Origin of the sequence: Nocardioides conyzicola, assembly GCF_039543825.1 — a bacterium.
Classification (GTDB): Bacteria; Actinomycetota; Actinomycetes; order Propionibacteriales; family Nocardioidaceae; genus Nocardioides; species Nocardioides conyzicola.
Map to the genome: position 1 here is coordinate 559575 of NZ_BAABKM010000001.1, position 45782 is coordinate 605356.

Annotated in this window: 41 protein-coding genes (1 of these 41 only partly in view); 19 read left to right on the forward strand and 22 right to left on the reverse strand. The window is 72.1% G+C overall.

Going from position 1 to position 45782, the window contains the following annotated elements; all coding sequences use genetic code 11:
- Positions 1-957, reverse strand: partial view of an HNH endonuclease signature motif containing protein gene (locus tag ABEA34_RS02805; protein WP_345519015.1) — the 5' portion only. 291 nt of this gene lie to the left of the window's left edge; 957 of the gene's 1248 nt are visible here — the first part of the coding sequence; it begins with the start codon at positions 955-957; the stop codon falls past the left edge of the window.
- Positions 958-1220: 263 nt separating this feature from the next.
- Here ABEA34_RS02805 and ABEA34_RS02810 point away from each other — a divergent pair, with 263 nt between their 5' ends.
- Positions 1221-3332, forward strand: coding sequence for a glycosyltransferase (locus ABEA34_RS02810; protein WP_345519017.1), 2112 nt, complete (start codon positions 1221-1223; stop codon positions 3330-3332).
- A 13-nt stretch (positions 3333-3345) separates the two neighbouring features.
- Positions 3346-4632, forward strand: coding sequence for a glycosyltransferase (locus ABEA34_RS02815; RefSeq protein WP_345519019.1), 1287 nt, complete (start codon positions 3346-3348; stop codon positions 4630-4632).
- An 8-nt stretch (positions 4633-4640) separates the two neighbouring features.
- Here ABEA34_RS02815 and ABEA34_RS02820 read toward each other — a convergent pair whose 3' ends face one another.
- Genes ABEA34_RS02820 through ABEA34_RS02830 form a run of 3 tightly spaced genes read right to left on the reverse strand, consistent with a single transcriptional unit; the run spans position 4641 to position 8230 of the window.
- Positions 4641-5708, reverse strand: coding sequence for a response regulator transcription factor (locus ABEA34_RS02820; RefSeq protein WP_345519021.1), 1068 nt, complete (start codon positions 5706-5708; stop codon positions 4641-4643).
- 48 nt (positions 5709-5756) lie between these two features.
- Entirely contained in the window at positions 5757-6776 is a 1020-nt protein-coding gene (locus tag ABEA34_RS02825; protein ID WP_345519023.1) for a glycoside hydrolase family 6 protein, read from the reverse strand.
- A gap of 35 nt (positions 6777-6811) precedes the next feature.
- Positions 6812-8230, reverse strand: a complete 1419-nt coding sequence (locus tag ABEA34_RS02830) for an MFS transporter (RefSeq protein WP_345519025.1) — start codon at positions 8228-8230, stop codon at positions 6812-6814.
- A gap of 66 nt (positions 8231-8296) precedes the next feature.
- Between ABEA34_RS02830 and ABEA34_RS02835 the strand changes: the two genes are divergently transcribed.
- Positions 8297-8899: a TetR/AcrR family transcriptional regulator gene (locus tag ABEA34_RS02835; protein ID WP_345519027.1), complete on the forward strand. Its 603-nt coding sequence runs from the start codon at positions 8297-8299 to the stop codon at positions 8897-8899.
- Positions 8896-9495: a Maf family protein gene (locus ABEA34_RS02840; protein WP_345519029.1), complete on the forward strand. Its 600-nt coding sequence runs from the start codon at positions 8896-8898 to the stop codon at positions 9493-9495. The genes ABEA34_RS02835 and ABEA34_RS02840 overlap by 4 nt, the downstream gene beginning before the upstream one ends.
- On the opposite strand, the gene ABEA34_RS02845 is transcribed toward ABEA34_RS02840, so the two are convergent.
- The 5 genes from ABEA34_RS02845 to ABEA34_RS02860 form a co-directional block, all read right to left on the reverse strand.
- On the reverse strand, positions 9440-10036 hold the full coding sequence (locus ABEA34_RS02845; protein WP_345519031.1) for a GtrA family protein: 597 nt from the start codon (positions 10034-10036) through the stop codon (positions 9440-9442). The genes ABEA34_RS02840 and ABEA34_RS02845 overlap by 56 nt on opposite strands.
- Positions 10037-10063: 27 nt before the next feature.
- Positions 10064-10732 (reverse strand): NADPH-dependent F420 reductase, encoded by a 669-nt coding sequence (locus ABEA34_RS02850; protein WP_345519034.1) that lies wholly within the window; start codon positions 10730-10732, stop codon positions 10064-10066.
- A gap of 47 nt (positions 10733-10779) precedes the next feature.
- Positions 10780-10881: an MFS transporter small subunit gene (locus ABEA34_RS24120; protein WP_425576845.1), complete on the reverse strand. Its 102-nt coding sequence runs from the start codon at positions 10879-10881 to the stop codon at positions 10780-10782.
- Complete coding sequence (locus ABEA34_RS02855) at positions 10878-12287, reverse strand: OFA family MFS transporter (RefSeq protein WP_345519036.1); 1410 nt, start codon at positions 12285-12287, stop codon at positions 10878-10880. The genes ABEA34_RS24120 and ABEA34_RS02855 overlap by 4 nt, the downstream gene beginning before the upstream one ends.
- A 72-nt stretch (positions 12288-12359) precedes the next feature.
- Positions 12360-13544: an acyl-CoA dehydrogenase family protein gene (locus tag ABEA34_RS02860; protein ID WP_345519038.1), complete on the reverse strand. Its 1185-nt coding sequence runs from the start codon at positions 13542-13544 to the stop codon at positions 12360-12362.
- 115 nt (positions 13545-13659) lie between these two features.
- Between ABEA34_RS02860 and ABEA34_RS02865 the strand changes: the two genes are divergently transcribed.
- The 4 genes from ABEA34_RS02865 to ABEA34_RS02880 are packed head-to-tail and all read left to right on the forward strand — an operon-like array spanning position 13660 to position 20889.
- Positions 13660-15489, forward strand: coding sequence for an acetyl/propionyl/methylcrotonyl-CoA carboxylase subunit alpha (locus ABEA34_RS02865; protein ID WP_425576846.1), 1830 nt, complete (start codon positions 13660-13662; stop codon positions 15487-15489).
- A gap of 21 nt (positions 15490-15510) precedes the next feature.
- Positions 15511-15993 carry a PH domain-containing protein gene (locus tag ABEA34_RS02870; RefSeq protein WP_345519042.1) on the forward strand — a complete coding sequence of 161 codons (483 nt, stop codon included), beginning with the start codon at positions 15511-15513 and terminating at the stop codon, positions 15991-15993.
- Positions 15990-17492 (forward strand): PH domain-containing protein, encoded by a 1503-nt coding sequence (locus tag ABEA34_RS02875; RefSeq protein WP_345519044.1) that lies wholly within the window; start codon positions 15990-15992, stop codon positions 17490-17492. The genes ABEA34_RS02870 and ABEA34_RS02875 overlap by 4 nt, the downstream gene beginning before the upstream one ends.
- Positions 17493-17502: 10 nt before the next feature.
- Entirely contained in the window at positions 17503-20889 is a 3387-nt protein-coding gene (locus ABEA34_RS02880; protein ID WP_345519046.1) for a pyruvate carboxylase, read from the forward strand.
- A 4-nt stretch (positions 20890-20893) separates the two neighbouring features.
- Here the strand turns inward: ABEA34_RS02880 and ABEA34_RS02885 are convergent, their stop codons facing one another.
- Positions 20894-21418 (reverse strand): helix-turn-helix domain-containing protein, encoded by a 525-nt coding sequence (locus tag ABEA34_RS02885; RefSeq protein ID WP_345519048.1) that lies wholly within the window; start codon positions 21416-21418, stop codon positions 20894-20896.
- A gap of 47 nt (positions 21419-21465) precedes the next feature.
- On the opposite strand from ABEA34_RS02885, the gene ABEA34_RS02890 reads away from it, so the two are divergent.
- Both ABEA34_RS02890 and ABEA34_RS02895 read left to right on the forward strand, forming a co-directional pair.
- Positions 21466-22635, forward strand: a complete 1170-nt coding sequence (locus ABEA34_RS02890; RefSeq protein ID WP_345519050.1) for a benzoate/H(+) symporter BenE family transporter — start codon at positions 21466-21468, stop codon at positions 22633-22635.
- 98 nt (positions 22636-22733) lie between these two features.
- Positions 22734-23933 (forward strand): ATP-binding protein, encoded by a 1200-nt coding sequence (locus ABEA34_RS02895; protein WP_345519052.1) that lies wholly within the window; start codon positions 22734-22736, stop codon positions 23931-23933.
- Here the strand turns inward: ABEA34_RS02895 and ABEA34_RS02900 are convergent.
- The 4 genes from ABEA34_RS02900 to lpdA all read right to left on the reverse strand — a co-directional run bounded on the left by ABEA34_RS02900 (position 23914) and on the right by lpdA (position 29227).
- Entirely contained in the window at positions 23914-25116 is a 1203-nt protein-coding gene (locus tag ABEA34_RS02900; protein ID WP_345519054.1) for a SpoIID/LytB domain-containing protein, read from the reverse strand. The two genes, ABEA34_RS02895 and ABEA34_RS02900, sit on opposite strands and share 20 nt — an antisense overlap.
- A 91-nt stretch (positions 25117-25207) precedes the next feature.
- On the reverse strand, positions 25208-26374 hold the full coding sequence (locus ABEA34_RS02905) for a SpoIID/LytB domain-containing protein (RefSeq protein WP_345519057.1): 1167 nt from the start codon (positions 26372-26374) through the stop codon (positions 25208-25210).
- 55 nt (positions 26375-26429) lie between these two features.
- Complete coding sequence (locus ABEA34_RS02910) at positions 26430-27827, reverse strand: NAD(P)H-quinone dehydrogenase (RefSeq protein ID WP_345519059.1); 1398 nt, start codon at positions 27825-27827, stop codon at positions 26430-26432.
- A 2-nt stretch (positions 27828-27829) separates the two neighbouring features.
- Entirely contained in the window at positions 27830-29227 is a 1398-nt protein-coding gene (gene lpdA / locus ABEA34_RS02915) for a dihydrolipoyl dehydrogenase (RefSeq protein WP_345519061.1), read from the reverse strand.
- Between the two features lie 81 nt (positions 29228-29308).
- On the opposite strand from lpdA, the gene ABEA34_RS02920 reads away from it, so the two are divergent.
- The gene (locus ABEA34_RS02920; RefSeq protein WP_345519063.1) at positions 29309-29761 is read left to right on the forward strand and encodes a gamma-glutamylcyclotransferase family protein; all 453 of its coding nucleotides are present in this window, start codon (positions 29309-29311) and stop codon (positions 29759-29761) included.
- A 94-nt stretch (positions 29762-29855) separates the two neighbouring features.
- Here the strand turns inward: ABEA34_RS02920 and ABEA34_RS02925 are convergent, their stop codons facing one another.
- Positions 29856-30818, reverse strand: coding sequence for a hypothetical protein (locus tag ABEA34_RS02925; RefSeq protein WP_345519065.1), 963 nt, complete (start codon positions 30816-30818; stop codon positions 29856-29858).
- Positions 30819-30971: 153 nt separating this feature from the next.
- Positions 30972-31364 (reverse strand): VOC family protein, encoded by a 393-nt coding sequence (locus tag ABEA34_RS02930; RefSeq protein ID WP_345519067.1) that lies wholly within the window; start codon positions 31362-31364, stop codon positions 30972-30974.
- Positions 31365-31395: 31 nt separating this feature from the next.
- Here ABEA34_RS02930 and ABEA34_RS02935 point away from each other — a divergent pair, with 31 nt between their 5' ends.
- From ABEA34_RS02935 to ABEA34_RS02955, 5 genes are read left to right on the forward strand one after another with little or no spacing between them, the layout of a single operon-like run.
- The gene (locus tag ABEA34_RS02935; protein WP_345519069.1) at positions 31396-32208 is read left to right on the forward strand and encodes a purine-nucleoside phosphorylase; all 813 of its coding nucleotides are present in this window, start codon (positions 31396-31398) and stop codon (positions 32206-32208) included.
- 1 nt (position 32209) lies between these two features.
- Positions 32210-32872, forward strand: a complete 663-nt coding sequence (locus ABEA34_RS02940) for a TetR/AcrR family transcriptional regulator (RefSeq protein ID WP_345519071.1) — start codon at positions 32210-32212, stop codon at positions 32870-32872.
- Between the two features lie 34 nt (positions 32873-32906).
- Positions 32907-33941 (forward strand): quinone oxidoreductase family protein, encoded by a 1035-nt coding sequence (locus ABEA34_RS02945; RefSeq protein ID WP_345519073.1) that lies wholly within the window; start codon positions 32907-32909, stop codon positions 33939-33941.
- The gene (locus ABEA34_RS02950; RefSeq protein WP_345519075.1) at positions 33938-35101 is read left to right on the forward strand and encodes a sulfotransferase family protein; all 1164 of its coding nucleotides are present in this window, start codon (positions 33938-33940) and stop codon (positions 35099-35101) included. Before ABEA34_RS02945 ends, ABEA34_RS02950 begins: the two co-directional genes overlap by 4 nt.
- 10 nt (positions 35102-35111) lie before the next feature.
- Entirely contained in the window at positions 35112-35684 is a 573-nt protein-coding gene (locus ABEA34_RS02955; protein WP_345519077.1) for a TetR/AcrR family transcriptional regulator, read from the forward strand.
- 4 nt (positions 35685-35688) lie between these two features.
- On the opposite strand, the gene ABEA34_RS02960 is transcribed toward ABEA34_RS02955, so the two are convergent.
- Genes ABEA34_RS02960 through ABEA34_RS02985 form a run of 6 tightly spaced genes read right to left on the reverse strand, consistent with a single transcriptional unit; the run spans position 35689 to position 43047 of the window.
- On the reverse strand, positions 35689-37692 hold the full coding sequence (locus ABEA34_RS02960; protein ID WP_345519080.1) for an Ig-like domain-containing protein: 2004 nt from the start codon (positions 37690-37692) through the stop codon (positions 35689-35691).
- Positions 37693-37724: 32 nt separating this feature from the next.
- On the reverse strand, positions 37725-38984 hold the full coding sequence (locus ABEA34_RS02965; RefSeq protein WP_345519082.1) for a hypothetical protein: 1260 nt from the start codon (positions 38982-38984) through the stop codon (positions 37725-37727).
- The gene (locus ABEA34_RS02970) at positions 38974-40068 is read right to left on the reverse strand and encodes a hypothetical protein (RefSeq protein ID WP_345519084.1); all 1095 of its coding nucleotides are present in this window, start codon (positions 40066-40068) and stop codon (positions 38974-38976) included. The genes ABEA34_RS02965 and ABEA34_RS02970 overlap by 11 nt, the downstream gene beginning before the upstream one ends.
- A complete protein-coding gene (locus tag ABEA34_RS02975) occupies positions 40041-40859 on the reverse strand; it encodes a heme ABC transporter ATP-binding protein (protein WP_345519086.1) in 819 nt (272 codons plus the stop codon). The genes ABEA34_RS02970 and ABEA34_RS02975 overlap by 28 nt, the downstream gene beginning before the upstream one ends.
- Positions 40856-41932, reverse strand: a complete 1077-nt coding sequence (locus tag ABEA34_RS02980) for a FecCD family ABC transporter permease (protein WP_345519088.1) — start codon at positions 41930-41932, stop codon at positions 40856-40858. Before ABEA34_RS02980 ends, ABEA34_RS02975 begins: the two co-directional genes overlap by 4 nt.
- Positions 41929-43047 carry a heme/hemin ABC transporter substrate-binding protein gene (locus tag ABEA34_RS02985; protein ID WP_345519089.1) on the reverse strand — a complete coding sequence of 373 codons (1119 nt, stop codon included), beginning with the start codon at positions 43045-43047 and terminating at the stop codon, positions 41929-41931. The genes ABEA34_RS02980 and ABEA34_RS02985 overlap by 4 nt, the downstream gene beginning before the upstream one ends.
- A gap of 119 nt (positions 43048-43166) precedes the next feature.
- Here ABEA34_RS02985 and ABEA34_RS02990 point away from each other — a divergent pair, with 119 nt between their 5' ends.
- From ABEA34_RS02990 to ABEA34_RS03000, 3 genes are read left to right on the forward strand one after another with little or no spacing between them, the layout of a single operon-like run.
- Positions 43167-43829, forward strand: a complete 663-nt coding sequence (locus tag ABEA34_RS02990; RefSeq protein WP_345519091.1) for a biliverdin-producing heme oxygenase — start codon at positions 43167-43169, stop codon at positions 43827-43829.
- A 40-nt stretch (positions 43830-43869) separates the two neighbouring features.
- Positions 43870-44262 (forward strand): MerR family transcriptional regulator, encoded by a 393-nt coding sequence (locus ABEA34_RS02995; RefSeq protein ID WP_345519093.1) that lies wholly within the window; start codon positions 43870-43872, stop codon positions 44260-44262.
- Positions 44263-44270: 8 nt separating this feature from the next.
- A complete protein-coding gene (locus tag ABEA34_RS03000) occupies positions 44271-45275 on the forward strand; it encodes an aldo/keto reductase (protein ID WP_345519095.1) in 1005 nt (334 codons plus the stop codon).
- The last annotated feature ends 507 nt before the right edge of the window (positions 45276-45782 follow it).

Sequence of the window (45782 nt, forward strand, 5' to 3'; positions counted from 1 at the left end):
GACGGGCAGGATCCGGGCGGTGCACGCGAGACGTCTTACCTGGCTCGGGCTGATCTTCTCGCCGGTGTCGAGGACACCTGCCTTCTCGAGTCTTCCGGTCAACACGTCGAGATCGATGTGGACCACGATGGTGGCGTCGGCGCCGCCGACCTTGGGCAGGTCCTTCGCACTGATGCGTTCGATGAGCTCGGCGAACGCTCTGCCCATCCTCTCGGGACCCGGGCGGCGTTCGATCCCGGCGCCGTGGGTGGCGGCCTGGTGCTTGGGTGCGGCAATCGCCAGGAGCATCTTCTTGAGCATCGCGGCCTGCACGGTCGGGAGGGTGAACCGGGCGTGGGTCTTGCCGTGGCCGTCGTCGGTCATCGTCAGCCGCATCGCTTGGGCGGCTTTGGCCTCTTCCTTCTCGAGGAGGTCAGCCTCGTGCTGGTCCGCGAGGTCGGGTGCCACCACTTCGAGGAGGCGGCGGCCGAGGATCCGCAGCGTCTTGGCGTCGTGCTCGGCTGCCGCCTCGACCAGGTGCCGCTCCGCCCGGATCACCAGGTCCGAGTCGAGATCCTCGGGGAGCTCCTTGGCCGCCCGGACGATGACCTGCGCCTGCTCCGGTCGGAGGTCGCCTGCGGCGAGCGCATCGCGGACGACGTCGTGGGTGTCGAGGTCGTAGCCGAGGTGCACCACCCCCGCCGCAGCCGACCGGGTCATCCGGGTCTGGTGCGCCAACCAGGTCGCGGTCGACGTCGCGCCGACGTCGGTGCCGACCTGGAGCTCGTCGGCGTGCCGGGCAACCCGGGACCGGAGCTCCACGACCTGCGCCTCGAGCTTCGTCAGCTCCAGCAGCGTCGACGCTGCTTCGCCAGCGCTCATGGACCACACCGACGCGTCCACCACGGCGTCGGCGATGCCGCGCATCCGCGCGGTCGCCGTCGCCACCAGGTGGTGGGGTGTGGTCATTGCTGTCATGGGACTAGCCAAGCACTGGCCACCGACAGTCAGATGCCTCAGAAGGGCTTATCCACAGGGTTCCAGGTCACGAATAGGTCACGATCGCGGACGATTGTCCAAACCCCTCTCAACCACTGGGGGCTACCGGAGGGCCGGGAGGCAACGCCGACCCGAGCCCGCCGTACCCGCATAAATGCCTATCGGCGGCCGACCCAAGCGAACCCGCAGCCAGACCAGTTGGGCTCGGACATCCGAGAACGCCGCGGCTCCGAATCACCCGTATGGCGACTTCTCTGCGGCGCACTCTCGACGAGGTTCAGCAGGCGCCGTTCGTGGTGGACGTGCTGCGCAGCGGGGACCGCCTTGCGGCTGCCGCCCGCGCCGAGGACGGACCGGACGCGGTGCGGATGCTGGCAGCGGCGATCCACGAGCCGGACGAGCTGACTGCGGTGGCGGCCGTGCACGCCCTGGCCAGGGTCGTCGACGACGGGGCCGACGCCGTCCTGTCCGAGCTGCTGTCGCGCCCGCGACCGTTCCTGCGCGAGCACGCGAGCTGGGCGCTCGAGTCCCGGCTGCCGCGTCTCGACGCGATCGGGAGGCTGGTCGGCGTCGTCGTGGGTGGCGGGTTCTCCGGCGTCCTCGCCCAGCGCACGCTCGGACGGTGGGCGGCATCCGCGCCGGAGCAGGTCGCTCTCTCCGTCGAAGGTGCACTGGCCGGGACGGCCGGTCCCGACGTCCGCGGCCGGCTGGTCGAGACACTCGGCCTGGTACCCGGTCCCCTCCCCGGCCGCGCGCTGCGCGCGCTCGCCGTCGACCCTGACGAGCAGCCTGCGGCACGGCTGGCCGCCGTCGCCGCCCTCGGTGACCGCCCCGGCGACGCCGCCTCGGTCGCCGTGGTCCGTGGCCTCAGCACGGCTGCCGGAGACCTGGGAACCGTCGCTCGGCTCGCCGCCATCGACCTGGGGATCGACGCGGTCGAGCAGGGCAGCGCCGGCCACGGCCTGACCGTCGCCCAGCTCTTCCTGCACGCCGACATCGACCGGGACCTGAGCCGCGCGGGCGCCGGTGACAACGGCGGCGTCGCCACGCTGCTGGTCCGACTGGGCGACGCGCTGGCGACCGAACCCGGCATCGGCCGGGTGCTGACGCTGTCCCGCGGCACCGTCGGTGCTGCCCTGGACGCACTGGCCCCCGGCGACGGTCACCTCCTGACCCCGGTGCCCCTCCTGAGTGAGGCCGCATCTGCAGCGCAGGCCTGGCCGTCGCGCATCGCGGCGGAACGCGGGATCCGCCGCGTGCTCCGGACGCACCACGCCGACGTCCTGCACCTGCGGATGGCGGAGGTGGGCAGCCTGGCCGCGGCCCAGGTGGCCCGGGAGCTGGGCATCCCGGTGGTGTTCACCCTCGCGCCCGACCCGCACGCGGTCGTCCATGCCCTCGACATGACGGGCGGCCTGCACCGGGGCAACTTCGGCGCCGAGGACGAACGGGAGCACTACTGGTTCCGGGCCCGCCTCGTGCAGCGACTGGCTGAGGACTCGGCCCACATCGTCCTCTTCCCCCGGCCCCACCTGCAGGACGACCTGCGCGAGCTGCTCGGCCTCGACGTGGCTGGGAACCCGGGCCGGTTCACGGTGGTGCCGGAGGGCGTCGACCTGAGGGTCAGTGCTGCGGCAGCGGCCGAGCTGGTCCGGCCCGGACCCCCCGGCCCGGCGCTGGTCGAGCTCGACGCGCTCGTCGCCTCGTTGCCCGAACACCGCAGGCGGTTGCCGCTGGTCCTGAGCGTGGGGCGCCTGCACCGGGTCAAGGGCATGGCGACCCTGGTCGAGGCGTGGGCCGGCGACGCCGAGCTGGCCGAGAGGTGCAACCTGATGATCGTCGGCGGCGACCTGGCCGACCCCTCGTCCGACGAGCGCGAGCAGCTCGACCTCATCGCCGAGGTGCTCGCGCGGTTCCCGGCGGCGGCTGCCGGCCTGCTGATGCCGGGCCATCGCCCCAACGACGTGGTGGCGGTCTGGATGGCGGCCGCGCAGGCAGGCAGGCCGGGCGGCAACGGCCCCGGCGGGGCGTACGTGTGCAGCAGCCTCAAGGAGGAGTTCGGCCTGGCGCTCGTGGAGGCCCTGGCCTCCGGACTGGTGGTGGTGGGGCCGGCAGCCGGCGGCCCAGCCACCTACATCGAGGACGGGGTGACCGGCGTCCTGGTCGACACGCGTCGCCCGGAGGAGGTGGCCCGCGCGCTCTGGGCGGCGCTCGGCCTCGCGGCCGAGCCTGGCCAGGCGGAACGGATCGACCGGGCAACGCAACGCGTGAGCGCGGATCTCACGGTGCAGGCCATGGCGGCCCGGTTGAGCGTGATCTACACCGGCGCCGCTCACCCGGTCGGTCGCTCGTGACACGGTTGCCGACATGAGCGTCCTGGTGATCAGTCCCGACTATGCCTCGCACCTGCTGCCGCTGGCGACGATCGCGACGGCGTGGGCGGACGCTGGTGAGTCGGTGACGGTCGCCACGGGCCCCGCGACCGCCGGGATCGTCGCCGAGTTCGGGTTCGAACGTGCCGACCTGGTGCTCGGGCGGGGGTCGAACCCCGGGGTCATCCAGGTCGACGAGCAGCCACCGGGCGAGGACACCGCACTGCGTGGCTTCTTCGACGCCACCCGGCACGGCATGCTGGCGACCTTGCGCTACCAGGCCGAGGCACGGCGCACCGACCTGCTGTGGGAGCCGGTCGACCGTGCCCGAGCGGTGCTGGACGTCGTCGAACGGCTCCAGCCCGACCACGTGATCGTCGACCACCTGGCGTTCAGCGCCCGGCTCGCACTGGACGCCGCGGGCATCCCCTACGCCGACGTCGTGCTCGGCCACCCGTCCGCACTGCCGGTCGGCGACGAGGTCTACGGCTACCCGCCCGTCTGGCCGACGGCCTTCACCCCGCCGGAGTCCGAGCTCGCCACCTTGCACCGACTGTGCCGCGACGTCCGGGATGCCTTCACCGCCGAGTGGAACGCCGCCCTGCACGTGCTGGCACCCGCCGCCACACCGTCGGTGGACGCGTTCGCCGAGCACGGCGACCTGTTGATGTTGAACTACCCCTCGGCCCTGCACGACCCGGCACGTACGGCGTTGCTGCCGCCGCACGCGTTCCTCGGCTCCGCCGTGCGAGCGGAGCCGGTGGACGACGAGGTCCGGGACTGGCTCGAGGCCGCCGACCGCCCGGTGGTCTACGTCAGCTTCGGCAGCTTCCTGTCCGCGCGCGGGGACGTGCTGGCGACGGCGCTGGACGGCCTTCGTCCGCTCGGGCTCCGGGTCGCGGTGGCCACCGGTTCCGCGATCGGCCTGCCGGACCTTCCGCCGGAGTGGCTGGCGCGGCGCTACCTCCCTCAGGTCGCCCTGCTGGACCGGGCGGCGGCGTTGGTCACCCACGGCGGCAACAACAGCGTCACGGAGGCGCTCACCGCAGGGGTCCCCATGGTGGTGCTGCCGTTCTCCACCGACCAGTTCGCGGGAGCGGCGGCGATCGAGGCTGCCGGGCTGGGATCCGTGCTCGACCCGAACACGGTGACGCCCGCGGAGCTGGGTACGGCCGTGCGGGCCGTCCTCGACGGCCCTCCTGCTCATCTGGCCCGCACGATCGGCGCGGAGCTACGCCAGACCCCGGGCCGCGACATCGCGCGTGCGGCCCTGCTCGGCTGACCGCAGAGCTAGGAACCCTCGGCGAGCCGGTAGCCGACGCCGCGCACGGTCTCGACGTACCGCGGCGTGGCGGCGTCGTCACCGAGCTTGCGGCGCAGGTTGGCGATGTGGACCTCGACGGAGCGCTTGTCGGCCTCGTTGACGAAGTACGACGTGACGTACTGCTGGCCGCGCATGGTCAGCACCAGGTCGGCCTTGCTGCGCACCCGACGTCCGGTGCTCATCAGCGAGGCGAGCAGGTCGAACTCGGTGCGGGTCAGGTCCACCGATCCGTTGTTGACCATCACCACGCGGGTCTCGTGGTTGAGGGCCAGGCCGTTGAACCGCATCCAGCCGGTGCCGGGGTCGGCCTGGACCGCACCGTGCTGAGCGGCCGGCGGCTGCACCGACTGCGGCACGGGGGCCTGCTGCGGCACCGGAGCGGGCTGCGCCACGGGGGCCGGCGGCTGCACCGGCTCCGGCGGGGGCTGGTACGCCGGCGCGGCCGGCGCAGGCGCAGGCGCCGGGGCCGGCGGCTGCTGCTGCACGGGCTGGACCGGCGCGGCGGGCTGGACCGGCGCGGCGGGCTGGACCGGCTGCGGCTGGGACGCGGCGAAGTCGCGCGCGGCAGCGGCGGCCCACGAGGCCGGCGGGGCCGCCGGAGCGGCCGGCTCGGGCTCGGGCTCGGAGTCGACCCAGCCGTGCGGCCGGTCCATCCGGGCGCGCGGACGGCGCAGCATCGAGTCGGCCCGGGCGCGCAGCTCGCGCGGCCGGAACGGCTTGACGAGGTAGTCGTCGGCGCCTGCCTCGAAGCCCTGCACCACGTCGATCTCGTCAGCGAGCGCGGTGATCATGATCAGGTAGGTGTTGCTGAACTCCCGCACCCGCTTGGCCGCGGCGAAGCCGTCCATCCCGGGCATGTTGACGTCGAGCGTCGTGATGAGCGGGTTGTGCTTGCGCACCGCCTCGACACCATCGGTCCCGTTCTCGGTCACCACGGTCGTGAAACCGGACTGGGTGAGGACGATGTCGATGAGATCGCGCACATCGGGGTCGTCCTCGATGATCACTGCGACCCACTGATTACCCGGCTCCATGACCGGCAGCCTAACAACGGCTAGACCGCACGCGTCATCCCCGAACGGTCACCATCCGGATGCCGATGCCAGCTCCATCGCCCGCTCCGGCCAGAACTGGCCGGCGGACGGCCCGCCGTTGCACTCACCGTCGCTCTCACCAGGCGGTTTGACCCACACGTTGGCGTCCTGGTGCGGCGACGCCGAGGAGGCACCACCCGGCTCGATCCCGAACGCGCGCCCGGGCGGGTTGCACCAGTCCTGGGTCGCCCCGAACCCGTTGCGACCGGTGTCCACGACGTAGTGCGCCCCGTCGAGCAGCCCACTGAGCTCCTCGCCGTACTTCTGCTCGTCCTGGTCGGACTGGAAGTTGGAGACGTTGGTGGAGAAGCCACGCACGTCGCCGACGCCGGCGTCCTCGAGCAGCGGAGCGAGGTCGGCGGGGTCGATCCAGTGGGAGTGCCCGCCGTCGAGGTACGTCGTGACGCCGGCCGCGGCCAGCCGGTGCGCAGCGTCGGCGATCAGCCCGACCCGCTCGTCCCGGTCGCCGCACTCGAGCAGTGATGCGAGCCCGTCGGGCTCGACGACGGCGGCCACGTCGTCACCCTTGCCCGCTGCGTCGGCGATCTCGCCGACCCAGGGGCCGTACTCGTCGGCGGGCAGCCCGCCGGCCGAGTGCTGGCCGGTGCAGTCGCGGTCGGGCACCCCGTAGATCACGAAGGTCGGGACCTGACCCGCCTTGTCGGCCGCGGCGACGACCGTGGACACGTAGCCGCCGACCGACCCGCTGGGGTACTCCTCCGGCGTCAGCCAGATGCCCTGCGGCACCCCGGCCAGCCGGCTGAACACCTGCTCACGCTCGCTGTCGCCGTCGGACTTCGCGGACTCGGCCGCCTGCGCCGCCTTGGAGCCCGGGTCGGCGTACTGGTCGTGGTCGGCGTACGGGTTGACGGCCTGCGCGTCCCGGCTCCCCTGCCCCGATCCGGGGTCGGATCCGGCGGACCCGTCCGAGGAGGAGCAGGCGGTGAGGGCGGCCGAGCCGGCGAGCAGGCACGCGACCAGGAGGCGGGAGGGTGAGCGAAGGGGCACGCCGCCATCATGCCAAGGCGGCGTGCCCCTCCCCGTCAGGCCTTGCGGCCGGGGGCGAACAGGCTGGCGATCGCCGCCACGGCCACCGCGCCGGCACCGGTGAGGAGCGCCGGGCCGATCGCGCCGTCGTACCCGGTCGGGGTGATCTGACCCCCGTTGCCGAGGAAGACCGCGACCAGGACCGCGATGCCGAGCGCGACGCCGAACTCCCGGATCGTGGAGTTGGCGGAGCTGGCGATCGCGAAGTCGCTGTCCGGCAGACCATCAAGGACCATCGAGGCGCCCGGGGCGAAGACCAGCCCCATCCCGACGCCGGCCATGACCAGCGGCACGATGAAGGACGAGTACGACGAGCCGTTCTCGGTGATCACCGCGAACCAGACCAGCGAGACCGTCTGCAGCACGAGGCCGGTGAGCAGCAGGGCGCGGTAGCCCAGCCGCCCGACGAGGGCGCCGGCGATCGGGGCCACCACCATCGGCGCCGCGGTCCACGGGAGCGTCCGCAGGCCCGCCTGGAGCGGCGTGTAGCCCTGCACGACCTGCAGGTACTGCGCGAGCAGGAAGACGGTGCCGAACATGCCGAGCGTGAACATCAGGAAGATGACGTTGGCGACCGTGAACTTCCGGGCGGAGAAGAGCCGCAGCGGGAGCACGGCGTGGGCGCGACCGCGTGCCCACAGGACGTACGCCGGCAGCAGCACGCCGGCCAGGACCAGCGGGCCGAGCACGCGCGGGTCGCTCCAGCCGTCGTCGTTGCCGTGCACGATGCCCCAGATGCCGAGGAAGACGGCGCCGCCGAGCAGCAGCACGCCGAAGGGGTCGAGCTTCTGCCAGGCGCCCCGGGACTCCGGGATCGCGACCAGCAGCAGCGGCACCGCCACCAGGGCGACCGGCACGTTGAGCCAGAAGATCGCCTGCCAGCTGACGCCCTCGACGACCGCGCCGCCGATCACCGGGCCCAGGGCGACGCCGAGGCCGCTCACCCCGCCCCAGATGCCGATGGCGGCCGCCCGCATGGCGGGCGGCACGGCCGCGGCGAGCAGGGTCAGGGACAGCGGCATGATGGCCGCGGCGCCCAGCCCCTGGACCGCCCGCGCCGCGATCAGGGCCTCGGAGGAGGTGCTCAGCGCGGAGGCGATCGAGGCCAGCGTGAAGAGGGTGACGCCCGCGAGCATCATCCGGCGCCGGCCGAGCCGGTCGCCGAGGGTGGCCGCCGGGAGCATGAACGTGGCGAAGGTGAGCGTGTAGGCGTTCAGGAACCACGACAGCTGGCCGACCGAGGAGCCCAGGTCGACCTGGATCACGGGCAGCGCGCTGGTCATCACCAGGTTGTCGAGGGTGGCCATGAACATCGGCAGGGAGGCCGCCACGATCGCGACCCACACCGGGATGTGGCGACGGCGGACCGCTGGCAGGTCCGGGCCTACGACCCGGGGTTCGTCGAGAGTGGTCATCAGGATCTCCGTAAGAAGGCATTGAATGATTACTTGTTGCTCGACCTTAAGTAATCGACTGATAACATGTCAACCATGAAGGCGGAGAAGAGCACGCGGATGTCGGCGGAGGACCGCCGGGCCCTCGTCCTGGAGGCCGGCACGCGGGCGTTCGCCCACGGCGGCTACCACGGCACCAGCACGGACGCGGTCGCCAAGGAGGCCGGCGTCTCGCAGCCGTACGTCGTGCGGATCTTCGGCACCAAGCTCGACCTCTTCCTCGAGGTCTTCGCCGGAGCGGTCGGCCGGATCAAGGCGGCCTTCGAGCAGGTCCTCGAGGAGCAGCCGTTCGACCCCGAGAGCGAGGACGACAAGGCCCGGATGGGCCTGGCCTACACCGGGCTCCTGCGTGACCACGACTTCCTGCAGGTGATGATGCACGGCTTCTCGAACGGTGACGTGCCCGAGATCGCGGCCGCCGCGCGCGCGTGCATGGGCGACGTCTTCGCCACCATCCAGCGCACCGGCTGGGACGACGAGACGGTCCGCGACTTCGTGGCCTACGGGATGCTGCTCAACGTGATGATCTCGATGCGCGCCCCGGAGCACCTGACGCCCGGCGACCCGCTGACGACCCTGGCGCTGTGCGCCTTCGGGGACGACCTCGAGGTGCTTCAATCGCCGGCGTGACCTCTCTCGTCCTCGCGTCCCAGTCCCCCGCCCGCCTGGCCACCCTCCGCGCGGCCGGGGTCGACCCGCTGGTGATCGTCTCCGGCGTCGACGAGTCCCAGCTCGCCGGGCTCCCACCGGCCGAGCTGGCGCTCCAGCTGGCCGAGCTCAAGTGCGCCGCGGTCGTGGGCCGTGACGAGGTGCCGGCCGACGCACTGGTCCTCGGCTGCGACTCGGTCCTCGACCTCGACGGCGAAGCGCTCGGCAAGCCCGACGACGCGGCCGACGCCGTACGCCGCTGGCAGGCGATGCGCGGCCGCACCGGCGTGCTCAGCACGGGCCACTGCCTGCACGACACCGCGACCGGGCGGGTGGCCGCCGCGACCGCGTCCACGATCGTGCACTTCGCGGACGTGAGCGACGACGAGATCGCGGCGTACGTCGCGACCGGCGAGCCGCTCTGGGTCGCCGGCGCCTTCACGGTCGACGGCCTCGGCGGCGCGTTCGTGACCGGCATCGAGGGCGACCACCACAACGTGGTCGGCGTCAGCCTGCCGCTGCTCAGGGAGCTGGTGGCCGAGCTGGGTCACTCGTGGACGGAGCTGTGGCGTCCCTGACCTCGGGCTCGACGTCCACCGGCGCGTCGAGCGGCTCGACCTCCTGCAGCTCGCTCATCTCGAAGACCTGCAGCGGGTTCTGCCGGAGGTCCGCCAGGTGCACCGGACGCTGGAAGACCAGCGTGCGGAAGAGGTAGAACCGCGCGACCATCCCCAGGAAGAGGCCGATCACGTTGGCGGCCACGTTGTCGGAGTACGGGTCGTCGAGGTCGAACAGGTTGCGGCTGATCCACAGGCAGGCGATCGGGATGAGCATCGTGACCAGGTTGATCAGCACGAACATCAGTCGGCCGCCGTCGGCAGTGCGCGGCGGACGGTCCTTGAACACCCAGGTGCGGCTGCCCCGGTAGCTGACGGCCATGCCGACCAGGTTGGCGACCACGAACGCCAGGTAGGGCTGCCCCGACAGCGGTGCGTCCCAGCCGGTGTGGAAGCCGTGGACGAGGAAGTTGAAGAGGACGACGGCGACGATCGTCGCGAGGCCACCGACCGCGAGGAACCGGTAAGCCTCGGTGAAGATCCGACTCCACCGGTCACCCATGCCGTCAAGGCTAACCGCTGGGACCGGTCAGGCCGGCAGCGACGGCCCTCGCACCACCTTGATGTTGAAGTCCGAGCCGCCGAGCGCCACCGCCGTCCGGACCCAGAGCGCCAGGAACATCTCCGGCCCGCGAGCGGTCTCGAGGCCGCCGAGATCGATCACGTCGGTGTGCCCGAGCTCGCGCAGCAGCGCGGTCACGGTCGCCTTGGCGCTCGGCTCGTCGCCCGACACGAAGACGGTCGTGCTCTCCCCCAGCCGGCCCGGGTCGACCATCACCGTGTTGTTCATGGTGTTCAGCGTCTTCACCACCAGGGCCTCCGGATGGGCCCGTTGCACCTGCTCGGCGAACGAGTCGTCGTCCTTCACGAAGAGGCGCGGCGGGAACCCGTGGCCGTGGTCGAGCGGGTTGGACAGGTCGAGGAGCACTCGGCCGACGAGGTCGGGCCCGACCTCGTCGAGCACGCCGAGGGCGATGTCACCGCCCAGCGCGTTGACGACGAGGTCGGCACCGTCCGCCGACCCGGCAAAGGGCACGAGGCGTACGTCGGCGTGCGCCTCCGCCCAGGAGGTGTGCTCCTCGCGTCCCGCAGTGGCTGCCAGGTCGCGGGTCGCCATCGTGAGGTCGTGGCCGAGGTCGTCGAGACGGCCGGCGACGGCGCGACCGACCGCCCCGGTGCCCAGCACGGTGATCTTCATGGCGCGACCGTAGAACCTCAAGCGGTGTTGAGGTCAAGGTCCGTCCATCAACCTGAGAACAGGTTGGCCGCCTTGCGAAGGGTCTCCACCAGTCCGTAGGCCAAGGGGATCCCGACCACGGCCCAGGCCACTGCGATGCGTGCTGTCATACCGAGCTCCTCTCCATCTCAGGGTCCGACTCGGTGTCCGGCTCGGGCTCGTGGAACCGCGGGTCCACCTCCCGGATCAGCAGGTTCGCGACGAAGCCGACCGCGAGCACGCCGACCATGGTCAGGAGGGCCGGCCGGTAGTCGGCAGCGGTGAGCTCTCCGGGCGTGCCCTGCGCGTCCAGGAACCCGTTGACGATCAGCGGGCCAACCACCCCGGCCGCCGACCACGCGATCAGCAGGCGGCCGTGGATCGCACCGACCTGGAACGTGCCGAACAGGTCGCGCAGATAGGCCGGGACAGTGGCGAAGCCGCCACCGTAGAAGGAGATGATGACGGTCGTGAGCAGCACGAACAGGGCGACGGCCGTCGACCCGGTCAGCGCCAGCAGGGCGTACAGCACCATGCCGAGGCCGAGGTAGACCACGTAGATCGCCTTACGGCCGATCACGTCGGAGGTCGACGACCAGACGAAGCGTCCGGCCATGTTGGCCAGGGACAGCAGGCCGACGAACCCACCGGCAGCGGCAGCACTGACCGAGGACACCCCGTCGTCGCCGCGGAAGAAGTCCTGGATCATCGGCGAAGCCTGCTCGAGGATCCCGATGCCGGCCGTGACGTTGCAGAACAGCACGAGCCACAGCAGGTAGAACTGCGGGGTGCGGATGGCGCTGGCCGCCGAGACGCTGGCCGTGGTGACCAGCTTCTTCTCCGCCACCTGCGACGGGTCCCACCCGGCCGGCTGCCATCCCTCGGCGGGCACCCGGATCGTGAATGCGCCGAACATCATGAACGCGAAGTAGACGATCCCGAGGGTGACGAAGAGCAGCATCACGGCGTGGCCCGATGCGACCGAGCCGGGGTCGGTCGAGTCGTAGGCGCCGTCGTAGAGCCCCATCAACCGCGCGCTGAGCGGTCCGGCGATCAGCGCGCCGCCCCCGAAGCCCATGATCGCCATGCCGGTCGCCAGGCCGGGTCGGTCGGGGAACCACTTGATCAGGGTGGAGACCGGCGAGATGTAGCCGATCCCGAGCCCGATGCCGCCGATGACGCCGTACCCGAGGTAGACGAGCCACAGCTGGTCGGTCCCGATCCCGACCGCGGCGACCATGAAGCCCGTCGCCCAGAAGCAGGCGGCGGTGAACATCGCAGCCCGCGGACCATTGCGGTCCACCCAGGTGCCACAGACCGCCGCGGACAGGCCGAGCATCACGATCGCGATCGAGAAGATGAACCCGATCCGGGTCAGGCTGGTGTCGAAGTGCTGCACCAGGGCGGTCTTGTAGACACTGGTGGCATAGACCTGGCCGATGCACAGGTGGACCGAGAGCGCCGCTGGCGGCACCAGCCATCTGCTGTAGCCGGCACCAGCCACGATGCGGTCGCGGGCGAGGAACGACGGAACCACGTGACACCTCCGAGTTGGGTCGATCGCGCCCGTACCCAGAAGTGACCGTGATCACTCACCTGCCGGGCAGGATCACTCGACCGGCAGGCCGAGGCCGCGCGCGATCAGCATCCGCTGCACCTCGGAGGTGCCCTCGCCGATCTCGAGCACCTTGGCGTCGCGGTAGAACCGTGCGACCGGGTACTCCTCCATGAAGCCGTAGCCGCCGAAGACCTGCGTCGCGATCCGCGTGGCGCTCACCGCCGACTCGGTGGCGTACAGCTTCGCCACCGCGGCGGCCTGCTTGAACTCCTTGACGGGAGCTCCCCCGTCCTTCATCGCGGCGGCCCGGTAGGTGAGGAGCCGGCTCGCGTGCAGCATCACCTCGAGGTCGGCGATCTGGAACGCCACGCCCTGCTTGCGCCCGATCGGCCCGCCGAACGTCTGCCGGTCCCCGGCGTACTGCAGGCTCAGGTCGAGGCACGCCTGGATGCAACCGACCGCCAGAGCAGCGATGGCGACCCGGCCGTCGTCGAGCGTGGCCAGGAACTGGGCGTAGCCGCGGCCGCGCTCGCCGAGCAGGTTGGCCTCGGGGACGCGGACGTCCTCGAACGAGAGCGGGTGCGTGTCGGAGGCGTGCCAGCCGAGCTTGTCGTACGCCTTCTCCGCCGTGAAGCCGGGCGTGCCGCTCGGCAGCATGATCGTGCTGATCTCGGGGCGACCGTCGCCGCGGTCGCCGGTGCGGGCGGTGACGGTGACGACGCTGGTGATCGAGGAGCCGGAGTTGGTGATGAACTGCTTGGCGCCGTTGACCACCCACTCGCCGTCCTCGAGCGTCGCCTTCGTCTTCGTGGCGCCCGCGTCGGAGCCGGCGCCGGGCTCGGTGAGGCCGAAGCCGGCGAGGGTGGTGCCGGCGACCAGGTCGGGCAGCCAGGTCTGCTTCTGCTCGTCGGTGCCGTAGGTCAGGATCGGGTTGATGCCGAGGCCGACCGCGGCCTCGAGCGTGATGCCCATCGACTGGTCGACGCGGCCGATCTCCTCGATCGCGACGCACAGGCTGGTGAAGTCGCCGTCGTCCCCCGCGCCGCCGTACTCCTCCGGCGAGGTGAGGCCGAAGAGGCCGAGCTCGCCCATCTTCTGCACGACGTCGACCGGGAAGTGGTGGTCCCGGTCCCACTGGGCGGCGTACGGCGCGATCTCCGCCTCGGCGAAGGACCGGACGGTACGGCGGAACTCCTCGTGCTCACGGGACAGCTCGAAGGTCGACTCGGTGCTCATGGACGGCACCCTAGCCGTTTGGTTAGCGATTGTTAACCTGCGGGTGCGACATGCGCCACACGGGACGGCACCTCCGCTTTGGACGGGCTGGCGATAACCTGCCGGGCGGGCCGTCATGGTCCCGTTGTCGATAGCAGGAGGGGTAGTGCCCGAGAGCAAGCCGTTGCAGAAGGTCCTGATCGCGAACCGTGGCGAGATCGCGGTCCGCGTCATCCGAGCGTGCAAGGACGCCGGCATCGGCAGCGTCGCCGTGTACGCCGAGCCGGACCGGGACGCGCTCTTCGTGCGGCTGGCCGACGAGGCGCACTCGCTCGGCGGTGCCACGCCCGCCGACTCCTACCTCGACATCGCCAAGATCATCGCGGTCGCCGAGAAGTCGGGCGCCGACTCGGTGCACCCCGGCTACGGCTTCCTCGCCGAGAACGCCGAGTTCGCGCAGGCCGTGATGGACGCCGGCCTGGTCTGGATCGGCCCCCCGCCGGCCGCGATCGAGGCGCTGGGCGACAAGGCCAAGGCCAAGCACATCGCGGTCAAGGCCAACGCTCCCCTCGCGCCCGGCACCAAGGACGCGCTCAAGGACGCCGACGAGGCCGTGAAGTTCGCCGAGGAGAACGGGCTCCCGATCGCCATCAAGGCGGTCTTCGGCGGCGGCGGCCGCGGCCTCAAGGTCGCCCGCACGCTCGAGGAGATCCCCGACGCCTTCGAGTCGGCGGTCCGCGAGGCCGTCAGCGCGTTCGGTCGCGGCGAGTGCCTGGTCGAGAAGTTCCTCGACAAGCCGCGCCACGTCGAGACCCAGTGCCTCGCCGACCAGCACGGCAACGTCGTGGTGGTCTCCACCCGCGACTGCTCGCTGCAGCGCCGCAACCAGAAGCTGGTCGAGGAGGCGCCCGCGCCCTTCCTGTCCGACGAGCAGCTGACGGAGCTCTACGAGTCCTCCAAGCGCATCCTGAAGGAGGCCGGCTACTACGGCGCCGGCACCTGCGAGTTCCTGGTCGCCCAGGACGGCTCGATCTCCTTCCTCGAGGTCAACACCCGCCTCCAGGTCGAGCACTGCGTGTCCGAGGAGGTCACCGGCATCGACCTGGTCCGCGAGATGTTCCGGATCGCGGCCGGCGAGGAGCTCGGGTACGACGACCCGGAGATCCGCGGCCACTCGATCGAGTTCCGGATCAACGCCGAGGACGGTGGCCGCAACTTCATGCCCGCCCCCGGCACGCTCTCCGCATGGAGCCCGCCGCAGGGCCCCGGCGTCCGCGTCGACGGCGGCTACGAGAACGGCGAGACCATCCCCGGCGCGTTCGACTCGCTGATCGCCAAGCTCATCGTCAGCGGACGCGACCGCACCCAGGCGCTCGAGCGCTCGCGGCGCGCGCTCGACGAGTTCGTCGTCGACGGCATGCCCACCGTGATCCCGTTCCACCAGGCGGTCGTGCGCGACCCGGCGTACGTCGGCCCGTCGAACCCGTCCGGCGACGGCGAGTTCACCGTCTACACCCAGTGGATCGAGACGGACTTCGACAACCAGATCGCGCCGTACGCCGGTGACTCGGCCGAGGCCGAGGACGCCGAGGAGCGGCAGACGGTCGTCGTCGAGGTCGGCGGCAAGCGCCTCGAGGTCGTCATCCCCGGCGGGCTCGGCGGGATCAGCGCCGGTCCGGCCGCCGGCGGTCGCCCAGGATCAGGTGCTGGGAAGGCCAAGCGGGCCAAGAAGGCCGGCGCCAAGGTCAGCGGCGACGCCGTGGCCAGCCCGATGCAGGGCACCGTCGTGAAGGTCGTCGTCGAGGAGGGCCAGACGGTCGCCGAGGGCGACACCATCGTGGTCATCGAGGCGATGAAGATGGAGCAGCCGCTCAAGGCCCACAAGGCCGGCACCGTGACCGGCCTGCAGGCCGAGGTCGGCGCCACCATCGGCAACGGCGCGGTCGTCTGCGAGATCAAGGACTGACCACTCGGTAGCCTCGGCGGCATGCCCGAGCTGCGAGAGCCCAGCCAACGGGTGAGCCCGCGGGCGCGGCTGATGTGGGGCACGGCGGCACTCCTCGAGTCGGTCGTCGTACTCGTGATCCTGTGGGTGGTCGGGCCGGAGAACGACTGGGTGCCCCTCCCGCTCTGGGGAGTGGTGGCGGTCGGCGTCGTCGCGGCGGCGTACGTCGTCGGCATGCCGCCCTGGCGCTACCGGGTGCACCGCTGGGAGGTCACGGACACGGCCGTCTACACCCAGACCGGCTGGTGGGTCCGCGAGCGGCGGATCGCGCCGATGTCGCGGATCCAGACCGTCGACCACGCCGAGGGGCTGCTGGCCCAGGTCTTCGGCCTCGCCACCGTGACGGTCACCACCGCGTCGGCCGCCGGCGCCCTGGAGATCGCCGGCCTCGAGCGGGGCCGGGCCCTGGCGCTCGTCGAGCAGCTGACGGTGCAGGCCGACACGGTCTCGGGCGACGCCACGTGACCGACGGCTGGCAGCGGCTCGACCCGCGGATGCTGCTCGTCTACCCGGTCCGCGAGCTGGTGCGGTTCCTGCCCGTGCTGATCGGCCTCTTCGTCGCCGGCACCGCATCGGGACGCACCGACTGGTGGCACGGCCTCGGCGTCGTCCTCCCGATGGCGCTCGGCGTGCTGCGCTACTTCACGACGTACTTCCGGATCACCGAGGCCCGGGTCGAGCTGCGCCGCGGCCTCGTCAACCGGCACCAGCTCTCCACGCCCCTGGACCGGGTGCGGACCGTGGACATCACCGCCTCCCTGACCCATCGGGCGCTCGGCCTTACGACGGTCCGGATCGGCACCGGCACCGCCTCCCGGGACGACGAGGACCAGCTGGACCTCGACGGCCTGACGGCGACCCGAGCCCGCGAGCTCCGCGCCGAGCTCCTCAGCCTCGGGGCCGCCTCCGCGGCACCCGATGCCCGTCCCACCGACCGGGTGGTGCTCCGCTTCGACCCGGCGTGGGTGCGGTTCGCTCCCCTGACGACGACCGGGCTGGCCCTCGCGGGCGGCGCGATCGGCGTCACGGCGCAGGTCGTCAACACGTTCGGCGGGTTCGACCGCCTCGACCCCGACGAGCTGGTCGACAGCACCGCCGGCTGGTCCGCGGCCATGGCCGTCCCGATCGCGATCGTGCTGCTGCTGGTGGCGGTCTCGACGCTCGCGATCGTCGGGTACGTCGTCACCAACTGGGGCTTCACGCTGACCCACACCGGCCCCGAGCGCCGCGGGGCGTGGCACCTGCGTCGCGGCCTGCTGACGACCCGCGAGACGACGCTCGACGACGACCGCGTCAGTGGGGTGACCACCGCCGCTCCGCTCGGCCTGCGCCTGGCCGGCGGCGGCCGGGTCTCGGCGATCGTGACCGGGCTGGGTGGCGACTCGTCCGGCAGCTCCCTGCTGGCCCCGCCCGCACCGCGCGCGGTGGTCGAGCGCGTGGCGGGTGAGGTGCTCGGCACCTCCGCGCCGCTCGACGCCCCGCTGACCACGCACGGTCCGCGGGCCGTGCGCCGCCGCTACTCGCGCGCCCTGGTCCCCACGGCGGTCGTGGTGGCCGCCGCCGTGCTGCTGGTCGGCCTCGACACGATCTCCGTCTGGTCGCTGGCGGTCCTCCTCGCGCTCCCTGCTGCCGCCCTGGTGGCCCGCGACCGCGCGGCCGCCCTCGGCCACGCGCTGGTCGACGGGCACGTGGTCGCCCGCTCCGGCAGCCTCGACCGGCGCCGCGACGCCCTCGCGGTGGCTGGGGTCATCGGCTGGAACCTCCGGTCGAGCTGGTTCCAGCGCCGTGCGGGACTGACGACGCTGGTCGCGACGACCGCGGGCGGACGACAGTCGGTGACCGTGCTCGACGTACCCGAGGGTGCCGCCGTCGACCTGGCGTACGCCGCGATGCCGGACCTGGTGGCGCAGTTCCTCGTCTCGCCAGAGACGAACCGCACAGCGTTCGCGCGGCTGGACTTATAGCGTGTCCTGCATGTTCTCCAAGGTGCTCGTTGCCAACCGCGGCGAGATCGCGATCCGGGCCTTCCGTGCGGCGTACGAGCTGGACGCGAAGACGGTCGCGGTCTTCCCCTACGAGGACCGCTGGTCCGAGCACCGGCTCAAGGCGGACGAGGCCTACGAGATCGGCGAGCGCGGGCACCCGGTGCGGGCCTACCTCGACCCCGAGGCGATCGTCGCGGTGGCCATCAAGGCCGGCGCCGACGCGGTCTACCCCGGCTACGGCTTCCTCTCCGAGAACCCCGCGCTGGCCGAGGCGTGCGCCAACGCCGGCATCACCTTCATCGGCCCGACCTCCACGGTGCTCGAGCTGACCGGCAACAAGGCGCGGGCGATCGCGGCGGCCAAGGCCGCCGGCGTCCCGACGCTCGCCAGCGTCGAGCCGTCCACCGACGTGGACGCGCTCGTCGAGGCGGCCTCAGCTCTGCCGTACCCGCTCTTCGTGAAGGCCGTCGCCGGCGGCGGTGGCCGCGGCATGCGGCGGGTCGACGACCCCAAGCTGCTGCGCGAGGCGGTCGAGACCTGCATGCGCGAGGGCGAGGCGGCCTTCGGCGACCCGACCGTCTTCATCGAGCAGGCCGTGGTCGAGCCGCGGCACATCGAGGTGCAGATCCTCGCGGACGGCGCGGGCAACGTGATCCACCTCTTCGAGCGCGACTGCTCGGTGCAGCGCCGGCACCAGAAGGTCGTCGAGATCGCGCCGGCGCCCAACCTGGACCCGGAGCTGCGGGAGCGGATGTGTGCCGACGCGGTGCGCTTCGCGACCGAGATCGGCTACCGCAACGCCGGCACGGTCGAGTTCCTCCTCGACCCGGACGGCAACTACGTCTTCATCGAGATGAACCCGCGCATCCAGGTCGAGCACACGGTGACCGAGGAGGTCACCGACGTCGACCTCGTGCAGTCCCAGATGCGGATCGCCTCCGGCGAGACCCTCGAGGACCTCGGCCTCTCCCAGGACACCATCGTGCTGCGGGGCGCCGCGCTGCAGTGCCGCATCACGACCGAGGACCCGGCCAACAACTTCCGCCCGGACACGGGCGTGATCACGACGTACCGCTCCCCCGGCGGCGGCGGGGTCCGCGTCGACGGCGGCACGGTCTACACCGGCGCCGAGGTGTCGGCCCACTTCGACTCGATGCTCGCCAAGCTCACCTGTCGCGGCCGCACGTTCGAGAAGGCGGTCGAGAAGGCCCGCCGGGCGGTGGCCGAGTTCCGCATCCGCGGCGTGTCCACCAACATCCCCTTCCTCCAGGCCGTGCTCGCCGACCCCGACTTCGCGGCCGGCCACGTCACGACCTCGTTCATCGAGACGCACCCGCAGCTGATGCAGGCGCGCGGCTCCGGCGACCGCGGCAGCAAGCTGCTCGGCTTCCTCGCCGACGTGACCGTCAACCAGCCGTACGGCGCCGCGCCCGTGACCCTCGACCCGGCGACCAAGCTCCCGGACGTCAACCTCGAGGTGCCCGCGCCGAGCGGCAGCCGCCAGCTCCTGCTCGACGTCGGCCCGGAGCAGTTCGCCCGGCTGCTGCGCGAGCAGGACAAGGTCGCCGTCACCGACACCACCTTCCGCGACGCCCACCAGTCGCTGCTGGCGACCCGGGTGCGCACCCGGGACCTGCTCACGGTCGCCGGTCACGTCGCGCGCACGACGCCGGAGCTCTGGTCGCTGGAGGCCTGGGGCGGCGCGACGTACGACGTGGCGCTGCGCTTCCTCTCCGAGGACCCGTGGGAGCGGCTGGCGTCGCTGCGCCAGGCCGTGCCCAACATCTGCTTGCAGATGCTGCTCCGCGGCCGCAACACGGTCGGCTACACGCCGTACCCCACCGACGTGACGAACGCCTTCGTCGAGGAGGCCGCGGCCACCGGGATCGACGTCTTCCGGATCTTCGACGCGCTCAACGACGTCGAGCAGATGCGCCCGGCGATCGAGGCGGTCCGGGCGACCGGGACGTCCGTCGCCGAGGTCGCGCTGTGCTACACCGGCGACCTGTCGAACCCCGACGAGGACCTCTACACGCTCGACTACTACCTGCACCTCGCCGACAAGATCGTGGCGGCCGGCGCGCACGTGCTCGCGATCAAGGACATGGCCGGCCTGCTGCGGGTGCCGGCCGCGCACACCCTGGTGACCGCGCTGCGCGAGCGCTTCGACCTGCCCGTCCACCTGCACACCCACGACACCCCCGGCGGGCAGCTCGCGACGCTGCTGGCCGCCATCGAGGCCGGCGTCGACGCGGTCGACGCCGCGACCGCGTCCATGGCCGGCACGACGTCCCAGCCGCCGATCTCCTCGTTGGTCTCCGCGACCGACCACGGCCCCCGCGAGACCGGGCTGTCGCTCGCCGCGATCAACGCGCTCGAGCCCTACTGGGAGGCGACCCGGCGGGTCTACGCGCCGTTCGAGTCCGGCCTGCCGGCGCCCACCGGTCGCGTCTACCGCCACGAGATCCCCGGCGGCCAGCTCTCCAACCTGCGCCAGCAGGCGATCGCGCTCGGCCTCGGCGAGAAGTTCGAGCAGATCGAGGACATGTACGCCGCCGCCAACGACATCCTCGGCCGGATCCCGAAGGTGACCCCGTCGTCGAAGGTGATCGGCGACCTGGCGCTCGCGCTGGTCGGCGCCGGCGCCGACCCGGCCGAGTTCGCCGAGAACCCCGGCAAGTTCGACATCCCGGACTCCGTCGTCGGCTTCCTCAACGGCGAGCTCGGTGACCCGCCCGGCGGCTGGCCGGAGCCCTTCCGCACCAAGGCGCTCGAGGGCCGCACGCACAAGCCGCCGATGGAGACCCTCACCGCCGAGCAGCAGGAAGGCCTGGCCGGCGAGAGCCCTACGCGTCGCCGTACGCTCAACGAGCTGCTGTTCCCCGGCCCGACGAAGGAGTTCACCGAGTCGCGGGCGCGGTACGGCGACGTGTCGGTGCTCAACACGCTCGACTACCTCTACGGGCTGCGCACCGGCGTCGAGCACGCCGTCGAGCTGCAGGAGGGCAAGACCCTCATCCTCGGCCTCCAGGCGATCAGCGAGCCCGACGAGCGCGGCTTCCGGACGGTCATGGCGACCATCAACGGGCAGCTGCGGCCGGTCAACGTGCGCGACCGCAACGTCGCCTCCGAGGTCGCTGCCGCGGAGAAGGCCGACCCCGGCCAGCCGGGCCACGTCGCCGCACCCTTCCAGGGCGTCGTGACCGTCGTCGTCGAGAAGGGCGACCGCGTCGAGGCCGGCGACACCGTGGCCACGATCGAGGCGATGAAGATGGAGGCCTCGATCACCGCGGCCATCTCCGGCACGGTCGAGCGGATCGCGCTCCCCGGCACCCAGGCCGTCGACGGCGGCGACCTGGTGCTGGTGCTGGCGTAACCCGTCAGGCCGGGGTGACGATCACGTTGATGGCACGCAGGTCGGTGTCGCCGGTCGCCGTGTAGCGGTGCGGTACGTCGGCCGGCCACGCGCCGTGGCTGCCCGTGCCGAGGTCGATCTCCTGGTCGCCGTACTCGACGCGGCACGCGCCGGCCAGCACGACGAGCTGCTCGACCACGCCGGCGGAGTGCGCCGGCGAGGACCGCGTCACGCCCGCGCGGACCCGGAGCAGCCAGACCTCGGAGGTCGTCGCCGCGGTCCGCTCGGTGTGCAGCAGCACCGTCTCGAAGCCCTCGTCCGCGACCACCGCCCCGTCCCGGAAGTCGACCAACGACGCGAGCGGCACCCCGAGCGGGCCGGCGAGGGCGTAGAGGGTGTCGAGGGTCGGGTTGCGGCGGCCGGTCTCGAGCTCGGAGAGGGAGCCCTTGCCGATGCCGGCGGCGGACGCGAGCGCGGAGAGCGACAGTCCGCGCTCGGCGCGGAGCGCCCGGACCCGGGCGCCGACGGCGATACCCGGTTGACTCGCCACGGCGACCTCCCGCTAGCCTGCGTTCTGTTTACAGAACGGAGTCTGCCATGAGCCAGACCACGACGACACCGCACGAGGGCACCCCGGTCGTCGCCGGGATCGTCACGGCGGTCGTCGGGTCGAGCAGCTCCTTCGTCGTGGTGCTCGCCGGACTGACCGCCGTCGGCGCCAGCCACGCCCAGGCCGCGTCGGGTCTGCTGACCCTCCTCGTCACCCAGGCGCTCGGCATGCTCTGGCTCGCGATCCGGCACCGGACGCCGATCACCCTCGCGTGGTCGACCCCGGGCGCGGCGCTGCTGCTGTCGACCGGCGTCGTCACCGGCGGCTGGCCGGCCGCGGTCGGCGCCTTCCTCGTCAGCGGGCTGCTGATCGTCGTGACCGGCCTGGTGCCCGCGCTCGGCGCCCTGATCGCGCGCATCCCCACGTCGTTGGCGCGCGCGATGCTCGCCGGCGTCCTGCTGCCGATCTGCCTCGAGCCGGTGACCGGCCTGGCGGACTCCCCGGCGTACGTCGGTCCGGTGGTGCTCACCTGGCTCGTGATGCACCGGATCTCGCGGCGGTGGGCGGTCCCGGTGTCGCTCGCGGTCGCGCTGGGGGTGGTCATCGTGAGCGCGGGCTCCTCGCTCGCTCCCGGAGACCTCGTGCCGACGCTCACCTGGACCACGCCGCACTGGACGGTCGCGGCCGTCGTCAGCATCGCCGTACCGCTCTACATCGTCACGATGGCCTCGCAGAACGTGCCCGGTGTGGCGGTGACGTCGAGCTTCGGCTACCAGGTCCCGTGGCGGGAGACGATGACCGTGACCGGGATCGGCACGCTCGTCGGCGCCCCGTTCGGCGGTCACGCGATCAACCTCGCCGCGATCACCGCGGCCATGACCGCCGGGCCGATGGCCGGACCGGACCGCAGCCGACGTTGGATCGCGGCCGTGTCCGCGTCGGTGACCTACCTCGTCCTGGCGCTGGCGTGCGGAGCCCTGACCGCTCTGGTCGCCGCCGCTCCCGGCGACGTGATGCAGGCCGCGGCCGGGCTGGCGCTGCTCGGCACCCTCGCCGCGTCCCTGGCCGGCGCGCTCGCCGACGAGGACGGTCGGGAGGCCGCCGTGGTCTGCTTCGTGATCGCCGCGTCCGGCGTGACGATCCTCAGCGTCGGTGCGGCGTTCTGGGCGCTGGTCGCCGGCCTGGTGCTGCGACCGCTGCTCGCGACCCGGACCTGACCACTGGTCCAGACCACCTCGGTCGTATGGGGGACAGCCCAGATAATCGACGGGACGGACCAACGTGGGGTGGTCCGCCGACCAGGTGGGGGGCACCTATGACGGCCGGTCCGGACGCGGGCGACGTACTGACGCGCACCGTGACACAGCTGTCGGACGCCGACAGCCTCGAGCGTGTCACCGAGATCGTCGCGGGCGCCGTGCGGAGCCTGATGGGCGCCGAGGGAGCGACGTTCGTGCTCCGCGAGGACGGCCACTGCTTCTACGCCGACGAGGACGCGATCGAGCCCCTCTGGAAGGGCCGGCGCTTCCCCCTCGGCTCCTGCGTGAGCGGCTGGGCGATGCTCAACCGACAGGCGCTGGCGATCCCGGACATCTACGTCGACGAGCGGGTGCCCTGGGACGCCTACCGGCCGACGTTCGTGAAGAGTCTCTGCATGGCGCCCATCCGCGCGTCCGACCCGGTCGGCGCGCTCGGCGCCTACTGGAGCGAGCACCACGAGCCCACCCGCCAGGAGGTCCGCCAGCTGCAGGTGCTGGCCAACAGCACCGCGGTCGCCCTGGAGAACCTGGAGCTGCGGGGCGCCATCGTCCGCCGCATCGACGAGCGGGACGACCTGGCCCAACGCGCCCGCGAGCTCGAGTCCGCGATCCACAGCCTGGTCCACGACCTGCGCAGTCCCCTGGGCGCGATGATGGGGTACGCCGAGCTCATCGCCGAGGAGGACCTCGACGAGGACAAGCGGCGTGCCTTCGCCCGCACGATGGTCGAGGCCGGCAACCGGATGGGCGACCAGATCGACCGGATGCTCGCGCTCTACCGCGTCACCAACCGCGACCTGGAGCCGGCGCCCGTGGACCTGACCGCGCTCGCCCGCGAGGTCGGCGAAGGACTGGTCGCCCGCGAGCCAGAGCGGGACGTCCGCCTCCGGGTCCAGGACGGGCTCCGCGCGGTCGCCGACCCGACGCTGACCCGGATGGTGCTCGAGAACCTCGTCGGCAACGCCGTGAAGTACACCGGGCGCACCGAGGTGGCGGTGATCGAGGTCGCGAGCGGCGGGTCCGGGGCCGGGCTGACGACCTTCTTCGTGCGCGACAACGGAGCCGGCTTCGACCCGGCCGAGGCGGCGCGCCTCTTCCGCCCGATGACGCGGCTGCACGCCGAGTCGGACTTCCCGGGCACCGGGCTCGGCCTGGCGTCGGTCGCACGCATCGTGGAACGGCACGGCGGGTCGGTCAGCGGCGAGGGTCGGCCCGGCCGCGGCGCGACGTTCTGCTTCAGCCTGCCGTCGGCCTGACGCTGAAGGTCAGCCAGGTCGAGCGCAGCCCGAGCGTCGACCGGAAGGTGTCGCCGCTGACCACCACTCGCCCCGCAGTCCCGGTCAGCGTGATCGAGCGGACCCGGCCACCCCAGGCGCCGTTGCCGTCCCGGCCCGTGACCGCGATCCGGGTCAGGTCGCCGATCTTCGGCCAGGCGCGCTCCAGGACCGTGTCGGCGAGCTTGAGCGTCCAGTCGTGGACGGGGTTGCCCGCCCAGCCGTCGTACGGGTCCTCGCGTGCGGGCAGGTAGGACACCGACCCCGCCGAGGTCCAGCCGCCGCTGCTGGAGCCGAACTGGGTGAACGCCGGCTGCCCGCCGCTGGTCAGCACCTGCCGACGGGTCGCGACGACGGCCGCGTCGGCGGCCGGGTGCTCGGCGTCGTACCCGCCGTAGACCTGGCACGACGAGGTGTCGCAGATCTGGTACGCCGAGGAGCGCGGGTGCGCGCGCTCGTACGTCGCGTAGGTGCGCGCGGCGACGGCCTGGGCCTGGACGGCGGCCGCACTCCAGGAGGCCGGGATCTCGAGGGGTACGACGCCCCTGAGGTAGCTGTCGATGCCGAGCTCGTTGACCGTCACCAACGCCCCGGAGCCGGTCACCGCGGTCCGCAGCCGACCGCGGTAGGCGCGCTCACCGCTCGGCGTGACCAACGTGATCGGGGCGCCGGCCGCGGAGAACTCGCCCCGCCCGGTCAGCCGGGCGAAGGACCGCCAGCGGCCCTTGAAGTAGTGGACCCGGCTCACTCCGCCGGCCCCGGTGACGACCCGCCACTGGGTGGCGCCGTTGTCGGGCAGCACCGTGCGTCCAGTCGCGGCGGTGTCGCGCAGCCGCAGCCCGGAGCGGGCGCGCACGACCAGGTCGGACGGGGTCGTGTCACCGGTGAGCTGGACCGTCACCGTGCCCGTGGCGGTCCCCCAGGCGGTGCCCGGGTAGTAGAAGTTTGCGATCTGCCGGTAGGTCAGTCCCTGGCGAGCGGCCCCCTCGGCGCCGTACTGCGACATGCCGTGACCGTGCCCGTAGCCGTGCCCGCTGACGGTGATCCGCGCCGAGGTCGGGACGTCCCACGAGCGCACCCCGCGCGACGCTGCCCCCGCAGGGGCAGCGACCAGCAGACCGCCGGCGAGGACACCCGCGAGCGCGGACGCGACCGTGCGACGCATGAGGCCCCCCGAGCTCGAAGTGACACGTGGTGCACGTGTGACGACACATCGCACCACGGTTCAGATGGGCCCTGCAATGAGGACCCGAGAACTACTTGGTTGTAATTTTGAAGAGCGTCTCGCGCAGGTCCAGCCACCGCTTCAGGTTGGCCCCGGACACCTTCTCGGTGGAGTTGGTGCCGACCACGGTGACCTCCGTGGCCCGACCGCCGTAGGGCCCGTGGCCGTCGCGCTCGGTGACCTTGATCGACACCAGGTCCCCGATGCCGGGCCAGTTGCGGGTGATGGCGGCAGCGGTGAACTTCGTCGACGTCGGGTCACCCGCGCTGCCCTTGTCGAACCTGTCCTCGCGCGCCAGCAGGTAGGGGTAGCCGCCGTCGACGCTCCAGCCACCGTTGCTCGAGGTGAACTGCGCGAACGCCGGCTGCTTGTCGTACGTCACGATCCGGCCGGCCGTTGCCCGGACGGCGGCATCGGCGAGCGGGTGCTCCTCGCCGTACCCGCCGTAGACCTGGCAGGCCGAGGTGTCACACAGGTCGTACGACGCCGTGTGCCGGTGGACCCGGCGCTCGAAGGCGGCGTACGTGCGCGCGGCGACGGCCTGGGCGCGGACGGCGGCGGCCGGCCAGGAGGCGGGCACCTCCTGCGGGACGACGCCGCGGACGTAGGAGTCGAGCGAGACCAGGTTGACCGTGTTGCCCAGCGTCGAGCGCAGGATGCCGCGGTAGGAGGCCCGGCCGGCCGGCGTCACCAGCACGATCGGGTGGCCGCCGGCGCTGAACTCCGCGTCGCCCTTGGCGCTGCGCCAGGCGTGCCAGCTGCCGGCCTTGAACGAGATCGCCGAACGCTTCCCGGTCGGCTGGATCCGCCAGGAGACGACCTTCTTGCCGCGGACCTTCGCCGGCAGTCGCCAGGACTTGTCGGCCCCGAGGGACCTGACGGTGAGCCCACTGGTGGGCAGCACGCGCACGTCCTTGCTGGTGTCGGCCGTGATCAGGACCCGGATGGTGCCGTGGGCGCTGCCCAGCGTCGTGTGCGGGTAGTAGGCGCGGAGGATCTTCTGCCAGCTCTGGCCGGCCTTGGCGCGGTTGCGGGCGCCGTACTGCGACAGCCCCTTGCCGTGGCCCCAGCCCTTCGTCGTGAACGTGACGGTGGTGGGGGCGCGTCGGTCCTGGGCAGCCTCAGCGGGCGAGACGGCGGCAAGCGCCGGCAGCAGGGCGACGACGAGCAGGGACGCGGTCGCGCGTCGGATCAGCATGGGACCTCCCGAGAAGCGGTCGAGTCAGCGAGGGTAGCCGCATCCGCCACAGGAGTCACACGTGGTGCAGGCGGCGGGCGGCCTCGGCGAGCGAGCCGCTCATGGACGGATAGACGGTGAACGCCTGGGCGAGCTGGTCGGCAGTGAGCGACTCCGCGACCGCGATCGAGACCGGGTGGATCAGCTCGCTGGCCCGCGGACCGACGACCACTCCCCCGACGACGATGCCGGTGCCGGGGCGACACATCAGCTTCACGAAACCGTCGCGGACGCCCTGCATCTTGGCGCGGGGGTTGCCCGACAGCGGCAGCATCACGACCTCCGCCTGCATCTCGCCGGCGTCGACGGCCTGCTGGGACCAGCCGACCGTGGCGATCTCGGGCGCGGTGAAGACGTTGGAGGAGACCTTCTTGAGGTCGAGGGGGTGCACGGTGTCGCCGAGGAAGTGCCACATCGCGATCCGGCCCTGCATGGCCGCGACGCTGGCGAGCATGAGCACGCCGGTGCAGTCGCCGGCGGCGTACACACCCCTGGCGGAGGTGCGCGAGACCCGGTCGACGTTGACGAAGCCGCCGTCCTTGGTGATGACGCCGGCCTCCTCGAGGCCGAGGCCCTCGGTGTTGGGGACCGAGCCGAGCGCGAGGATGCAGTGGGAGCCCTGGACGGTCCGCCCGTCCGTGAGTGTCACCGTGACGACGTCGCCGTCGCGGGTGACCGACTCCATCCGGGACTTCTCGAGGACGGTCATGCCGCGCCGCGTGAGCACGTCCTCGAGCACCTTGGCGGCGTCGGCGTCCTCGCCGGGCAGCACGCGGTCGCGGCTGGAGACCAGCGTGACCGGGATGCCGAGGTTGAGGTAGGCGCTCGCGAACTCCGCGCCGGTGACGCCGGAGCCGACGACGATGAGCTCGGTCGGCACCTCGGTGAGGTCGTAGACCTGCTCCCAGGTGAGGATCCGCTCACCGTCGGGCTGCGCCGTCGGCAGCGTGCGGGGCGATGCGCCCGTCGCCAGCAGGATCGCGTCGGCCTCGAGGGTCTGCTCGGTCCCGTCGGCCAGCTCGGCGATGACGCTCCCGGGGCCGGCCAGACGCCCGCGACCCTGCACGAGGGTGACGCCGTCGCGGACGAGCCGGCGCTCGATGTCGGTCGACTGGTCGGTGGCGAGCTGCTTGACGCGCGCGTTGACCCGCGCCAGGTCGACCCGGATCGAGGTGGCGGCGTCGCCCTCGGCGTCGAGGAAGTTGACGCCGAGCTCGGCGGCGCCGGTCAGCTCGCTCATCACCTCGGCCGTGGCGATCAGGGTCTTGCTGGGCACGCAGTCGGTGAGGACGGCGGAGCCGCCCACCCCGTCGGTGTCGACGATGGTCACCTGGGCGCCGAGCTGGGCGGCGACGTGGGCGGCCTCGTAGCCGCCGGGGCCACCACCGATGATGACGACGCGTTCGGTGCTCATGCTCAGAGGTTGATCATGTGGCCGGCGATGCCCTCGATCGCTTCCTTCATCGCCTCGGAGAGGGTCGGGTGCGCGAAGACGTTGCGGGCGACCTCGTCGGCGGTGAGGTCCCACTGCTGCGCGAGGGTGAGCGCCGGCAGCAGCTCGGTGACCTCGGGGCCGATCATGTGGGCGCCGATGATCTCGTTGTGCTCGGCGTCGGCGACGATCTTCACGAAGCCGACCCCCTCGGCCATGCCACGGGCCTTGCCGTTGGCCGAGAACGGGAACGACGACACCTTCACGTCGTACCCCTTCTCCGTGGCCTGCGCCTCGGTGTAGCCGAAGGACGCGATCTGCGGCTGGCAGAAGGTGGCGCGCGGGATCATGTCGAAGTTGATCTCCATGGTCTCGGCGCCGGCGATCGTCTCGGCCGCGACGACGCCCATCGCCTCGGCGGTGTGGGCGAGCATGAGCTTGCCGGTCACGTCGCCGATCGCGTAGATGTGCGGGACGTTGGTGCGGCCGCGGGCGTCGACGGCGATCGCGCCGCGCTCGGTGAGCTCGATGCCGGCGTTCTCGAGGCCGTAGCCGTCGACCCGCGGCGCGAAGCCGAAGGCGGCGAGCATCTTGTCGGCCTCGAGCACCTGGGAGTCGCCGCCGTCGGCGGGGCTGACGGTGACGCGTACGCCGCTCCCGGTGTCCTCGACCTGCTCGACCTTGGTGGAGAGCAGCACCTTGACGCCGAGCTTCTTGTACTGCTTGAGCAGCTCCTTCGAGACGTCGGGGTCCTCGGTGGGGACCATCCGGTCGAGGAACTCGACGATCGTGACGTCGACGCCGAAGTTGGTCATCACGTAGGCGAACTCGACGCCGATCGCGCCGGACCCGCCGATGATGATGCTCGCCGGGAGACTGCTGTCGAGGATCTGCTCCTCGTACGTGACGACGTTGTCGCTCTTGCTCATCCCGGGGAGCATCCGGACCTTGGCACCGGTGCCGATGATGAGGTGGTCGAACGTGTACGTCGTCTTCGTGCCGTCCTTGTCGACCTCGACCTCGTTGGTGCCCTTGATCGTGCCCCAGCCGTCGATCTCGGTGATCTTGTTCTTCTTCATCAGGAAGTGCACGCCCTTGGCGCTGGAGTCCGCGACGCCGCGGCTGCGCTTGTGCGTGACGCCGAAGTCCATCGAGGCATCGCCACTGATGCCGAAGACGTCCTTCTCCTTGGTGATGATGTGCGCGATCTCCGCGTTGCGCAGCAGCGCCTTCGAGGGGATGCAGCCGACGTTGAGACACACGCCGCCCCAGTACTTCTCCTCGATGACGGCGACGGACTGGCCGAGCTGGGCGGCGCGGATCGCGGCGACGTACCCACCGGGGCCGGCACCGAGGACAAGGACGTTGAAGTGCGTGCTCACGCGCTCCAGCCTACTGACGTGAGGCAGCCCACTCTCAATCCGGGACCGCCCGCCGGCGCCGGGGTTGGCTAGTCTTCCGGCGTGACGCTCTACGCCGCCTACGGGACCAACCTCGATCCCGCCCGGATGAGCGAGCGCTGCCCCCACTCGCCGCTGTCCACCACCGGCTGGGTCCAGGGCTGGCGACTGACCTTCGGCGGCGAGGAGCACGGCTGGGACGGCGCCCTGTCCACCCTCGTCGAGGACCCGATCGACCAGGTCTTCGTCGCGGTGTACGACGTCTCCCGCGAGGACGAGTCCCAGCTCGACGGCTGGGAGGCCGCCGACTCCGGCCTCTACCGCAAGACCAAGGTCCGCGTCACCACCATGGCCGGCTCCGTCGTCGCCTGGACCTACGTGCTCGACGCCTACGAGGGCGGCCTGCCCTCCGCGTCGTACCTCGGCGTCCTCGCTGACGCCGCCGAGGCCGCCGACGCCCCCGACGACTACGTCGCCGCCCTCCGCCGCCGCCCCTGTCGCTCGATCGGGCACTAGCGGCGGCATGAATCCCCGGTCGACCGGGGATTCTGGCGCTTGTCGGGGTTTGCAACGGCTGTCAACCGTCAGAAGTGGCCGTCAACCCTTCCCCTCACGCGACGGCGGAGGAGAAGAGCGCATCCCGGATCATGGCGGCTGTGGCGACCGGCCGCTCGAGATCGGACCAGACGATCCGAAGGCAACGCCACCCCTTCAGCCGGCAGATGAGCTCCTCACGCCGCTTCTCCTTGATGACGACGTCGGACGCACGTTCGCCTTGCTTCAGCAGCTTCTCGTATTTGACCTTGCCGTCGAACTCCATGAACACGCCGTGCTCGGGCCAGGCGAAGTCGACCCGATGGATCACGCGACCGTTCGCGTCACGGATCTCGTACTGAGGCTCCGGCATCGGCAGGTGCTGGCTGAAGCAGAGAAAGTACGAACGGGCCTCACCGACGGTCTCGATGCGAGGATCCGCGAGACGAAGCACGATGTCGCTCGACAGGGTGCGCGGCCAACAGGTCATGCCTTGCTGTCGCTCGGCAAGCTGCACGGGCGTGGTCAGGCCGCGGTGGAGGAGGTCGTCGACGACCACCAATCCGTGCTCGACGTCCGTCATGGCCGTGATCTCGAGAGCCACCCGTGTCGGCGACATCACCGGAACGCCGTTGCGCCGGACCACATCGCCGAGCTCGACGGCACCACGATGCTGTCGGACACCTGCCTCGGGCCGCCCGATCCGACCGTCGGTCCGGGTGACGTGGACATCGTCGAGTGACAGGCCCCAGATCGGCGCGTCGTACTCGAGGAGTCCCGTGACGTGCGAGAGCACGAGCTCAGTTCGCGCCTGGGCCAACACCGCGCGGGCTCTGACGGAGTGTCGGCCCCCAGCATCGAGCTCGCTCCACGCGGGTCCGGAGACGTACGCCCCACGCCGCGGCTTGGCGAGCACACCGGATCTCACCATCACGGCGAGGGATCGATCCGTGAAGCCATCGTCGATGTACCGCCTGCGGACGGTGACCGGCGTACGACGGGGGTCATCGGGAGCCCATTCAGCGGGAGGCAACATCATGGAGAAAGGGTTGCCCGCCACGGCGCCCTCTGCCAGCCGCCCTATCGCTTCTGTGGATAACCGGACAGGGACTTCTGACGCTGGTCGGGGTTTGCAACGGCCGTCAAGCGCACGAATCCCCGGTCGACCGGGGATTCATGCCGGCGGTCGCCCCTACCCGGGCGCCACCGTGTGACAGACAGCCTCGACGTTGTTGCCGTCGGGGTCGCGAACGAAGGCGCCGAAGTAGTGGTCGTGGTACTCGGGCCAGTGGCGGGGCTCGTGGAGCACCTCCGCACCCACCGACACGGCGGCGTCGAAGAAGGCGCGTACGGCGTCCGCCGACTCGGCGACGAAGGCGATGTGGACCTCGCGGTTGGGGCCGGACGACGGGCCGGAGCCGTCGGGCTGGGTGCTGATCCAGAAGTCGGGGTGGCCGGGGGTGCCGTAGCCGAGGGCGACCCCGAAGTCCATGACCCGCTCGAAGCCGAGGACCCCGAGGGCCTTGTCGTAGAACGCAGCTGCCGCCGGCAGGTCGGCGCAGTTGATGCCGAAGTGGTCGATCATCGCTCCATCGTGCCCGACTAGAGTCGTGCGGGTGAGTCATGCTGCCGTCCAAAATTCCCCGTACGAGCACGCCGCCCACGCCGCTGAGCGGCTGGCCGAGCTGACCGGCATCGAGCGGCACGACGTCGCCCTGGTCCTCGGCTCGGGCTGGCTGCCCGCCGTCGACGCGCTGGGCGAGGCGACCGCCGAGATCAGCACCACCGACCTGCCCGGCTTCAGCGCCGCCGCGGTCGCCGGGCACTCCGGCAGGATCCGCTCGGTCCGCGCGGGCGACAAGCAGCTCCTCGTCTTCCTCAGCCGCACCCACTACTACGAGGGCAAGGGCGTCGCTGCGGTCGTCCACGGAGTGCGTACGGCGGCCCGCGCCGGCTGTCGCGCGATCGTGCTGACCAACGGGTGCGGTGGTCTCAAGGAGAGCTGGACGCCGGGTACGCCGGTCCTCATCTCCGACCACATCAACCTCACCGGCAAGAGCCCGATCGAGGGCGCCAACTTCGTCGACCTCACCGACCTCTACAGCTCCCGGCTGCGGACGATGTGCCGCGAGGTCGACCCGAGCCTCGACGAGGGCGTCTACGTCCAGTTCCCCGGGCCGCACTACGAGACCCCCGCCGAGGTGCGGATGGCCGGCATCCTCGGCGGCCACCTCGTCGGCATGAGCACGACGCTCGAGGCGATCGCCGCCCGCGAGGCCGGCATGGAGGTGCTCGGGATCAGCCTGGTCACCAACCTCGCAGCCGGCATCAGCGACCAGCCGCTCAACCACGCCGAGGTCCTCGAGGCCGGCCGGGAGGCCGCGTCGCGCATGGGCGACCTGTTGGGCCGCATCGTCCCCCGGATCTGAGGTGGCCGCCGCCGACCGGACGCGCCTCCGCCTCGTCGAGGCGGCGACCGAGGTGCTCGCCGAGGACGGGGTGTTCGCCGCCTCGCTCGTCGAGATCACCCGCCGGGCGGGACAGCGCAACCGCGGCGCGGTCCACTACCACTTCGGCACCCGCGAGCAGCTGCTCGTCGCCGTGCTGCACCAGCACGCACCCTTCCTCGCCGCCCGCGAGGGCGAGCTCCTCGCCGCAGCGCGGGAGACACCCTCCGACGACCTCGCCTCGGTCCTCGAGGCGATCGTCCGACCCGCGGTCGAGCTCGCCGAGACCGGCCCGTCGGGCCGCCAGTACCTCGTCATCGTCGGCCAGCTCGTCGAGGAGTTCGACCGCCTCGACGAGGCGGTCGCCGCGGAGCTCACCGCCACCGGTGGGTACGACGTCTACGCGCTGCTCGCCGAGAGGATGCCGCCCCTCGACGAGGCCCTTCACAACGAGCGCCTCGCCCTGATCACGGGCTTCATCCTCCGCTCGGTCGCCGACCGCGCCCGCGCCGTCGAGCGCACACTGGTCGAAGGAGGGGTGGCCGGCCGCGCCCAGCTCCCGACGGAGCGCTTCGTGCGCAACCTGGTGACCATGGCCGCCGGGATGGCAGTCGCCCCACCCATTGACGTTAATACGCCCTCTTAGTACGGTCCCCTCATCACCGAGTGATGGGGGTCACATGAGGGCAGTACGCGTGGTCCGCCACGGCGAGCCGAGCACGGCCATCGAGGTGCAGGACGACGTCGAGGTCCCGGAGCCGGGACCCGGCCAGGTCCGGGTGACGGTCGCGGCCGCCTCGCTCAACTTCGGCGACATCGCCCGCTGCCGCGGTGGCGTGGCCGCGGTGATGGCGCAGCCGCCGTTCACCCTCGGCATGGACCTCGCCGGCGTCGTCGAGGCGGCCGGCGACGGAGCCGAGGAGTGGGTGGGCCGCAGGGTCGTCGGCATCTCGCCCCAATCGCTCGGCGGTCTCGCCGAGCGCGCGCTCGCCGGCAGCTTCTTCGAGGCCCCGCCCGAGCTGGACGACGCGGAGGCGGCGGCGTTCACGCTGCCCTTCCACATCTCCTACCTCGCCCTCCACGAGCGCGCCGCACTCCAGCCGGGCGAGACCGTCGTCGTGCGCGGCGGCGCCAGCGCGGTCGGTACGGCGGCGATCCAGCTCGCCGTCGCGGCCGGCGCGCGGGTCCTGGCGATCGCCGGCGGACCGGACAAGGCGCAGCTGTGCCGCGACCTCGGCGCCGAGGTCGCGATCGACCACACCTCCGAGGACGTCTTCGACGCGGTCATGGACGCCACCGGCGACCGCGGGGCCGAGGTGATCTTCGACCCGATCGGTGGCGAGCAGACCGAGACGATGTGGACCTGCGGCGCGCTCGGCGGCCGCTACCTCGCGATCGGCTTCAACGACGACCCCGAGTCCGGTCTCACCGGCCGGCCGCTGCGCAAGCTGTCGATGGCCAACATGTCGGCGCTCGGGGTCCTCCTCGCCTACCTCGACACCCCCCGCGACTTCCGCCGCTTCGGGATCAACGCCTTCTCCCCCGCGACCGGCCAGCGGGTCCACGCGGCCCTGCTCGACCTGGTCGCGGCGGGCAGCATCCGGCCGGTGATCGGGCGCCGGATCGGCCTCGACGACGTCGCGGCCGCCCTCGAGGACCACGCGGCCCGTCGTACGTCGGGCCGCACCGTCGTGCAGATCGGAGCACCCTCATGAACCCCGACGACCTCCAGGCCCAGGCCACCGAGCAGACCGGGCTCGACGACTTCGGCGACCCGAGCTACCGCGAGGGCCTCGAGCGCTACTGTGCCGCCCTCGTCGACGAGGCCCAGCTCAACGACCTCGGCAACGTCGCGCTGCCGCCGTCGCTCGTCGCCGCGCTCACCAACCGGCTCAAGGTCGTCGACCACGCCAAGCAGCACCCCGAGGTCACCGAGGAGCGGATCGAGGCGCCGGCCATCGTGATCGGCATGTTCCGGGCCGGCACCACCTTCCTGTCCAACCTCCTCGACCTCGACCCCTCCAACCGCGCGCTGCTGGGCTGGGAGTCGCTCGACTCCGTGCCGCCGCCGCAGCCCGGCGAGCGCAAGACCGGTCCCCGCGTCGACGCGGCCCAGGGAGGCGTCGACATGCTCGAGATGCTCAACCCGGCGATCAGCGCGATCCACCACGAGGCGGCGTACGACCCCACCGAGTGCATCGCCGTGATGGGGCAGGCCTTCCAGAGCATCTCCTGGGAGGCGATCGCCAACGTCCCGTCGTACGGCGCCTGGTGGCGCGCCGGCGACAACCGCGGCGCCTACGACTACCACCGGCTCGTGCTGCAGACACTGCAGAGCGCCGGCGTCCGCGGCCGCTGGACGCTGAAGAGCCCCCACCACGCGCTCGCCCTCGACGCCCTCGTCGACACCTACCCCGACGCCCGCCTGGTGCTGCTGCACCGCGACCCGGTGACCCTGACCGGTTCCGTCTGCAGCCTCATCAACGTCATGTCGAGCACGTTCTCCGACGCCGACCACCGCTCCTACATCGCGTCGCACTGGAGCGACACGCTCGAGGAGTCGATCGACCGGATCGAGGACTTCCGCGCCCGCCGCCCCGAGCACCCCATCCTCGACGTCCGGTACGCCGACCTGGCCCGTGACCCGGTCGCCACTGTGCGCGGGATCTACGACAGCCTCGACCTCGAGGCCGGAGCCGGCGCGTTCGAGGCGATGAGCGCGCACCTCACGGCCCATCCGCGGGGCGAGTTCGGCGGGCACCAGTACGACGTGGCCGAGTTCGGCCTGGCCGAGGCCGCGATCCGGGAGCGGTTCGCGGCGTACGTCGAGCGCTACGACGTCGAGCCCGAGCACCTGGCGGCACCGGCGGGCTAACCTCGGCCTCGTGCCCCGCATCTCCGGCGAAACCCTGCAGCAGCACCGTGAGCAGCTGCAGCGACGCGTCTTCGAGGCCTTCGCCGACCTGATGGCCGAGCGCAGCTTCGACGCGATCACGATGGCGGCGATCGCCGAGCGCGCCGACGTGGGCCGCACCGCGATCTACCACCACTTCCCCGACAAGGAGTCGGTCGTGGTGGCCTTCGCCTCGCACGAGACCGAGGAGTACCTGCACCGCCTCCGCGACGTGCTGGCCGGGTCCGAGGAGCCGCCCGAGCGACTGCGGCTCTACCTCCGCTACCACCTCGCCGAGGGCGAGCGCTTCCACATGGGCCTCGGCCCGCAGCTGTACGGCGTGCTCGGACCCGACTCGCGCCAGGCGATCCGCCAGCACGTGGTGGCCGTCGAGGACGTGCTGCGCGGCATCCTCGAGTCCGGGATCGAGGACGGGTCGTTCCGCATCGAGGACCTCGACACCACGATGTCCCTCATCCACGCGTGCCTGAACCCGCGGCACCTCCCCGCAGCCACGATCGAGTCGTTCGTGCTGCGGGGGGTCGGTGCCGCGGGTCCAGGGTGAGGCGCTACTTCTTCTTCGGCTTGGCCACCTTGTAGGTCGCCTTGCCGGCCGATGCCTTGTGGTTGGCGTCGCCGGCGTACGTCGCCGTCACGGTGAACGAGCCACCCTTGGGCGCCTTCGCCACGCTGACGACGACCTTGCCCCGCGCATTGACCTTGACGGCCTTCTTCACCGTCTTGCCGCCGCCCTTGATGACGACCGTGACCTTGCTGCCGGCGGTGGCACCGGAGACGGTGACCGTCGCCTTGCCCGCCTTCTTGGCCGTCGGCTTCGGCGCGACCTTAACGACGGTCCTGCTCGACGCCTTCGCGACCGAGAACGCCTTGGTCGCCTCGGACCCGGCGACGTCGGCGTTGCCGCCGTACGCGAAGGTCGCGGTGTAGGAGCCCGCCGCGAGCGAGGCCGGGACCGTGAAGCCGGCGGTGCCCGCCTCCGTCAGGGTCTTGCTCTGCGTCGCGCCCAGACCGGTCAGGGTCACCGTGCCCGCACCGGGCACGGCCGCCGTGACGACGGCGGTCCTGCCGTACGTCGTGCTCGCGGCCCCGCCCGTGCTGACGGCGCTGGTCGCCTTGGTGACCGTCGCCGACGTCCCACCGGTCGAGGACCAGTAGCCCGCGGAGCCGGCGTACTCGACGGTCAGCGCGGTCGTCCCGACAGGAAGGTCGGAGACGGTGACGGTCGCGTGGCCGTCGACCAGGGTGCCGTCGCCCACAGGGGTGCCAGCGTTCTTGACCGTGACGGTGCCGTCGGGGGTGCCCTCCCCGGTGACGGTCACGTCGACCGATGCGGGGGTCCCCCGCACGCTGTCGGCGGTGGTGGCGGCGACCGTGGTCGCCTCCTTGAGGTCGCTCACGTCGAGCGGGGTCTCGGTGATCTGGTCGGCGTTGCTCGGGATCGTGCCCATGCCGTGGCCCTTGCGGGTCACGATCGAGTACTGCTTCGTCGGGTCGAGCGCGGTGAGCATGGTCGGCGTGAGGAGCAGCGTCGTCTCGAACGAGCCGTCGTCCGCGATCGCCGCGGACGCGCCGGTCGCCGGGTCGGGGCTGATGTCCTCGGCGCTGTTGCTCACCCAGTTGGTCGGGCCGTCGGCCCAGACCGCACCGCCGGCGTACGCCGGGTCGCCCTCGGCGTGCTCGCGCAGGCTGACGTAGACGCCCGGGAACGTCTTCTTGAAGCCGGTGCCGTCGACCTCGATCGGGACGCCGGCCTCCGTCTCCCCGCCGACCGAAGCGGTGGTCGCGGCGACCGCGCGGTCGATCGAGAGGTTGAACGGCGCGGGGTAGCGGATCCGGCCGGAGCCGTCGACCGTGTTGGCGACCAGCGACGCGAAGGAGAACGCCGGGACGGCCGGGTCGGCCGAGGCGTCACCCTGGAGGAACGCGAGGAGCTGGCTCGACCAACGACCGCGCAGGTTGCTCCACGTGTAGGCGGTCGACGTGGCGTCGAAGTCGTAGGCGAGGGCGTCGTACGACGTGGGGTACTTGGCGTCCTCCACACCCCCCGGGGCGCCCGGATCCACCGACAGGTCGACGATCGGCAGGTCGGTGCCGACGCGCTGGGTGGTCGGCGTGGCCGTGAGACCGCCGCTGCCGTAGGTCACGTCGGCCGTGACCGTGCCGGAGCCGTCCGCCTCGACCTCGAAGCCGAGGTCGGCGATCCTGAGCCAGCCGCCGCTGTCGGTGGCCAGGAGGTAGTTCGCGCCCTGGACGCTGAGCTCGGCGCTGCCGTCCGCCGCGACCGGGCCGGCGGTGCCGCCGGCCCAGGTGGTGAGGGGGCTGCTGTACGTCGCAGGGGCCGCGAACTTGTCCGGCTGCGGCGCCATCAGGTGGTCGCGGGCGATGCCGAGCATCTGGGAGACCTCCCACGTGGCCGTGCCGGTGCCGGGGACCGGACCGGTCTGGGCGGCGTCGGCCGGGCTCGCGGGGAGGACCCCGAGCGCACCGGCAGCGAGCGCTGCGGCGGTGAGCAGGGCGAGACGGGCTGGCCGTCGTCGGATTGCGGTGGACATGGGTGTTCCTTTCTCGGGTGACGCGGCAGGCGTCACTGCTGGATGGAGCGGGTGCCGGGGCCCGAGCCACCGACGGGGAGGAGGAGCACGAGGGCGGCCGCCAGCAGGCAGCCGGAGCCGAGCCACCACGGCAGCGACGAGCTGCCGTCGTCGCCGGCGGAGGTGGAGGTCGGGGCCGCGGCGAGGGCGACCTGGCTGACGGGTGCGGGCACACCGGCGAGCGCGCCGGTGCTCGGGACCGGCGCCACCGGCGGGGCGACGACCGCAGGAGCGGCGACCGGCGCCACCGGGGCTGCCGGCGCGGTCACGGTGGCCGTGACGGTCGGCGCCGGGGTCGGCGGCTCCGTGGCGTCGTTGTGCAGCGGCGGTCTCGAGGGCTCGGCGCTCGGTGTCGGGGTCGGCACCGTGACCGGCACCGAGGCGTCGTAGCCGACGGTCATCGCCAGCGGCACCTTGAACCGGTCGGTGGAGCTGCCGCTGGAGTACCAGAACGCCGCCATCCCGAGCGCGTCCATCGCGTCGACCCACGACTGGGGGAAGGACCCGCTGAACGCGTCGCCGGTGACCTGCGGGACCGCGTCGGCGGGCAGGTCGGGCCGTACGCCGACGTACGTCGGCTCCGCCACGAACCCCGTCGCGTCGCCGAGGTCGACCGACCCGAGCTCGGCGACCGTGGCGGTGCGCGGGCTCACGGGCTCCCAGGTGCCACCGTCGCGCGACGCGGCGAACCCGCTGATGGTCGCCGTCACCGTGCCCGAGCCGTCCGCCACGTCGAGCACCGGGTCGGACAGGTAGAACATCGACTGGCCCGAGTAGTAGAGGACCGTGAGGTCGCCGGTCCAGGCGATGTGCGCGGTGCCGGCCGCGGTGTCGACCGTCCCGACCCCGCCGCCGAAGACGACGTTGTGGTTGCTGAAGGTCCCGGCCGTCGCAGATCCCAGGGCGCGCCCGTCGCTCTGGGTCGACAACCCGGCCCAGGTCGCCGGCTGCCAGGCCGTGCCGTCCCACTTCTCGATCCGGACCCCGCCCGACTCGGCGCTCCAGGCGGCGCGGTCGATCTTGGCGCCCCCGGAGTCGGCGACCTTGCCGGCGGACATGAAGTTGACCGACGTGGGGTCGTGCGCCCGGTTGTTGCTCTCGTTGTTGATGCCCCAGCGCAGGGTCGCGTCGTCGACCTCGACCGTCGTGGTCGACGGCGACGGGTCGGGGTCGTCAGCTGCGAGCGCAGGTACGGCGAGCAGTGCGGCCGCCAGGGCGGCGACGGCCGCGGCCGCGAGCCGGTCAGGCCGCACGACGCCGCCCCTTCCAGCCGCGCAGCCCCAGGCGGGCGACTGCGACGAGGAGGACCAAGGCGGCCGCGCCGGCGAACAGCCAGGCCGCGCGGGTGTCGTCGTCCTCGGCGGCCGCCGGGGTGGTGACCTCCGCGGTGGTCTCGGCCGGCTGCACCGCGAAGCTGACCGAGGGCGGCTTCGCCACGCCGTACAGGCGCAGCTCGTGGGTGCCGGCGCCGGTGTCCGCCGGCAGCGTGATGACGCCGGCGAGGCTGCCGTCGGCGCCGGCCAGGAACGGCCCGGCTCCTGCTGCTCCGTCGTCGAACACCGCGGAGACCTGGGTGCCCGCGGGCAGCCCGGTCGCGGAGAACGCGAGCACGTTGCCGGCGACCGCGGAGGCGCGGTCGACCTCGAGCGCCGCGGCACCGGCCGGCCGCGGGCCGGACCCGGTGCCGGGACCGGCCGGGGCGCTCGGGTCGGCGGTGGCGGCCGGCCCGGTCGCCACCGCGGTCGGTGCGGCGGACGGCGTGCTCGTCGCGGCGGCGCCCAGGGAGCCGACGGTGACCGGCGTGAACGTCTCGTTGTGCGCGTTCGCGACGCCGTGCGCCCCGACCGTGATGACGCCGCAGGTGACCTTGCGGCAGTCGACGGTGTGCACGTCGCCGGCGCGGTCGTAGGTCTGGAAGGTCGCACCCGGCACGACGATCCGGGTCGACCAGCCGCCCGAGGCCGACATGGTGCCGCCGTTCGCGGAGGAGGCCGTGTCGGAGCCGGGGAAGGCGACGAACCTCTGGAAGCCCTGGTTGTCCTTCGACTCGCTGTCGGGCACGTAGTAGTAGTCCTTGCCCGTGGCGCCTCCCTTGCTGGGCTGCCAGCCGGGCGACACGGTGCCGAAGAAGACGTAGATCCCGCCGTGGCCCCCCTTGATCGACTGGAAGCCGGATCCGGAGACCGTGAGCGTGGTGGCGTACGTCGGGTCGACCTTCGCCTGTCCGGCGGGGTTGGCGACGGTGACGCGGGAGTCGGCGTGAGCCGCGGACGGGAGCAGCACCGCGGCGACGACGAGCGTTGCCGCGCTCAGGCGTGCGGCCAGGGCGTGGCGCATCGGACCTCCTCGGCGTCGTCGAGCGTCCGCGACCGCACCGGCACGACGAGCAGGTGGCCGTCGTGGGTGATCACCTCGACGGGGTGCTCGTAGACCTCGGTCAGGAGCTCGGAGGTGAGCACGTCGGTGGGCGTGCCGTTGGCCCGCACCCGGCCGCCGGACAGCACGCAGACGCGGTCGGCGTACGCCGCGGCGAGCGACAGGTCGTGCAGGACGACCACGACCGCCGCGCCGGCACGGGCCGCCGCACGGGCGACGGCGAGCAGCGACTCCTGGTGCCGGATGTCGAGTGCCGCGGTCGGCTCGTCGAGCATCAGCACCGGCGTCTCCTGCGCGAGCAGCCGGGCGAACGAGGTGCGCGCCTGCTCACCACCCGACAGGGTCGGGTAGAGCCGCTCGCCGAGGTCGGCGACGTCGGCGCGCTCCATCGACTCGGCGACCACGCGGTCGTCGTCGTCCTCGCGAGCCGTCCGGTGCCACGGCGAGCGGCCCATCCGGACCACCTCGTGCACCCGGAAGCCGAACGCCAGCCCCTGCTTCTGCAGCTGGACCGCGCGGTGCCGCGCGAGCTCCCGGGCGGCGTACGACGCCAGCGGCTTGTCGTCGAGCGTGACCCGGCCGCCGGACGGCTCGACGTCGCCCGACAGCACGCCGAGGAGCGTCGTCTTACCCGCGCCGTTGGGACCGACCAGCGCGACGAGCTCGCCGCCGCGGATGTCGAGGTCGACGTCGGTGAGGATCGGGTGGCCGTCGAAGCTGACGCTGAGGCCGCGGGTGCTCATCACGGTCATGCCCAGCCGCCGGCGGTGCGGCGGGCGCGGCGGATCAGCCAGAAGAAGAACGGGCCGCCGACGAGCGCGGTGAGCATGCCGATCGGCAGGTCGGCGTACGCGACGAGGGTGCGTGCCCACAGGTCTGCCAGCACCAGCAGCACGGCGCCGCCGAGGGCGCTCGCCGGGACCAGGAGACGGTGCCCCGGACCGGCGACCATCCGGATCAGGTGCGGCACGATCAGGCCGACGAAGGAGATGATCCCGCAGAAGGCCACGGCCGCCGCGGTGAGCACGGCGACGACGACGATGGTCGACATCCGCAGCCGCTCGACGTCGACGCCGACGTGGCGGGCGGCGCGGTCGCCGAGGGCCAGCAGGTCGAGCCTGGGGGCGAGGAACATCGCCGCCGCGATGCCGACGACGGCCATCGGGAGGACGACCCCGACGTACGCCCACCGCGAGCCGTTGAGGCTGCCGAGCGTCCAGAAGACGATCTCCTCGCGGGCCTGGGTGTCGCCCAGGAACATCAGGAACGCCAGGCCGGCACTCGTCATCGCGTTGATCGCGATGCCCGTGAGCACCAGCGTCACCACCTCCGTGCGACCGCCGTCGCGGGACATCACGTAGACGAGCGTCGTCGTGACCAGGCCGCCGACGAACGCGCAGATCGCGACCGTCCAGGTGCCGGCGAAGGTGAGCTCGAAGACGATCGCGGTGGCCGCGGCGACCGCGGCGCCGGCGGAGACGCCGACGACCCCGGGCTCGGCGAGGGGGTTGCCGAAGACGCCCTGCATCAGCGCCCCGGCGGTGGCCAGGCTGGCACCGGCCAGCGCGGCCATCACGACGCGCGGGAACCGCACCTGCCACAGGGTGTTCTCGCCCTGTGGGTGGTGCGGCACGGGGCCGATGTCGAGGCCGATCTTGTGCATCAGGGAGCCGAGCACCTCGGCCGGGGGCACGTCGAGCTGCCCGTGGCCGGCCGCGAAGACCAGCGACACGAGCAGCGCGACCGTCAGCCCGCCCAGCAGGCCGACCCGGCCGGCGACCGCGCGGATGCCGGCGCGCTGGTGCTCGACGACGGCGGCTGTCACGACACGTCCTCCGGCGCGTACGTCGCGACGGCGAGCGCGTTGAGGACGCTGGCCGTGATCGGCCCGAAGCCCAGGATCTGGGAGTCCTCCATCGTGACGAACCGGCGGTGCTGGCCGGCGGGCGTCTGCGCCAGGGCCGGAAGCCGCTCGAGGAGGCCATCGACGCCACCGGCCGACTCGAGGCCGCCCGTCATCATCAGCACCAGGTCGGGCTGGGCGGCGACGAGGCCCTCGTCGGTGAGCGGCTTCATGCCGTTCCAGCCGATCTCGTGGGCGACGTCGTACCCACCGATCGCGTCGATGAGGGAGTCGGCGCCCGAGCCCTCGCCGAACATGTAGTAGATGCCGGACTGCCCTCGCACGTAGAGGAAGACCGTCCGCAGCCTGGCGCCGGAGTCGGCGGGTGCGACCTTCGCGATCTGGGCGGTGACCTCGTCGATCTGCCGCTGGGTCCGCTTCGCGAGCGCGTCGCCGGCGTCCGGTACGCCGAGCGGGTCGGCCACCTGGTGGATCAGCTCGCCGACGTTGTCGAGGCCGCGGTCGGAGTCGACGACCACGACCGGGATGCCGGCGTCGCGCATCTGCAGGACGACGTCCCACGGCCCGAGCGAGGTGTCGGTCAGGATCACGGTCGGGTCGAGCTCGAGGATCGCCTCGGCGTTGAGGTCGTGGCCGTTCTGGGTGACGAGGGGCAGCTGCTTGGCCTCGTCGAAGTCGGTGGACACGTCGCGGCCGACCAGGCGGTCGCCCAGGCCGAGCTCGAAGACGGTGCGCGAGAGCGTGCCGTAGACGTCGAGCGCGAGGACGCGGCTGGTGTCCTTGACGGTGACCTGGGTGCCCTGGGCGTCCGTGACGGTCACCGGCAGGGCGGGCTGCGGGTCCTCGGCCACCGGGTCGATCGGGGCGTCGGCGACGGCGTTGACCTCGCCGTCCCAGTCACGGACGTCCGTCAGCGGCGTCACGTCCGCCAGCGATGGCGTCGCCCGTGCCGCGACCGCGGCCGTGCTCGGCCCGTCCTCCGGCCCGGCCTTCGCCGACAGTCCGCACGAGGCGAGCGCACTCGCCACCACCAGGACCGCTGCAGCTGCAGCGGCCGTTCTCACCACCCCAGCCATGGAGGTAAGGTAACACTAAATAAGGCTTGCCTTACCTAAATGTCTGGACGGATTAGACAGTGTGTCACTAACATGCTGACAATCTGTCACCTCAGATCACCCATCCACCGGGAGCACAGATGACCGTCCTCGACCAGACCGCCGACCTCGCACTGTCGGCGGCCATGCGGGAGGGATCCCGCGCCGAGCACCAGGCGGCCGAGGACTCGTCGTTCATGTCCGAGCTCCTCGGCGGGAGGGTCAACGAGCGCGGGTACGCCGACTACCTGCTGCGCCTGCGGGTCGTCTACGCGACCATGGAGGAGATCGTCGACGCCCACCGCGACGACGCCGCCGTCGCGGCCGTGGCCGACACCGCACTGGTGCGGCTCGCCGCCATCGACGCCGACCTCGACCACTGGGTGACCGACGGCGACCGCTCCGTCGACTCCCCTGCTGCCGCGGCGTACCGCCAGCGGCTGCTCGACGCGGCGGCCGAGTGGCCGGCGCTGCTCGTCGCGCACCACTACACCCGCTACCTGGGCGACCTGTCGGGCGGCCAGGCGATCGGCCGCATCCTCGACCGCACCTTCGAGCTGGACGGCGCCGGCATCGCGTTCTACGCCTTCCCCGAGATCCCGAAGCCGAAGGTCTACAAGGACGGCTACCGCGCCCGCCTCGACGCCCTCGGCCTGGACGCCGGGCAGCAGGAGCGGGTCGTGACCGAGGTCAGGACGGCGTTCCAGCTCAACCAGGCGCTCTTCGCCGAGCTCGGCCGGCACCTCCCGTCGTACGCCCGCTGAGGGCTTGACCTGGAGTGCACTCCAGGGGCGACACTGAGGCGTGACCTACTCGATCGCCGAGGCCGCCGACCGGACCGACCTGACGCCGGACACCCTGCGCTACTACGAGCGCGACGGGCTCATGCTGCGCCCGGTCGGACGCTCCGCGACCGGTCACCGCCGCTACACCGATGGCGACCTCGGGTGGATCGGTCTGCTCAACTGCCTGCGCGGGACCGGCATGCCGATCCGCGACGTACGCCGCTACGCCGAGCTGGTCCGCCAGGGCGAGGGCACCGAGCAGGCGCGCCTCGACCTGCTCCAGGCCCACCGGATGCAGGTGCTCGCGCAGCTCGCCGAGGTGCAGGAGCACCTCGGCGCGATCGACCGCAAGATCGGCATCTACTCCGCCACCCTCGAGGGCCTTGACCTGGAGCGCACTCCAAGCGCTTGAGTGGTGGCATGACGATCACCAAGCGCACCCTCGGCACCACCTCCCCGCTCGACGTCTCCGAGCTCGGCCTCGGCTGCATGGGCATGTCGGAGTTCTACGGGAGCCCCGACGAGGCGTCCGGCCTCGACACCATCCACCGCGCCCTCGACCTCGGCGTGACCTTCCTCGACACCGCCGACATGTACGGCCCGTTCACCAACGAGCAGCTGGTCGGCAAGGCGATCGCCGGCCGTCGCGACGAGGTCCAGCTCGCGACCAAGTTCGGCAACGAGCGGCTCCCCGACGGCACCCGGGTCGGCATCAACGGGTCGCCCGAGTACGTGCGGTCGGCGTGTGACGCCTCGCTGCAGCGGCTCGGCGTCGACCACATCGACCTCTACTACCAGCACCGCGTCGACCAGACGGTCCCGATCGAGGAGACCGTCGGCGCCATGGCCGAGCTGGTCGCGGCCGGCAAGGTCCGCCACCTCGGGCTGTCCGAGGCCTCGGCCGCGACGATCCGCCGCGCGCACGCCACGCACCCGATCACCGCGCTGCAGACGGAGTACTCGCTCTTCACGCGGGACCTCGAGGACGAGATCCTCCCCGTCCTCCGCGAGCTCGGCATCGGCCTGGTCCCCTACTCCCCGCTCGGCCGCGGCATCCTCACCGGCGCCATCACGTCCGAGTCGGCGCTGGAGGAGGGCGACTCGCGCCGCTCGGCGTACTTCCCCCGCCTCAACGGCGAGGGCCTCCGCGCCAACCTCCAGCTCGTCGACCGGGTCCGCGCGATCGCGGACTCGAAGGGCTGCACCCCCGGCCAGCTGGCCCTCGCCTGGGTCCTCGCCCAGGGCGACGACGAGCTCGGCGTCGCGCCGATCCCCGGCACCAAGCGGGTCAAGTACCTCGAGGAGAACGTCGGCGCCGTGGACGTGGAGCTCAGGTACGACGACCTGGCTGCGCTCGACGAGGCCGTCCCGCGCGACGCCGTCGTCGGCGACCGGTACGGCGACCTGAGCTCCATCGACAGCTGAGCTGCTGCCTGTCGGCTGCGGGTCCGTTCGGGTCGGTCGCCGATAGGCAGCTACGCGGGTACGGGGGTCTCGGGTCGGCGCTCGCGTCCGGCTTTGCGGTGGTCGAGCAGCGAGCGCCAGCGAGCGTCGTCGAGACCCCCGCAGCGGAGGCGGGGCGATGTGCGCTGGCTGCGGGTCCGCACGGGTTGGTCGCCGATAGGCAGCTACGCCGGGTACGGCGCGCGGCGGGTTGCGGTCGTCGCCCGGCTTTGCGGCGTCCTCGGTGGTCGAGCAGCGAGCGCCAGCGAGCGTCGTCGAGACCCCCGCAGCGTAGGCAGGGCGATGGGTGCGGCCTGCGGGTCCGCGCGGCTTGGCCGCCGATAGGCAATGACGGCGGGTACGGCGCGCTCGGGTCGCCGCCGCCTCCCGGCTTTACGGCTTTACGGTGGTTGAGGAGGGCCTCCGGGCCTGTCTCGAAACCACCCCACCGACACCCACCGGCACCGCAGAAAAAGGTCGCGAAGAATC

Coding starts and splice junctions, on each gene's coding strand:
- ABEA34_RS02810 (WP_345519017.1), top strand. CDS start 1,221: ATGGCGACTTCTCTGCGGCGCACTCTCGACGAGGTTCAGCAGGCGCCG.
- ABEA34_RS02815 (WP_345519019.1), top strand. CDS start 3,346: ATGAGCGTCCTGGTGATCAGTCCCGACTATGCCTCGCACCTGCTGCCG.
- ABEA34_RS02820 (WP_345519021.1), bottom strand. CDS start 5,708: ATGGAGCCGGGTAATCAGTGGGTCGCAGTGATCATCGAGGACGACCCC.
- ABEA34_RS02830 (WP_345519025.1), bottom strand. CDS start 8,230: ATGACCACTCTCGACGAACCCCGGGTCGTAGGCCCGGACCTGCCAGCG.
- ABEA34_RS02835 (WP_345519027.1), top strand. CDS start 8,297: ATGTCAACCATGAAGGCGGAGAAGAGCACGCGGATGTCGGCGGAGGAC.
- ABEA34_RS02845 (WP_345519031.1), bottom strand. CDS start 10,036: ATGGGTGACCGGTGGAGTCGGATCTTCACCGAGGCTTACCGGTTCCTC.
- ABEA34_RS02850 (WP_345519034.1), bottom strand. CDS start 10,732: ATGAAGATCACCGTGCTGGGCACCGGGGCGGTCGGTCGCGCCGTCGCC.
- ABEA34_RS24120 (WP_425576845.1), bottom strand. CDS start 10,881: ATGACAGCACGCATCGCAGTGGCCTGGGCCGTGGTCGGGATCCCCTTG.
- ABEA34_RS02860 (WP_345519038.1), bottom strand. CDS start 13,544: ATGAGCACCGAGTCGACCTTCGAGCTGTCCCGTGAGCACGAGGAGTTC.
- ABEA34_RS02865 (WP_425576846.1), top strand. CDS start 13,660: ATGGTCCCGTTGTCGATAGCAGGAGGGGTAGTGCCCGAGAGCAAGCCG.
- ABEA34_RS02870 (WP_345519042.1), top strand. CDS start 15,511: ATGCCCGAGCTGCGAGAGCCCAGCCAACGGGTGAGCCCGCGGGCGCGG.
- ABEA34_RS02880 (WP_345519046.1), top strand. CDS start 17,503: ATGTTCTCCAAGGTGCTCGTTGCCAACCGCGGCGAGATCGCGATCCGG.
- ABEA34_RS02890 (WP_345519050.1), top strand. CDS start 21,466: ATGAGCCAGACCACGACGACACCGCACGAGGGCACCCCGGTCGTCGCC.
- ABEA34_RS02895 (WP_345519052.1), top strand. CDS start 22,734: ATGACGGCCGGTCCGGACGCGGGCGACGTACTGACGCGCACCGTGACA.
- ABEA34_RS02900 (WP_345519054.1), bottom strand. CDS start 25,116: ATGCGTCGCACGGTCGCGTCCGCGCTCGCGGGTGTCCTCGCCGGCGGT.
- ABEA34_RS02905 (WP_345519057.1), bottom strand. CDS start 26,374: ATGCTGATCCGACGCGCGACCGCGTCCCTGCTCGTCGTCGCCCTGCTG.
- ABEA34_RS02910 (WP_345519059.1), bottom strand. CDS start 27,827: ATGAGCACCGAACGCGTCGTCATCATCGGTGGTGGCCCCGGCGGCTAC.
- ABEA34_RS02925 (WP_345519065.1), bottom strand. CDS start 30,818: ATGATGTTGCCTCCCGCTGAATGGGCTCCCGATGACCCCCGTCGTACG.
- ABEA34_RS02930 (WP_345519067.1), bottom strand. CDS start 31,364: ATGATCGACCACTTCGGCATCAACTGCGCCGACCTGCCGGCGGCAGCT.
- ABEA34_RS02945 (WP_345519073.1), top strand. CDS start 32,907: ATGAGGGCAGTACGCGTGGTCCGCCACGGCGAGCCGAGCACGGCCATC.
- ABEA34_RS02950 (WP_345519075.1), top strand. CDS start 33,938: ATGAACCCCGACGACCTCCAGGCCCAGGCCACCGAGCAGACCGGGCTC.
- ABEA34_RS02960 (WP_345519080.1), bottom strand. CDS start 37,692: ATGTCCACCGCAATCCGACGACGGCCAGCCCGTCTCGCCCTGCTCACC.
- ABEA34_RS02970 (WP_345519084.1), bottom strand. CDS start 40,068: ATGCGCCACGCCCTGGCCGCACGCCTGAGCGCGGCAACGCTCGTCGTC.
- ABEA34_RS02975 (WP_345519086.1), bottom strand. CDS start 40,859: ATGACCGTGATGAGCACCCGCGGCCTCAGCGTCAGCTTCGACGGCCAC.
- ABEA34_RS02985 (WP_345519089.1), bottom strand. CDS start 43,047: ATGGCTGGGGTGGTGAGAACGGCCGCTGCAGCTGCAGCGGTCCTGGTG.
- ABEA34_RS02990 (WP_345519091.1), top strand. CDS start 43,167: ATGACCGTCCTCGACCAGACCGCCGACCTCGCACTGTCGGCGGCCATG.
- ABEA34_RS03000 (WP_345519095.1), top strand. CDS start 44,271: ATGACGATCACCAAGCGCACCCTCGGCACCACCTCCCCGCTCGACGTC.